This window comes from Stenotrophomonas maltophilia group sp. LNF247 (genome assembly GCF_054083135.1).
The window spans coordinates 1-56,388 of the sequence record NZ_JBSRQL010000017.1 but is presented as its reverse complement, the minus strand read 5'-3'; the positions used below and the strand labels follow the sequence as shown (position 1 = coordinate 56,388).

Here is a 56,388-nt window from a genome sequence, read left to right as displayed (position 1 = left end):
CCGTGAGCACCATGCGTACTGCAGGCCACACCGTGATGGTGGCGATGCGCGGCGGCTAACCCTGTGGCGGCACCGCCGACGTGGTAGCCACCGAAGCGGTTGACCGGCGACCAGTCCGGCATCGCCGGCGGCAGCTGCGGCGCGAGCCCTGCATAGTCGGCATCTGCATGCACGATGCGCCCGCCGACCACGGTCAGCACGCTGGTGATGTCGGCGATCTGCGCATCGTCGACGCGGAAGAAGTCGGCCGAGAGCAGGATGAAATCAGCCAGCTGGCCGGCTTTCAGCGTGCCCTTCACCGCTTCGTCGCCGGAGAACCAGGCGCTGCCCTGGGTCCACAGGCGCAGCGCCTGTTCGCGCTCGAGCAGGTTCTCATCGCCATACAGAGCCAGCCCGCCCACGGTGCGCCCGGTCACCAGCCAGGACAACGCCACCCACGGGTTGTAGCTGGCCACGCGGGTGGCATCGGTACCGGCACCGACCGGCACGCCTTCGGCCAGCATGCGCCTGACCGGCGGCGTGTGCCGCGCAGCCTGCACACCGTAGCGCTCGACGAAGGCTTCGCCCTGGTAGGCCATGCGGTGCTGCACGGCGATGCCGCCACCCAGCGCACGGATGCGTTCGATGTTGCGCGGGGTGATGGTCTCGGCGTGGTCGATGAACCAGTGCAGGCCATCGAACGGCACCTCGCGGTTGACCTGTTCGTACACATCGAGGATGCGGGTGATGCTCTCGTCGTAGGTGGCGTGGATACGGAACGGCCAGCGTTTCTCGACCAGCAGCTTCACCACGTCGTGCAGGTCGGGCTCAAGCTCCGGCGGCAGTTCCGGGCGCGGCTCGTTGAACAGTTCGAAGTCGGCCGCAGAGAACACCAGCATCTCGCCAGCACCATTGTGGCGCAGCAGGTCATCGCCCTGGCGCGGCTGCAGGATTTCACTCCAGCCACGGAAATCATCCACTTCCTTGCCCTTGTTCTGGGTGAACAGGTTGTAGGCGATGCGCACTGTCAGCTGGTCATCGCGGTGCAGCTGCTCGATGACCTGGTAATCCTCGGGGTAGTTCTGGAAGCCGCCGCCAGCGTCGATCACCGAGGTGACGCCAAGCCGGTTCAGTTCGCGCATGAAGTGGCGCGTCGAGTTGGCCTGGTACTCGATCGGCAGGCGCGGGCCCTTGGCCAGCGTCGCGTAGAGGATCAGCGCATTCGGCTTGGCCAGCAGCAGCCCGGTCGGGTTGCCCAGCGAATCGCGCACGATCTGCCCGCCCGGCGGATCCGGCGTGTCCTTGCTGTAGCCGCACGCACGCAGCGCGGCGCGGTTGAGCAGCGCGCGGTCGTACAGGTGCAGCAGGAACACCGGCGTATCCGGCGCGATGTCGTTGAGCTCCTGCAGCGTCGGCAGGCGCTTCTCGTTGAACTGTGCGGCGGTGAAGCCACCGACCACGCGCACCCACTGCGGTGCAGGGGTGCGGTCGACCTGGGCCTTCAACATGTCCAGGGCGTCGCCCAGCGAACGCAGGCCGTCCCAGCGCAGTTCAAGGTTGTAGTTCAGGCCACCACGGATCAGGTGGGTATGGCTGTCGTTGAGGCCGGGCAGCAGGCGCCTGCCCTGCGCGTCGATCAGCGTCGCTTCATTGCCCCAGCCGCGCATGATCTCCTCGTCGCTGCCGACGGCGACGATGCGGCCCTCCTGCACGGCCAGTGCCTGGGCGTGCGGCTGCTGAGGGTCGAGGGTGGTGATGCGGGCATTGCGGATGACCAGGGTGCTCATGCGACGCTCCTTGGAAGTGGAATCGAGTGCGGCAGCGGCACGACCGGCCAGGCCGAGCGCAACCGCGGCGCCGCTGGCCAGCATCACGGTGCGGCGGCCGTGGTCGAGGGGATCGTGACTCATGCGAGGTCTACCGGAAGGCGATGGACGTCCAGTGCCCAGGTGCCGGGCCCGGCCAGCGCGATGGCCAGCAGTACCGTGGTCCACATCAACGGGTACTCACTGCCACCGCGCATCCAGAACCAGCCCCTGGGCAGGGCCAACAGCACGGTGAAGCCGATGAAGGCGGCCGCTGCAAGCGCGGCAATGCGGGTCTGCCATCCCAGCAGCACGGCCAGCCCGGACAGCACCTGCAACAGGGCCAACAGCAGCGGCAACGGCGCCACTGCCGGCAGCCCGAAACCGCGCAGCTCGGTGGCGAAGCCGGCCAGCCCCGGTCCGCCGAACCAGCCAAACAGCTTGCCCAGCGCGTGCGGCAGCAGGAAGCCTCCTGCCGCCACGCGCAGCATCAGCAGGGCCAGGTCAAGGCCATGGCCGGCCAGCATGCTCAGTGCCCGCCTTCCTGCGCGCCGAACATGCGCTTGGCATACTGGATGCCGATGCCGTAGCCGCCGGCGTGGTCGCGGGCGATGCCGGTGGTCAGGTCGTAGGTTTCACCCCGCGCCCAGTCGCGCTGCAGCTCGAGCAGGTACTGCACGCTGGTCATCGGAACCGCGCCGGCCTGCACCATGCGGGTGATCGCACGCTCGTGCGCTTCTTCGCTGACATCGCCACAGGCATCGGTGATCACGTAGACCTCGAAGCCCTGCGCCAGCGCAGACAGCGCCGGACCGACGATGCAGACACTGGTCCATAGGCCGGCAAGCACCAGCCGACGCTTGCCGATGCGGTTGATCTCGTCGATCACCGGCCGGTCTTCCCAGGTATTCATCGACGTGCGGTCGAACACCGGCTGGCCGGGGAAGATCTGCGGCAGTTCCGGGAACATCGGCCCGGAGAACGACGCTTCGGCGACCGTGGTCAGCACCACCGGCACCTTGAACCCCTTGGCGCCCTTGCTGATCAGCGACACGTTGTTGCGCAGCGTCGAGATATCGATGGTGTGGGTGGCGAACGCCATCTGTGACTGGAAGTCGATCAGCACCAGGGCATGGTCGGTGGGCGACAGCAGGGCCGGGGCGGGCTTGGCGGTGGCATGGGTCATGGATGGACTCCGTTGGAAACACGATCAAGGGGAAGCGACAGGGCGGCATCGCCGGCCAGGTACTGGCCGGGGCTGCAGCCGGTCTCCGCGCGGAAGCTGCGGACGAAGTGGCTCTGGTCGAAGAAGCCCAGCTGCTGGGCCAGGCACGCCATCGGCAGCTGCGCACCCGGCAGCAACTGGCAGGCGCGCTGGATGCGGCGGCGGCGCACATAGCGCAGCGGGCTGGCGCCGGTGCCGCTACGGAACAGGCGCACAAGGTGGAAGCGGCTGACGCAGGCGACGGCCGCCAGTTCGGTGACCCGCAGCGGCTGCGACAGATGCTCATCGACATAGCGCAGGGCGCGCTGCAGTGCGGCGGCCTGCTGCGGTGCCAGTGGCGCGGCGGGCGGATCGGGCGGAGTGACGGTGGCCATGCGGGGCGCCGCGAGGGGGTGCCCCATGGTGCGTGGCCGTTGCGCGATGCCCTACCCCCGTCGGTCGAGGCCGGCACCTACCCGAATGGGGGAGGCCGACGGCCGAGCAGGCGGCGCCCGAACAGGCACGCATCCAGTGAATAGGCCCCCGGCCCCACAAGCAGCAGCGCCGGCGGCAATGCCACCAGTGGCCAGGGCGCCTGCTGCGCGAACAGGCCCACGGCCGCAGTGAGCGCTGCCAGTGGCGTCAACATACCCAGTGCAAGCATGGCCGCTGCAAGCAGGCACAGCGCCGACCACCCACTGCCCTGAGCATCCGGCGCGCACAGCGCGGCGGTCACGCACAGCCGGAACCACAGCAGGCCGATGCCCGGCCCCCGATCAGGGAACATCACGAACAGGCGCTGCATGGCCAGGTTCCAGGAGGAGATGCCGGCGTGATAGCCGACCGCAGCGGCCACCGCCTACCCCGTTCGGGTCACCCCGGACTGCCCCGCACCTGCCAGAATGCGCGCCATGCGTGGCCGCCCCTTCCCGTTCCTGCGTTGCCTGCCGACGCTGCTGACGTGCCTGCTGCTGTTGACCGCCCTGCCCGCCCTCGCCGTGCAGCGCCCGCCGGTGAGCGGCGGGCTGCTCGATTACGAACATACGGCCTGGCGTGTCGGCCAGGGCGCCCCAGGCGATATATGGGACATTGCCCAGGACCGTGAGGGCCTCTTGTGGCTGGCTACCGGCTCGGGCCTGTACCGCTTCGATGGCCGTCGCTTCGAACGGCAGGCAGCGCCCGTCGGTGGCCAGTTCCCGTCCACCAACATGGTCACGCTGGCGCATGCCGCCGACGGCGCCCTGTGGATCGGCTACTTCCAGGCCGGCATCAGCCGCTTCGCGCAGGGACGGCTGCACAGCTACGGCCGTGAGCAGGGGGTGCCGGTAGGCGTGGTGCCGCGCTTCAGCCAGGATCGCGATGGCCAACTCTGGGCGGCGATCAATGGCGGGCTGCGCCGCTTTGACGGACACCGCTGGCAGCCACTGCCGGCCGCTGCCGGCCTGCCCGAGCACCGTGTGCAGTGGGTGCTGCACGACAGCCGGGGCAGGTTCTGGGTGCTGGCCGGCCTGAAGATCTGGATGCGCGCGGCGGGCCAGACCGCGTTCGAGGACACCGGCATCGCGGTCTCGCAGATGGCGACGCTGGCCGAAAGCCCGCAGGGTGAAGTGTGGCTGGCCGACCGGGTGCGCGGCACCTCGCCACTGGCGAACGCGCAGGGTCTGCTGGCAGACAGCGAACGTGAGGCGCGGCGGTTGCCGGAACTGGTTGCTGCGCGCCTGCAGTTCACTGCCGATGGCGCGCTGTGGGCCACGATGAGCCCGCACGGCGGCGTCGCCCGCATCACCTTCGACGGCACCCGGGCCGTGCGAATGGAACGCTTCGATTCGCCGCAAGGACTGACTGCCACATCGGCAGTGCCGATCATCGTCGATCGCGAAGGCAATCTCTGGGTCGGCACCAATCTCGGCCTCAACCGCTTCCGCGCACGCAGCGTGCACGCCCTGGTGGTCGGCCCGAGCGATCCCTACCGCTCGCTGGTACGGGCCAGCGATGGGCGCGTGTATGGCTATGGCGAAGACCTCAAGCCCTACGACCTGCGGCGCCCCCTGCTGGATGGCAGCGCCACGCAGCTGCAGGCCGCCGCTCGGCAGGCACCCACGCCGATCTGGCAGTTCGACTGGGTCAACCTCGCGCGCACGGTCGCCGGCCACACCACATTGATCCCGCTGCCGGCGCCGTTCACCGGGCAGCCGCTGCATGCCCTGTTGTTCCCCGATGACGGACAGGCCTGGGTCTGCGCCGGAGAACGCGGGGTGCTGCACTACCAGCATGACCAGTGGCAACGTGAAATCCGCCTGCCAGAGCAGGCCTGCTCATCGCTGGCGCTGGATGCCGATGGCCAGCTGCTGCTCGGCTATGCCGATGGCCGCCTGCGCCGCCTGGGTGCGAATGGCACCGAGAGCTTCGACTCCGGGGACGGCCTGTCGGTAGGGCCGATCACCGCGATGCTGCACCACCGGGACCTTCTGCTGATCGCCGGCGAGGCCGGGCTGGCAGCACGCCTGGGCAATGGCCGTTTCGTTCCGATGCGCACTGACATGGCCGGCGTACTGGAAGGCATCACCGGCATGGTCACCGATGCACATGGATACCTGTGGCTCAACGGCAGCCGTGGCCTGGTTCGCCTGGAAACCGGCCTGCTGCGCCGCGCCGTGCGCAGCGGCCTGCCGGTCATGCCACGCCTGTTCGACGCAGCTGACGGCATGCCGGGCATTGCCCTGCAGAGCGGACCGATCGCCACCGCAACGCTGGCCGACGACGGCCTGCTGTGGTTGGCCACCAACCAGGGCCTGGCCTGGCTGGACACCACCCGCTCGCATGTCAATACGACGGCTCCCAGCGTGCGCATCGGCGAGGTGCTGTATGGCAGCGAGCACGCGCCGCTACGCGATGGCCTGCGCCTCCCGGCCGGCACCAGCCAGCTGCAGATCGATTACGTGGCGCTGTCGTTGGCACGTCCGGAGCGCAACCGATACCGCTACCGCCTGTCGGGCGTGGATGACGGCTGGCAGGACGCTGGCAGCAGCACACGTGCGTATTACACCAACCTCGCGCCCGGCAGCTACCGGTTCGAGGTGGAAGCCGCCAACGAGGATGGCATCTGGAGCACCGCACCGGCCAGCCGCAGCTTCCGCATCGCTCCCACCTTCATGCAGACCCTGTGGTTCAAGCTGCTGTGCACCGCCGCCGTGCTTGCACTGCTGGTGCTGGCCGTACGCATCCGCAGCGGCCAGCTGGCAGCCTTGTTCCGCGCGCGCCTGCAGGAGCGCAACGGCGAACGCGAACGCATCGCGCGCGACCTGCACGACACCCTGCTGCAGGGTAGCCAGGGCCTGATCCTGCGCCTGCACGCGATCAGCCAGTCAGCGCAGACGCCGGAACCGGTGCGCAGCCAGCTTGAGTCAGCGATGCAGCTGGCCGAGCGCAACCTGGCCGAGGGTCGCGAGCGGGTAAATGCGCTGCGCGAGGCGCCGTTCGCGGGCCGCGACCTCGCTTCGGCGCTGGCCGACGTGCACGCCGAATACGCCGGGCATGGCATCAATCCCCTGCGCCTGACCGTGGAAGGCGCGACGCCACCGCTGCAGGCCGACGCGGCCGAGGAGGTGTTCCTGATCGGGCGCGAGGCCATCCGCAATGCGCTGCGTCATGCCAACGCCAGCGCCATCGAAGTGGAACTTTCCTACGGAACGCGCTGCTTCCTGCTGCACGTGCGCGACGATGGCGTGGGCATCACCCACGAAAATGCCGGCCATGGCCATTGGGGCCTGCAGGGCATGCGTGAGCGCGCCCAGCGCCTCGGCGCGGAACTGCAGCTGTGGACCCGCCCCGGGCTGGGTACCGAAGTCGCGCTGGCAGTTCCGGCCCGGCGGCTGTATCAGCGCCGCCGATCGCGTTGGCACTGGCCCTGGAGTAGAGAAAACCATGACTGAGTCCCCTGCCCCGATCGGCGTGCTGGTGGTCGACGACCACCCGCTGCTGCGTGATGGCCTGGCGGCACTGCTGGGCGCTCATGCCGACCTGCGCCTGCTCGGCGAAGCCGCCGATGGCGAAGAAGCCATCGCACGCTACCAGCAGTTGCAGCCTGACGTCGTGCTGATGGACCTGCAGATGCCCCGCCTGGATGGTGTGGAAGCCATCGTGCGGATCCGCGCGCTGGACCCACGCGCCCGCATCATCGTGCTGACCACCTATCGCGGTGACGTACGTGCGGTGAGGGCACTGCAGGCCGGCGCCAGCGCGTATCTGCTGAAGGACATGCTGCGCCACGAACTGGTCGACACCATCCGCATGGTGGCCGGTGGCCGCCGTGCGCCGATTCCTCCAGCGGTGGCCGCCAGCATCGCCGCGCATGTGATCGAAGACCGCCTGTCACCGCGCGAGACCGAGGTACTGCGGTACGTGGCCGGAGGGCTGTCGAACAAGCGCATCGGCGAGCGCATGCAGATTTCGGAGCAGACGGTGAAGGCGCACATGAAAAGCCTGATGGACAAGCTCGGCGTGGGTGATCGCACCCATGCGGTCACCCAGGCGCTGCGGCGCGGCATCATCAGCCTGGACGACAGCGGGCACGATTAGCGAGTGTTCGGCAGGGCCTGCAGCCCTGCACCCGCGGTAGTGCCGGCCGCTGGCCGGCAACCTCAACAGCAAAAGCGGGCTTTCCGTGGGATGGCGCGGCGGTGTCGGAGTGCGCGGACGCTGCAAGTACGTCCCTGTAAGCTTGGCAGCCGCATCCATGCGGCTGACACCCCGCACTCCGACACCGCCCCACCTCTGACAGATTCCGATGGCGGTTGGTAGGTGTCGACCGTGGTCGACACTTCTGTCAGATATCGAAATCAATCAGGGGTCAGATCCGTTTTCCGACGGAAAACGGATCTGACCCCAAGAGCCATTCCAACAGACCGCAGGAACCTGTCGAAGGCGGGGTGGGTCCGGTTGCGGGGGCGTGAGCGCCATGGGCCCGAGGCATGCCTCGCGCGGGTTGGGCAGGACGCCCAACCCCGGTCTTGCCGTGTGCGCAGGACAGCGCACACGAGCAAGGCGCGACCGAGCCTCCATGGGTGAGGGCGCTTCGCTTGCGAAGCATTGCTTCGCAAGCGCCCGAACGCACAGCCGCCAGCGGTTGGGCCGGACTGGGGATTCACGGCGTCCCCCGCAACCGGACCCACCCCGCCTCCCTACAGGAACCCCGCTGTTGCTGTTGCTGTTGCCTCCAGCAGGTGCAGGGCTGCAAGCCCTGCCAACCCCCCCCCCTACTTCAAACGCAGCAGCAGGCTGCTGCCCGCACACACCACCGCCAACCAGGCCACGCCGTGCCACCCCCACTGTGCCAGCGCCAGGCTGCCCAGCGCACCGCCGGCGGCCATGCCGATGAACATGCCGGTGAACAACAGCGCATTGAGCCGGCTGCGTGCCGGCGGTACCAGGCCGTAGACCAGGGTCTGGTGCGCCACCAGCGCCGACTGGAAGCCGAAGTCGAACAGCAGCGCACTCACCACCAGCAACGGCAGCAGCGCGGCGGCCGGCAACCAGGCTTCGGCCAGCAGCAGCCCGAAACCCACCAGCGCCACTGCGATCGCCAGCCGCGCCACCGCATGGCACCCCAGTCGATCAGCAAAACGGCCGGCAAACGGCGCGGCCAGTGCACCGGCCGCACCCGCAATACCAAACGCACCCGCCGCCGCACTACCCAGCCCCAGGCGGGCATGCAGCATCAGCGCCAGGGTCGACCAGAACGCGCTGAATCCCACGGCCAGCAGCGACTGGCTGGCCACCGCGCGGCGCAGCTGCGGCTGCTCGCGCCACAACGCCAACAACGAACCCAACAACGCCGGATAGCGCAGCGTGCTGGTCGGCGCGAAGCGCGGCAGCGCACGCGCCATCACCGCGCCCATCGCCGCCACCGATACCGCCGCCAGCACGAACTGCGTGCGCCAACCCCAAGCTTCAGCCACCACGCCACTGACCACCCGCGACAACAGGATGCCGAGCAGCAGGCCGGTCATCACCCGGCCGACGATCTGGCCGCGCTGCGCGTCCGGCGCCAGCACCGCCGCTGCGGGCACGATGTCCTGCGCCAGGGTGGCCGTCAGCCCGACAAGCAGGCTGGCCACCAGCAGGCCCGGCAGCTGCCCGGCCATTGCTGCTGCGCCCAGGGCGAGCGCCAGCAGCGCGGACTTCAACAGGATCAGGTGGCGGCGGTCAAAGCGATCGCCCAGCGGTGCCAGCAGCAGGATGCCCAGTGCGTAGCCGAGCTGGGTCAGGGTTGGCACCAGGCCGGCGGCGCGCTCACCTGCGTCAAGGTCCTGGGCTATCAGGCCCAGCATGGGCTGGCTGTAATACAGCGACGCGACCGAGAAGCCGGCACCGGCAGCCATTGCCAGCACCAACGGGGTGGAAGGCACGGTCGCCGGTGCGGCCGCAACAGACAGCGAGGGGGTAGACATGGGGGAGCCCGGATAGGAAGTGGGCGTATCCTGCCTGTATTCGCCAGACGTCTGTAGTAGGCTCTGGTACATATATTTCATACGCCACATGCATGAATGACCTCGCCACCGGCGCTGATCGCCTGGATCTGCTGCGCACCTTCCTGCGCATCGTCGATGCCGGCAGCCTGTCTGCTGCGGCCCTGCAGCTGGGCACCACCCAGCCGACGGTCAGCCGACGCCTGCAGGCACTGGAGCGACAGCTCGGCCTGCGCCTGCTGCAGCGCTCCACCCACGGCCTGCAACTGACCGAGGACGGCCTGCGCTGCCAGCGTCATGCACAACGCGTGGTCGACGAATGGGAGTCGCTGCAGGCCGAACTGAACGGCGAACCGGAAACGCTGCGCGGACGCCTGCGGGTGATGGTGCCGCATGCCTTTGGCCAGGCGCAGCTGCTTCCGACCATGCTCGCGTTCCTCGCCCAGCACCCACAGCTGAGCCTGGAGTGGATCCTGGAAGATCGTCGCCCGGATTTCATCGCCGAAGGCATCGACTGCGCGGTGCGTGTGGGACCGGTCGACGAACCGCGCATGGTGGCACTGCCGCTGGCCGAAGTGCCGCGCATCGTCGTGGCAGCGCCCTCGCTGGTGGACGCCACGGCGGTCAGTACGCCGGAACAGGCGCAGGCACTGCCATGGATCTCGCTGGTCACCTACTACCGCGAACGCCTGCTGCTGCATGACGCGCAGGGGCGCGCGCATACCCTTTCGATCAGCCCGCGCCTGCTCAGCGACAACCTGTTCGTGGTGCAGCAGGCTGCACGCGCCGGGTTGGGCGCAGCGGTGGTCTCGGCCTGGCTGGTGGCCGACGACCTCGCCCAAGGGCGTCTGGTGCAGCTGCTGCCGGACTGGCAGGCGCCGGCACTGCCGGTGCATGTCGTGTTTCCTGCCGCGCGCCAGCAGCCGCCGCGGCTGCGCGCCTTCATCGATGCGATGAAGGCCGCACTGCCGCAGCTGCATGGCATGCGGCCGGCACCGCGTTAGGTCATCGGCCGCATCATCCACGCATGGCGTGGATCTACTGCTGATCGCGGGTATGGATGCCCGTACGGCAACCGGTAGATCCACGCCATGCGTGGATTCCGCCCCGCCCCACCCTCAATTGGCCTTCGCCGCCTCGGCATTCCACGCCGCGACCTTGGCCTTGGTGTCGGCCAGCATCCTGTCCAGCGCGGCGCGGTCATACACGTTGCCGCGCAGGATCACGCTGTCGATCTTCTCGGTGGCGGCGATGTCCTGCAGCGGGTTGGCGGTCAGCAGCACCAGATCGGCAGCCTTGCCCTGCGCGACGCCACCGTAGCGGTCCATCTGGCCGAACCAGGCCGGGCCGGAACGGGTGGCGGCCGACAGCGCCTGCGGCGCGCTCAGGCCTTCCTTCACGAACAGCTGCAGCTCCTGGTGCAGGGCGATGCCCGGGAAATTGAACGAATTGAGGAAGCCCGCATCGGTACCGGCGATGATCGTCACGCCGGCCTCCTGCAGCATCGGCAGCACCGTGGCCACCTGGTGGTACTGCGCGTGGCGCGCTTCGATCTGCGCCGGCGTCGCCTTCGCCGCGCGGTCCACGCGCCACTGGTAGGTCGCGCGCAGGCCGGGGCCGATGTAGGCCAGGTACGGGTCGTTGGCGTGGTCATCCTGGTCAAGGAAATCGAGGATGCGGCCACCGTTGAGGGTCGGGGTCACGAACACGCCGCGCTTGGCGAAGTCACGGTAGGCGTGCATCGCGGTGTCACGGTCGAAGCTGGCGTCGAGGCGGCGATTGGCTTCGGCGCGGTCGATGCGGCCGGCGCCGAAGTCGGCGGCGATCTGCGCTTCATCCTTGCTGCCGGCCTTGAATGCGTAGTCCAGATGCTCGATCGACGCCAGGCCGGCATCGACCGCCTGCTCCACGGTCAGCGCCATTGGAATGTGGCCCGAGGCCTTGAAGCCGGCCTTTCGCGCCGCACCGGCCGAGTACAGGAACAGTTCCGGCTTCAGCGTGCTGTCGGTGATCTTCACGAAATCGACCCTGTCGTGCTGCAGTCGGGTGATCGCCTTGTCGACGTCGGTCTCGCTGCCCACTTCGATCGTGCCCTTCCACACCGGCTTGATGCCCTCGATCTTCGCGCCGGAACTGAGCAGGCGCGGGCCGAACAGCGTGCCCTTGGCGATTTCGCCACGCCACTGCAGCACCTGCTCGGGCAGATCGCCGGAACAATCACGCACGGTGGTGATGCCGTGCGCGATGTACAGCGGCAGCAGTGCCTTGTTCTCTTCGATCAGCGCCGGGCCACCGCCGAAATGCACGTGCATGTCCCACAGCCCCGGGATCAGGTACTTGCCCTTGGCATCGATCTGGCGGGCCGCGCTCCACTGGCTGCGCAGCTGCGCATCTGGACCGACGGCGACGATGTCCTCGCCGCGGATCACCACGCTCTGCCCGGCCAGGATGCTGGCGTGCTCGACATCGACCACGGTGGCATTGCGGATCAGCAGGTCGGCGCGCTCGGCGGCAGACGCCGACAGAGGTGCTACCGCAAGGAGGATGGCAAGGGACAGCGGACGGGAACGGAACATGGACAGCATCCTGATGGGCACGCCCAGCGTGCGGGTGGAAGGGGTTTGCATTCAGCGGAGCGCGCCGTGCTGGCGCAGCAGGGTCTCAATTCCGGCATAGCCGCGCTGGTGTGCGTGCGTCAGCGGCGTCACGCCATCGCCGTCGGCAAGCTCCGGGTCGGCACCTGCCTCCAGCAGCAGCTGCACGATCTGCACGTGGCGCGCACCGCCATCGCCGAGCAGGATCGCTTCCAGCAGCGCGGTCCAGTGCAGGCGGTTGACATGGTCCACCGCCACACCGGCCCGCAGCAGCGTGCGCACGGTGGCGACGTGACCGCGCTCGGCGGCCGGAATCAGCGCGGTGCCGCCATAGCGGTTGGTGCTGCGCAGGTCGGCGCCATGCGCCAGGGTCATCGCCAGGATCTCATCCAGGCCGCGCGCACCGGCGTACAGGTAGGCGCTGTCCTGCATCGCGTCCTTGGCATTGACGTCGGCACCGGCTTCGATCAGCGCACGCGCGGCCTCCACGTTGTTGCCATGCGTGGCCAGCAGCAGCGCGGTGCGGCCCTGGCCATCGCGCGCCTCCAGCGTGGCGCCCTCCTCGATCGCCTGTCGCACCGCATCGGCGTCGCCGCGGCTGGCAGCATCCCGCAGGCGCGCGTCTGCGTCGGCCCGGGACATGGCGGTGCAGGCGGGGGTGACCATGGCCAGCAGGCACAACAGCAGCGCGCGCGCGAAGGGCGCAGGCCAGCCAGCGGAATGATGGACGCGCATGACAGTATCTCCTCGTGTCCGTCGCCACGGAACGCCGTGCGACGGTAGCAACAGCCGCGCATTGCCGGCCCCTGCCCCGCATGGTAGAAGTCGGCCTGGGTATCCAGAAGTGAAATGTTCAAATGCAAGACAGTGCCAAATCGAATAGAACCCTGTTCGAACTGGACCTGCTGCGGGCGCTGGTGATGGTGGCCGACTGCGGCAGCTTCACCACGGCGGCCACGCGCCTGCATTCGACCCAGTCCACGGTCAGCCAGAAGGTGCGGCGGCTGGAGGAACTGGCCGGGCATCGCCTGCTCGAGCGCGGCCATCGCGACGTGCACCCCACCGATGCCGGCCACACCCTGCTCGGCTACGCGCGGCGCATGCTCGACCTGAACGAGGAAATGGCACAGGCGCTGGCCGGCGCGATGGTGGAGACCGCGGTCCGCATCGGCGTACCGGAGGACTTCGTCAACCCGCAGACCACCCGCATGCTGGCCGCCTTCAGCCGCCGCCACCCGCAGGTGAAGCTGGAGATCAGCAGCGGCCTCAGCCGTGACCTGGCGCAGGGCTTCGACCACGGCGAGCTGGACCTGGTGCTGGTCAAGCAGCGCCGCAACAGCCGCCAGGCGGTGCATTGCCGGCGAGAGCCGATGCACTGGATCGACAGCCTGCGCAGCAGCTGCCTGCAGCAGGACCCGCTGCCGCTGGTCACGTTTCCGCCGCGCGGCCTGTACCGCGACGAGATGATCCACGCCGTGGAAGCGCTGGGCCTGCGCTGGCGCATCGCCTTCACCAGCTCATCGCTCAGTGGCATCCAGGGCGCCGTGGCCGATGGCATCGGCATCAGCCTGCTGCCGCGCCGCGCGGTCACGCGCGAGCACCGCATCATCGATGGCGAGCGTGGGCTGCCGGTGGTCGACAACTACGAGATCGGCCTGCTGCATCGTGCCGACGCCGATGATGCGGTGCGGGCACTGGCCAGCGAGCTGTGGCGGCAGGTACAGCGCGAACCGGACTGACCACAGTAGATCCACGCCATGCGTGGATGGAAACGACCCTCCGGCATCGGAAAGGGCGCTCGTGCGCCAGCAAATGCACGCTTGTCGCAAAAGGCCCACCGATGGCGTCCCCGAAGTCTGGACGATAGGGTGGAACGCCCTTCTCCGGATTACCCCGCCTATGACCAGCACGTACCAGGTTACTTTGACTCCTGCTCCGAAGGACGAAGCCGACATGCGGTTCGATCCGCTGCCACCTGCACTCATCGCGCACATGCAGCAGCAGCGTGCACAGGTTGCTGCCCTTGTCGCATCTGCGTTCCCCACCGTGTCTGTTCAATGGCCGCTGCTGCCGAGCACGCTGCAACGCGTAGTCGATGCAGAGCTGATCGATCACGATGATTGTGACGGCTGGGAAGCACTGGGGGTCGCATTCGGTGACTGTCTGGCACAGCGTGTACCGGAACTTGCCTGGACCCAAGTAACGGATGCCTGGGGCGTCGATGCGGTTCTCCGCTATGGAGAGGCCAACAGCATCGTCAGCGCCGTCACCCTGTTGATCAAGCGCGTCGAAGAAGGCCAGGTCATCGAGATCAATCATCTGCTTGAAGCCCTCGAGGAGCTCATCATCCAGCAGGCGCTCAAGCCCAGCTGAGCCCATGAGCGAACAATTAAGCCGCGCAGAATGACGTATACGGACCTTGATGCTGCACCTGCGGGAGCAATCAGAGTTCGCGCATTGATCATCGATATCTGATCAGACCTGCCACGCCAAGGCACTACATCGCCGGCTACAGTGACTCTTGTTTCCGTGCTCCACGGCGCCTTGCCATGTCCGACGAAATTCCCACCCGTTTCGATCCCCTGCCTGCTGCACTGCAGACGCATCTGCAGCACCAGCGCTCGCTGATCGCCGCGCGCGTGGCCGCCAGCTTCCCGACGTTGCCGGTGCAATGGCCGCTGGCCCCCAGCACATTGCAGCGCGTGGTCGATGCCGAGCTGATCGACCGCGCCGACTGCGATGGCTGGGAAGCACTGGGCGTGGCATTCGGTGACACTCTGGCACAGCGTGTGCCGGGCCTGGCCTGGATGCAGGTGACCGATGCCTGGGGCATCGACGCGGTGCTGCGCTATGCCGACAGCAGCCTGCAGATCGGCGCCAGCACCCTGCTGCTCAAGCGCGTGGAGCAGGGCGAGATCATCGACATCGCCCACCTGCTTGCGTGGCTGGAAGAGTTCGTCGCTACCCGCGCCGACGATTACGCCTGACGGCATATCGGGGTAGATCCACGCCATGCGTGGATGAATGAGACCGCGCGATGGTGCCGTCCACGCCATGACGCGGATCTACAGCCAGCGGCCGTCGACCACCACCCTGCGCTCCACCGGCACCCCGGCCACGGCGGCCGGGCCGTGGTCGGCACGCACGGCCACGAAGGTCGCCGGCCGGCCTTCGGCAATACCATGCTGCGGCAGGCCGATCACCTGCGCGGCATGGGTGGTGACCAAGTCCAGCGCCAGCATCAGGTCGGCATCGGTGTAGAAGCCGGAACGGTAGCCCAGCAACATCGCCCGCTGCAGCAGGTCGCCGTTGCCATACGGCCACCAGCAGTCGCGGATGTTGTCGTTGCCTGCGAACACGCGCACACCGGCATCATGCAGCGCGCGCAGCGGCGGGAACGGATGATCGCCCGGCGCATTGCTCATGATCGCCACACCCGCCGTGGCCAGTGCTTCGCCCACCTGCAGCGCGCGCGCCAGCGGCACGTCGCCCAGCGAATAGGCATGGCTTACCGCAACCCGCCCCTGCAGGCCGGCAGCCCGCGTCCGCGCCGCGATGCGCAGCAGCTGGGCCAGGCCGGTTTCGCCGGGCTCGTGCAGATGGATGTCCAGCTGCACGCCGTAGCGCTCGGCCAGGCCGAACAGCAGCGCCAATTGGCCTTCGGCATCACCATCGAGCGTGGTCGGGTCGATGCCGCCGAGCACCTCCACGCCCGCGGCAAGCGCCTGCTCCAGTACGGCGGCGGTGCCGGGACAGGAGATCACCCCGGCCTGCGGAAACGCCACCAGCTGGATCCGCATGATGTCGGCGCAGCGCAGCGCCGCCTCGCGCACTGCTTCGAGATGGCCGAGACCGGTGCTGGCGTCGATATCGACATGGCAGCGCATCGCCACCGTACCGAAAGCACTGCATTGGCGGATCAGCGCCTCGGCACGGTCCACCATCGATGCCGCACCCGCCACCGCCGCCTTCTCCACCGCCAGCCGCTCGCGCAGGCTGTTCACCGGCTGGTGCGGGTGCCAACGGTCGCCGACGAAGCTCTTGTCGAGGTGAATGTGGCCGTCGACCAGCCCGGGCAGCACCGCGAAGCCCTGCAGGTCGACGCATTCCGCTCCGTCATCCGGCGCGGTCTCGCCATTGAGCCCGCTGATGCGGCCATCACGGATATGGAAATGCAGTGGCGCACCGTCGCGGTCGACACCGCCATGGACGAACTGGAGGGTCATCGGGAACTCCCGGAATGCCAAGAATGGCGCCATCGTGCGCCTCGCCGCAGCCATCGGCCAACGAAATATCTGGATGGCACGCATTCATCAGAGCGATGACTGCCCTGCGACAACCGGTCGCAGCCACGCCGTGCACACCCCTGAACGGGTAACATGGGCGCCTGTTTCCGCTGTGATGCCGCATGGGCCCGTCCGACCGCCACGATCGTCTCCGCCGCTGGCAGGCCGCGTCCCTGCTTGCCGCCGCCCCGATCGCCAGCCTGTCCGCCACTGATGCGGCGGCCGCTGCGCCGCTGCAGTCGCCGCCGGGCCAGCAGCGCATTGCCCCGGCTGCACTGGTCGAGCGCCTGCACCAGCGCGTGCTGTCCGGACAGAGCGCCACTGCCACGCTGGAACACTGGTGTGCCGAACATGGCCTGGCCGAACAGGCGCGGGTCCGCGCGGTGCGTGTGCACGGCCAGGACAAGCCTGCCCCCGCCGATGTGCTGCAGGCGCTGGGTGTGAAGCCGGGTGCCGACCTGCGCTATCGCCGCGTGCAGCTGGTCTGCGGCAGCCGCGTGCTGTCCGAGGCCGACAACTGGTACCTGCCCGGCCATCTCAGCCCGGCCATGAACCAGGTGCTGGACAGCACCGACGAACCCTTCGGTCGCGTGGTCGGCCCGCTCGGTTTCCAGCGCCAGACCTTGGCCGACCAGACGTTCTGGCCGCCGCGGGGCGAAGGCGACCGCGGCGTGATCCTGGAGGTGCGTGCCCTGTTGCGCGACCGCCAGCAGCAGCCTTTCAGCTACGTCATCGAGTCGTACCTGCAGCAGGCACTGCCCTAGGCCGCCGGCGCGCGCCATCACAGCGGATAGGGACACAGCAGAAGGCCCGGCATTGCCGGGCCTTCTGTCTGCCCGCCCGATCAGCGGAACCGGTAGTCCAGCTGCACCCAGTACTGGCGGCCATACGGGTCGTAGTTGCCGACCGGGTAGAACGGCCAGCCGCCACCGTTCCTGTCCGCCGGCGGGCGGCTGTCGCGCAGGTTGTTCACGATCACGCCCACCGACAGGTTCTCGCCGAACTGGCGGAACACGCTGGCGTTGTACGTCATGTACGGCGCGATGCGGCCACTGCCATCGGTCTTCGGCAGCGAGCCGAAGCGGTTGCCGTACAGCGTAGTGGTCCAGTCACCCTGGTTCCAGGTGATGCTGCCGTTGGCCTTGCTGCGCCACTGGTAGTCATCCAGCGAATTGCGGATGTCACGCTCCGGATCATCGGAGAACTGCCGGTACTTGTGCTCCAGCACCACGGTGTAGGCCAGGCGCGTGGTGAACCGGCCATAGTGGCCGGCATCGAAACGCCAGTTGCCCTTCAGGTCCAGGCCGCGCACCGATTCGGAGGCCGCGTTGATCGGGTTGATCAGCACGCGGGTTACCTGGTCCGGCTGCACCGTGGCATTGGACGGGTTGCGGATCACCCGCGACAGCGCGTCCTGGCACAGCGGTGAACCGATATCGCGTGCTTCGCCACCCAACGTGCGGCCCAGGCGGCAATCGGCTTCATCACGAAGAATACGGCTGGTGTCGAGGCTGGTGACCTCATTGTCGATACGGATGTCGTAGTAGTCAGCACTGAAATCCAGCCCGGACAGCGGCGACCAGACCACGCCGAAACCATAGGATTTGGCGGTTTCCGGCTGCAGCTGTGCGTTGGCGCGGTTGCTGTAGTCGATCGACAGGCCGTTGTAATCGCAGTTGTCATACGACTGGCCTGCGGTGCGGCAGCGCCAGTAATCGGTCATGCCCGGGTTGTAACCACGCGTCTCGGTCGCGAACACGTAGTTCATGTCCGGCGCCCGGAAGCTGGTGGCAGCGGTACCACGGATCAGCAGGCTCTCGATCGGGCGGAACTCGACGCCGAAGCTCCAGGTCGCCTTGCCGATGTGCTCACCACCGGCACGGTACTGGTCATAGCGCCCGGCCAGGGTGGTGGTGAGCGACTGCAGCAACGGCAGCTGCAGCTCCACACCTGCGGCGTAACGGTCACGCTCGCCACCGGCGCCGACGCCTGCACTGGTGTTCCAGAATTCACCGGTGCCCAGTCGCGGGTCCGGTCGATTGCGATAGCCCTGGCTGCCAGCCTCGACCACCGCGGCCAGCGCAGCGTCGCCACCGGGCAGTGCGAACAGCCGGCCGTTGACGCTGGCGCTGAAGGTCTGCAGCCACGCCGCGTTGCGGCTCTCCTGGTAGCCGGACAGGCTCTGGTACTCGTTCGGGCTCAGCGGCTGGAACAGGCGCGCCGGATCCGGCGCATAGACCTCTACGCCATTGCGCACGCCCAGCTTCGGGCCAAGCAGGTATTCGTTGATACCGGCCAGCAGCACCGGGCGGCGGGTGCGGTTCTCGTAACGCGAGCGGCTGTACACCGCCTCATAGTCCCAGCCAGTGTCGCCGATCTGGCCGCGCGCGCCGACGTTGAATGACCATGAGTTTTCCAGGAAGCGGTTGGCGTTGCGCGGCAGGCCACCGATTTCCTCGGGCGCAAAGCGGCGGTACCAGCTTTCCAGGTTGCCGGTGGTCTGGTTGTAGAAGTAGTTGCGCGCCGAGGTCCAGGTGGGCGCACGGGTGTTGTTGGTGATGCGTGCACTGCCCACGGCCAGATCGGCGAACAGGTCGGTGGTCTCGTTGACGTGGAAGGTCAGCAGGCCGTAGCCGTTGAGGTTGCGCTTCTCGGTCTGCACCGTCCAGTAGCTGGCGGCGGCCTCGTTGCTGCCGCAGTACCAGCCCTGGCGCGGGTTGAAGGCACGGAACACGCTGCCGCCATAGATGTCCGACGCCGCGTCGCAGCCATTGGCGCCCGGATCGATGTTGCGACCGGTAGCGGCGTTGCGGCGATACGCGATCGCGGTCGCCTGCGGCGCCTTGCCGGCGGGGTCATCATCCAGCGAGTCCATGAAATCGCGCTGGCGCGCATGGATCGCCTTGCGCACGTCGAACTCGAAGCCGAACAGGGCATCCCAGCGCTCGCCGGAACTGCCACCGACCACCTGCGCGCGCTGGTTGTCACCCCCGCCCTGCTGGGTGCCGCCGGCCCGCACGTTCACGTCCACGCCCTCAAAGCGGTCCTTGAGGATGATGTTGACCACACCGGCGATGGCATCGGAGCCGTACACCGCCGACGCACCGGCCGCCAGCACCTCGATGCGCTCGATCAGCGCACTGGGGATGTTGGCCAGGTTGACCACGTTCACCGAGCCCTCGTAGGCCAGCGGATAGTCGGCCTGGCGGCGGCCGTTGACCAGCACCAGCGTGCGGTTCGGGCCCAGCCCGCGCAGGTTGATGGTGTTGGCGGCCGGGGTGAAGGTATTGCCGAAGTCCTCGCCCTGCACGTTGCCGGTGTTCTCGGTCAGCGCGCTCAGCGCATCGAAGGCATTGCGGTAGCCCTGCGCGTCGATCTGCTCGCGGCTGATCACCGTCACCGGCGAGGGCCCCTCGACACTGGCGCGCGGAATGCGCGAGCCGGTGACCTTCACTTCCTGCAATGTGGTGGGCGCGCTTTCCTGCGCGAAGGCCGGCAGCGAAACCAGCATCAGGGACGACAGTGCGAGCACCAGCGGACGCGGGCGCAGCGCCTTGGGGGAGGCGGACATGGGCTTCCTGGGGGGAGTTGGGCGGGTGGTAGCGGGAGCGGCCTGTGGGGCACATAACGATCCCGTAACGAAAGTGTCCTGAATGGGTGGTTTCAACGGAAATGACCAGGCCTGATGGCCTTATGCCTGAACCGAATCAGTCCCCCGGCGCCGCTCACCGCATTTTTGCAATGTTTTGAATGGTGCCGGGGGGCGGGCGCGGCCATCGTGCCGGGGATGATGATCCCGTATCCCACCCCGCTTCTCCCCCCGTTGCGGCCGGTGCTGCGCCGTCACCTGCTGCAGCTGCAGGCCGCACCGGTCACCCTGCGCCCGTTCCAGCGTACCGACCTGCCGCGCTGGCGCCTGTTCGATGATCGCCGCCGGCGCGGCCGACGCCATCCGGCGGGTATCGACGAGGAAGCCCGCTTCCTGGCCCACATGCACCGCTCGCGGCTGGAGCAGGACAACGATCAGCTGATGCTGGGGGTATTCCATGACGAGCACGGCACAGTACTGGACCAGTTGCATGTCCGCCTGCAGTGCTTGCAGACGCGCTGCGCCGAGCTGTTGTCGCTGCAGCATTGGCACCCGCACGCGGATGCAGCGCTGCGGGCGCTGTGCCCGTTCCTTTTCGAGGATGTGGGTGTGCACCGCCTGTTCGTGATGCTGCCACCGGACTGCAGCAGCCCGTTCGCCACTGCACTGCACGCCTTCGGCTTCGAACAGGAAGGGCTGCTGCGCGACCATCACCTGGATCTGGACGGTTGGCAGGATCGCCAGCTGCTGGCGCTGACCGCGCCGGTCTGGCGCAGCCGCCAGCACCCCCAGGGTTAGCGGACCCGCTCCAGCGATGCACCTGCGCCGGTCAGCACTGCGCAGGCGTGGTCCTGCAGCTCTTCAGCGCTGGCCTCGTTACCGGTGCCGGGGTCCACACGGGTGGCCAGCAGGATGAAGCCGGGGCCACCCTGCACGGGTTCCCGGCCGGCCACCACCAGGCTCCACTGGCCCACGTCGCCCACGCCGGCGAGGTCATAGGCCAGCAGATTGAGCGGATTGGCGGTCAGTTCCGCGCCCGGCAACAGGCGGGCCTGGTACTGATGACCACGCAGCGGCACCGGCAGCGGTGCCCAGCGGCTGCCCAGGGCAGCGGCATGCGCGTCCAACGCCTGCAGCACGTCGGCACGCAGGCAATCCACGTGGATGTGCAGCTGGTGCTGCGAACGGCCGTGCGGCGAGTTCAACGCCAGGCTCGCGACGTTGCGCGGCAGCGGTTGCCGCAAGGCCTGCTCGGTGTGGCTGCGCGCCTGCCAGGCCGCAGCGAAGTAGTTCGGTGCACCGCGCTGGTACAGGCTGCGGCTCTCGATACCGCTGACCTTGTCCAGCGGCATCAGCAGGAACTGGTAGTCGCCGTGCGCGTCCTTGACCAGCACATCGCGGCGGTCTGCGGCCGGCTCCACCCGCAGGCAGTCACCCCGCGGCCCTCCAGCGCCACGGCAGTCACGCTCGATCAACCGCCACAGCGCATCGGCATGAGCCGGTGGCGGCGGCGCGCTTGCACAGGCAGACAAGAGCAGAAGGGACGGCAGCAGGAAGGGGCGCAGGGACACGGAAACAACTCACGGAACAGGCACGGCACACAGCGCCGCGCTGCATTCTAGCCAGTGCGCTGCTGCAATCAGTAGGTGCCGAACGGCACTTCAACCACGATCGGTGCCCCGCCCTCGCCCGCCTGCAGGCTGTAGCGGTCCAGCGCACCATCGTCATCAGCATGCGGCTGGCGTTGGAAATGCAGCGGATAGCGAATGTCTCCCAGGCGGACGGCGCTGCCGTCGGCCTCCAGCGCGGCACCTTCGGGAATAAGCAGCCCGCCCAGGTCGCTGTAGGCGCCCGGCACGTCGGCGAAGCTGTAGTCGGCCAGTTCGTCCACCCGTTGCATCGCATAGACGTGCGGCACATAGGGACGTACCGGGCTGCGGCCATTGCTCAGGTCGGTCACCCAGGCCTGCGGCAGGTGGTACTGCTCACGCAGCGCGGCCACCCCCAGCGAGGGGCTGGCCACCTGCAGGCAGCACACCGTCCGCTTGCCTTCACGGTCGAGGATAGCGAAACGGTCGCCACGGGTCGCCGCCTGCGGCAGCATGGCAAAGGCCAGATTACGCTGCGCAGGCTCGTAGCCCGCTTCGGTCTGCAGGTTGCGCCAGGCGCCGAACACCGGGATTTCGACCGCCGCAGGTTCCGGATCGGCAGCGGAGGCGGCAGACGCCACGCCCAGCAACGACAGCGACAGCGTCAGCGCCGTCATCGTCTTGTTCTTGCCGCGGAAACTGCCTGACGTCATACCGTACCCAACACCTGCGCCGGAAGGGCCCGGCCTGCCTGCTGGCGTACTGCCAGCCATTGCTCCCACTATGCAATGACCACGCTGTGCCGGCAATGACCGGATCGCTGACGCCTTTCGCACGCCCGGTGCTATCGTTCCCGTCATCTTCCCCTGCGCAGGAGCGCTCGCATGTCCGCATTCCGTCTGTCCCTGTTGCTGCCAGCCTCTGCCCTGCTGCTGTCGGCCTGCGTCAGCACCCCTGGCCCGGAAGTCAAAGGCAGCGGCCGCTGCGACGCCAGCCAGCTGGGCTGGGCGATCGGCCAGCCGGCCAATGAGCCCAACATCCGCCGCCTGTCCCGCGAGAGTGGTGCCGGCCTGGTCAACCCGATCGGCCCCAGCACCATCACCACCAAGGACATCCGCCAGGACCGCCTGCGCGTGTTCGTGGACAAGGACAACGTCATCACCGCCACCCGCTGCGAGTAAGCGCCGCCTCAGTTTTTGTGGAGCCGAGCCCACGCTCGGCTGCTCTGCGGCCGGGCCACGCGAGAACCCGAGTCGAGCATGGCTCGACTCTACACTTCAGGGTTCGGTATAGCCGGCGCAGTCCGGCAGCGCCTGGTCCGGGTGGAACATGCCCTCGCGGAAGTGGAACAACCGCGTGTAGGTACACACAGGGTCCTGTTCGGTGCGCAGATCCTGCTTCTTCAGCGGCCCCTTGGCCAGCGAATCCTCGAAGCGCGAAACACCGGCCGGGAACCGGGTCGCCACGGTCTGGTAGCGCAGCACCGGCATACCCTCGGCAGCCGTGTCCAGCGCCAGCTTCGCCGAGAAGCCGTATTCGTCGTGGCAGGCACCTGCACGCTGCTTGCTGTCCTGCTCGCTGAAACAGGCGCGGATCATCGCATTGCCCAGCCATGGCACGGTCAGCACGTCGTCGTCCACCTGGATGTCGTCCTGCAGGTGGCGCACGCGTGCCAGCTGCAGCGTGGACGCGTCGGCACCTCCACCGGAGTACATGGTGCTGAACGTGACGATGCCACCCACCAGCACATTCTGGCGGGCGCGCTGCTGCGGGTCGGTCACCGGTTCATCGCTGCCCACGCCAGGGGCCAGCCGCACGATCCATGGCCACAGCGACAGCTCGCTTTCCTGCGGCACGTCGATGCTGACGTGGTAGGTGTGCGGCTTGCCCCGGCCCTGCACCTTCTCAAGCACTTCCAGCACGCTCGGCCGGTCACCCTCCTCGGCAACCGGTTGCACGCGCATGCACCAGTTGCCGTCCCGCGTGCAGTCATAAAGCCCCGACGGTCCAGTCTCACTCGCGATCAGCACCTGTCCCAGCGGCTCCATCACATTGCCGGCGGTATCGCGCTGCTGCGGCAGGATCGCGGACTGGGCCAGCGCCAGCAGCGGGGTCGCCAGCCATGCGACGCCCATGGTCGTGCGGGCAACGATGATGGGCATTGAGGAGATTCCTGCTCGTGGGATCCAGATGGTAACCGCTGCCGTTGTAGAGTCGAGCCATGCTCGACTGCTGTCTGTCGGAAAGAGCAGCCGAGCATAGGCTCGGCTCTACAGCAAAGCCAGTTTGTATCCGTCAATGCCCACTACAGTCGCAGCCACCCCACCCCTTGGCCTTCGAGGTCTGGCCGATGCCCGGGTTGAACGTATTGCTCGGGTCCAGCTGCCTGTAGAAGCCCGCCAGCGCAGGCTTGGCAGGGTACAGGTGGCCGACATTGTGCTCGGCCGGATACTCGGCGCCACGCTGGTCCAGCAGCGCCCACATCGCATGCTCGATCGCCATCGGGTCTTCACCTTTGCGCGCGATGTAGTCCTGGTGGAACACGTGGCACAGGAAGTGGCCGTAGTACAGCTTGTGCAGCAGGCGCGCGTCGATATCCGCCGGTAGCTGTTCGAACCAGTCGGCATCGTCACGTCGCAGCGCGATGTCCAGCGCGACGATGTCCTGCACCTGGTCACGATGCACTTCACGGTAGCGCACCGCGGCACCGGCCACGGCAAAGCGATGCAGGAACGCCTTGCGTCCCTCCTCCGCCGTGCAGTGGAAATAGCCGCCTTCGTGGCCGGCGAAGAAGCTGCGTAGCCAGGCCTCGGTTTCCGCAGCGTCCTGGGCAGAGACCTTCAGCAACAGGTGATGCTCGTAGCGCTGGCGGAACTCGCCCATGCGCTTGGGCAGGTGCGAGGGCAGCAGGCCCGTCAGCACCTGCATCACACGGTCGGTCACGCCGCGCAGGCCCAACCGCTCGAACCAGCCATCGACACGGCTCTTCAACGCGAACGCGGCGGGCACGCGGGAAGTGCCAAGGCGGTCGATCAGCAGGAAGCTGTCCTTGCCGTAGCGCTCGCCGATATCATAGGCATCGCGGTGGATGTACTCGCCGGCAATCGGCAGGCGCTCGAAGCCGGTCAGCAGCTGGCGCCGGATCGCGGTGAGGCTGTCGGTGCGGTTGCTGCCTATATAGAAGACCTCTGCAGCCTCTTTTTCGAAGGTGTCCAGGCGCACCGCGAACACTGCCAGCTTGCCGGCAGATCCCGCTGCCTCGAAGTGGCGGCTGGGGTCGGCATTGAAGCGTGCCGGGGTATCGGCGTCGACCTTGCGCACTTCCTCGGCATAGCGTGGGTCGGAAGCCGCACGGCCGTCGCCATCGCCCACGTCGGCGGCCGTGTAGTCACCGGCCTGCAGGCGCTGCAGGATCTGCTCGGGCGTATCACCCAGCGCGATGCCCAGATGATTGACCAGCTGCAGCTGGCCCTGCGCATCGACCTGCGCATACAGTGCCAGCTCGGTGTAGGCCGGGCCGCGGCGCACCAGCGCACCGCCGGAGTTGTTGCAGATGCCGCCCAGCACCGAGGCACCGATGCAGGACGAGCCGATCACCGAATGCGGTTCGCGACCCAGCGGGGCCAGCGTCTGCTCCAGGCGGTCCAGCGTGGCACCCGGCAGGCACAGCACCTGGCGGCCTTCGTTCAACAACTGGATGCCGGTCAGGCGCAGCGTGCTGACCAGCACGATCGGCCGGCCATAGTCATCGCCGTCCGGGGTCGAGCCGCCGGTCAGGCCGGTGTTGGCCGCCTGCAGGATGATCGCCGCGCCGCCCTGCACCGCTGCCTGCAGCACGTGCCACAGTTCCAGCAAGGTACCCGGACGCACCACCGCCAGTACCGGGCCATCGCCGAAGCGGTAGCCGCGACGGAAGCGGCGCGTGGCCTTGTCACCGGTCAGTACATGGCGACCGCCGACCGTATCGCGCAACTGCGCCAGCACCGCATCGTGGCCACTCATGGCAGGCTGGCCAGCGAATCGCGGCCGATGTCGGCGATGCGGCGCGCGCCGGTCAGCGTCATCGCCACGCGCATTTCCTTGGCGATCAGGTCCAGCAGGTTGGCCACCCCGGGTTCGCCCTGCGCAGCCAGCGCATAGACGAAGGCGCGACCCAGCAGCACGGTGTCGGCACCCAGCGCCAGCATGCGCACCACGTCCAGGCCGGTACGGATGCCCGAATCGGCGAGAATCTTCAGGTCGCCCTGCACCGCGTCGGCGATGGCCGGCAGTGCGCGTGCGGTGGACAGCACGCCGTCCAGCTGGCGGCCACCGTGGTTGGAGACCACGATGCCATCGGCACCGAACTTGACCGCATCACGCGCGTCATCCGGGTCGAGGATGCCCTTGATCACCATCGGCCCCTTCCAGAACTCGCGGATCCATTCCAGGTCCTTCCATGAAATGGACGGATCGAAGTTGCTGCCCAGCCAGCCGATGTAGTCCTCCAGCCCGGTCGGGTTGCCACGGTAGGTGGAGATGTTGCCCAGGTCATGCGGGCGGCCGAACAGGCCCACGTCCCACGCCCAGTGCGGATGGGTGATGGCCTGGCCGATACGGCGCAGCGAGGCGTTCGGGCCGCTCATGCCGGAGTGCGCATCGCGGTAGCGCGCGCCCGGCACCGGCATGTCCACGGTGAACACCAGCGTGGTCACGCCCGCGGCCTGCGCCCGCTCCAGCGCGTTGCGCATGAAGCCACGGTCGCGAAGCACATACAGCTGGAACCACATCGGCCGCTGGATGGCCGGTGCCACTTCCTCGATCGGGCACACCGATACGGTGGACAGGGTGAACGGGATGCCGCGGCTGTCGGCCGCGCGCGCTGCCTGTACTTCACCGCGCCGGGCATACATGCCGGTCAGGCCGACCGGCGCCAGCGCCACCGGCATCGCCAGTCTTTCGCCGAACAGCTCGGTTTCCAGGCTCAGGTCGGACATGTTGCGCAGGATGCGCTGGCGCAGCGCGATGTCGGACAGGTCGGAAACGTTGCGCTTCAGCGTGTGCTCGGCATACGCGCCGCCATCGATGTAGTGGAACAGGAACGGCGGCAGCCGGCGCTGCGCTGCGGCACGGTAATCGGTGGAGGCGGAGATGATCATGGGGTCAACCGTGTGGGGAAGGCAGGCGCGAGGCCCGCGCACGCCGGGCTTCGTTGTCATCGAGGGTGCGCAGCGTGGTGTGCACGAATTCGAGGTGGGCATGCGCGGCGGCGCGCGCGCGTTCGGGGTCGCCCGCCAGCACCGCGTCCATCATCTCGCGGTGCTGGTCGGACAACGGCGAGAAGGTCCTCGCCGAGGTGTAGAGCTTTTCGCGGCTCTGCGAGATGTTGGTCTGCAGCAGTTCGAACAGCCCGCGCATCACCTGCAGCAGCACCAGGTTGTGCGAGGCCTCGGCGATGGACAGGTGGAAGGCCGCGTCGGCCTCCGCCTCGCCGGTGGGGTCGTCCTTGCCGTGCGCGTCCATCATGGTCTGGAAGGCCTGTGCGATGCGCGCGCGGTCCTCGTCGGTGGCACGCAGCGCCGCATGCCAGGCGGTGGCACCTTCCAGCGCGTGGCGGATCTCCAGCACGTCGAAGCGGTATTCCGGGTCGCCCTGGAACAGCGGCAGGTACGGCGCCAGCGGTTCATCCAGCGCCTGCCGCGCGCGTGCCGCAGGCTCGGCCACGTAGGTGCCGCCACCGACCCGTGCGGTCAGCAGGCCCTGGCTGGCCAGCTGCGCGATGGCTTCGCGCAGCGCGGTGCGCGAGACCCCCAGCTGCACCGCCAGGGTGCGCTCGGCCGGCAGCCGGTCGCCCGGCCGCAGCTGTTGTTCCTGCACCAGGCCGCGCAGCTGCGCAGCCACCTTGTCCGAAATACGTTGCGTGCTCATGGCGCCATTGTGGCCCGAAGCGCGCAGCGGGTGGTCGGCCAGCCGCGCATGGCTCAAGGAATCATCCAGGTCAGCCAGTAAGCCTGGGCCAGGGTGATCAGGCCGACCATCGTGGTGAAGATCAGGCTGTGCTTGACCGTGAAGCGGAACAGATCCGATTCCTTGCCGGCCAGGCCGACCGCCGCGCAGGCAATGGCGATCGACTGCGGCGAGATCATCTTGCCGGTGACACCACCGGTGGTGTTGGCCGCTACCAGCAGCACGTCGGACACGCCGATCTGCTGTGCGGTGGTGGCCTGCAGTGCCGAGAACAAGGCATTGGACGAGGTGTCCGAGCCGGTCAGGAACACGCCCAGCCAGCCCAGAAACGGTGAGAAGAACGGGAACGCGTCGCCGGTGTGCGCCAGTGCCAGCGCCAGCGTCGCCGACAGGCCCGAATAGTTGGCGATGAAGGCGAAGGCGAGCACCATGCCGATCGAGTAGATCGGCATGCGCAGCTCACGCACGGTTTCGCCGAAGGTGCGCAGCGCCGAACGGGCCGGCATGCGCAGCGCGATGATCGCGATCACCGCAGCGAGGATGATCGAGGTACCGGTGGCCGAGAACCAGTCGAACTTGTAGACGGCTTCGTAGCTCAACGGTGCATCCACGATCGGCGGCATCTTCTGCACCATCTGGTCCAGGCCCGGCACCGGGATCTTGAGTACCCAGCTTTCCAGCGGGCCATCCGCCGCGAACAGCGACTTGAACGGCTTGATGCTCCACAGCGTGACCATCGCGGTGAGGATCAGGAACGGCGACCACGCCTTGGCGATCTGGCCAACGCTGTAGCGGGGGGCTTCCAGTGCCTGTGCGGCCGCCTCGGCGCTGGTTTCGGTATCGAAGCGGAAGATCCGCACCGGCTTCCAGCGGCGCAGGAACAGGGTCAGGCACACCAGCGACGCCAGCGACGCGGTGATGTCCGGCAGTTCCGGGCCGATGAAGTTGGAGGTCAGGTACTGCGCGATGGCGAACGAGCCACCCGCAACCAGCACCGCCGGCCACGTTTCCCTGATGCCGCGCCAGCCATCCATGATCGCCATGATCCAGAACAGCACGATGATGGTCAGGAACGGCAGCTGGCGGCCGGCCATCTGGCCGATCTCGAATGCATCCAGACCGGTGACCTGCCCGGCCACGATGATCGGAATGCCCATCGCGCCGAACGCCACCGGCGCGGTGTTGACGATCAGGCACAGGCCGGCGGCATACAGCGGCTTGAAGCCCAGCCCGACCAGCAACGCTGCGGTGATCGCCACCGGCGCACCGAAACCGGCCGCGCCTTCGAGGAAGGCGCCAAAGGCGAAGCCGACCATCAGCATCTGCAGGCGCTGGTCTTCGGTCACCGACAGGATCGAAGCGCGGATGATGTCGAACTGCCCGGTCTTGACCGAAACTTTGTAGAGGAACACCGCACCGATGATGATCCAGGCAATAGGCCACAGGCCGTAGACGAAGCCGAAACCGGCCGCGCCCAGCGCCTGGGCCAACGGCATGCGGTAAAACAACAGCGCCACACCAAGCGCGATGGCCACGGTGATCGTGCCGGCGAGCCAGCCCTTCATGCGCAGCACGGCCAGGGCAACGAAGAAGAACGCGATCGGCAGCAGCGCGATCAGGCTGGACAACCACAGGTTGCCGGCGGGGTCGTACAGGTGTTGCCAGGGCTGCATGAAGATTCTCGACTGGGAACGGAGGAGCCCACCGCAAGCGGTGGGTCGCCGTGGCCGTCGATCATTGGTATTACCATTGATGATTTCGATCAGACCACTTGTAGCAGATTTAACCGCCACTCCGACGATGAGCCTATTAGACCATAGGGCTAGCCGTCATATTGGTCCGACCATTACAAACGTCATGGTAGTGCCGGCCGCTGGCCGGCAACGCGACCTTCCCTACGAAATCCGCTTCTCCAACCGCCGCATCACCGCCAGCACCAGCACGCACAGCACGCTCACCCCGATGGCGATCACGTACTTGCTGATCCCCACCGCAATCCCGATCGCCGCCGCCATGATCAGCGAACTGGCCGTGGTCAAGCCGCTGACCTGGTCCTCGCGTGAGCCGCGCAGAATGGTGCCAGCGGCCACGAAGCCGACGCAGGCCACCACCGCTTCAATCAGGCGTACCGGATCGACCTGCAACAGGTCGCGGTAACGCTCCTGCTGGAAATGTTCGGCCACCGAGTCGCCGAGACCGACGATCAACGCGGCGGCCCCGGCGATCAACATGTGCGTTCGCAGGCCGGCGGCGTGCTTGCCCATTTCCCGCTCGACACCGAGCACACCGCCGAACAGCATCGCTGCGGCTACGCGCAGCAGGATCGAGACATCCTGGGTAAGTTCCATGGGAAAGCTCCGGAATTTCCCTGAGCGTCGCGTGGAATGCGTGGCACAGAGGTGAAGGCCACCCCACAGTGCGTTCACCCGGTAGCGCCGGGCGATGCCCGGCGACCCCGTAACCCGCGTTCAGCGCATCACTGCGCGAGGTAGCCACCATCGATGGCGTAGTACGTGCCGGTCGCGAACGAGGCATCGTCGCTGGCCAGCCAGGCTACCAATGCGGCCACTTCCTCCGGCGTACCCAGCCGCTTCAACGCGTGCCGCCCTTCCAGCGTGGCGCGCACCTTCGGGTCCATCTTCTCCAGCAGCGGTGTGCTGATGAAGCCCGGACCCACCGCGTTGACACGGATGCCGTCGCCCGCATGTTCCCACGCTGCGGTCTGGGTCAGCCCGACCACGCCGTGCTTGGCCGCCACGTACGCAGTGGAACCGGCATACCCCACCTGGCCCAGGATCGAGGCCATGTTGATGATGCTGCCGCCCGTGCCGGCCGCGCGCATGGCCTGGATCTGCGCACGCTGGCACAGGAACACGCTGGTGAGGTTGACATCGATCACGCGCTGCCAGCCATCAATCGGATAATCGCCGCTGCTGGCCGCCGGCCCGCTGATGCCGGCGTTGTTGACCGCCACGTGCAGGCCGTCGAGTTCCTTGATGGTGCGCTGCACCGCCGCCTCCACCGCTGCATCGTCGGTGACGTCCAGCGCGATGCCAATCGCCAGTGCACCGGCATCGCGCAACTGCGCCACGGTGGCATCCACCGCATCCTGCTTCAAGTCCCAGACCGAGATCCGCGCGCCGGACGCCGCCAGGGTCTGCGCCACGGCCAGACCAATGCCGGACACACCGCCGGTCACGATCGCGGTCTTGCCGGTGAGTTGGTAGTCAATCATCTGCGTTCTCCGTCAGTGGGGGTATCTAAGTGGCCTGCAACAGCCAACCGCCCCACCCTACGCGCGCGCCCGTGACGGCCAGGCTGACATCGCATCTTCAGGTGATCGTTCCAGCCATAAGACCTCAACTGAAGTTTATGTATGGAATTACGTACGGATATGCATGCAAAACGCCGGCGTATGTTCGGCGGCACTTTCACTTTGGCCGTAATCGCCAATCGTTTTGACCTTATTGAGGTCAAAAGCGCGCGAATCGCGGCGACAATGGGAAACACTTCCAGTTTCTTCGACACATCCAATTCAACCTGTGTTTGCGCAGAGCGATGTCCCGATATTTCACTTTTGCTGATTACCGCCACTTCGGCGAACGCCATGGCTACGACTACCGGATCGAAGGGAGTGAACTGCGCGACGACCAATGGGCAGGGCGTGGCGACGTCCACGAGCAGTCACTGCGCGGTGGCCTGGGCCTGATCGCCTCGGACGTGCACAACCGGTTCACCTACACGGCCACCGCTGTGCAAGGTGCCGGCCTGACCATCCGCCTGATGCTGCAGGGCGAAGTGGATGTCCAGTTTCCTCGTCGCAAGGGGTTCACGCTGCGCGCCGGCACAGGCATGACCACAAGTCACCATGAACCTGTTTCCATGGCCGGTCTGCATCCTGGTGGCAGCCACCTGCGCGGGGTCAGCTTGAGCGTACCGGCCGACCTGGACGTGGACATGCTGCGCCTGCCGGCACTGCAACGGGTCCTTCATTCCCCTCTGCAGTGCCGCCACTGGGCCATTCCGCATGCCTTGCTGCCAACGCTCGCCCAATTGTTCGACAGTCCCTGGCAGGACGACATCGATGCGCTGTGGCGCGAAGGCGTGGCCCTGCAGGTGTTGGCCGTCGGCCTCCAGGCCGAGGATATGCAGACCGAGCATGTACGCACACTGCGCGCCGGCCAGCGCGAGCGGCTGGAGCGCGTGCGTGCCTACCTGCATGACGACCCCAGCCATGCCCACAGCCTGATCGAACTGGCCCAGCTGGCCTGCATGAGTCCCAGTTCGCTGCGCCGCCACTTCGCACAGCAGTATGGAAGCTCGGTGTTCGACTATCTGCACGAACAGCGCATGCGCCACGCCGAACAGGGCCTGCGCGAGGACGGCTGGACAGTTGAACAGGCCGCTGCGGCCTGTGGTTACCGCCATCCCAGTAACTTCGCTGCGGCGTTCCGCAAGCGTTTCGGACTGGTGCCCAGCCGCTGGCGCACGGGCCCATCGAAGGTGGACTGAAGGCTGGTGCCCTGATAGGTGCCGACCTTGGTCGATCGGCATGCCATGGCCCAGCCCTGGCAGGTGTCGACCTTGGTCGACACGCTCCCGTGCCATCGCGGATGCCGGCCAGCGGCCGGCACTACCGCCGTCGCTCGACCTCGATCAACATACCATGGCTCAACTCTGGTAGGTGTCGACCTTGGTCGACACTCGCTGAATGCGATTGCAATCACGGCGCCTCCCTGCCCATGTCGCCAATGCCACTTGTCGGCAAGGATGAGCTACGCCACGGTAGTACGATTGACTACTGGGGAGCTGCGTGGAAAACCGGGATCAACCAGGCATGCCGAGCTTCATCCGAATCCAAAGCCGATGGACACGCGAGGCCGGCGCGCATACGGACGATCTGCGTACACTGCAGGCGCATTGGGTCGAAGCTGCGATTCCCGAGGACTTCATGCAGCTCCTGCACTGGTCAAACGGCGGGCGCTGCGTGTTCCCTCATATTCATGTGGACCTATGGTCCATCGCCCGCATCATCGAGCTCAACGGCAGCTACCAGATCCGCCATTACCTTGGCGACTCCCTGATCGGCATTGGAACGGACGGTGGATCGACGCTCATTTCGCTCGATCTCTGCCCGCTCAGTCGCGGACAGATCGTCTCATTCGATCTGGGCGATCTCGATATCCGCCAAGGCAAGCACATCGCCGAATCTATTGCCGAACTCTTTCGTAAGTTCGACAGCGGGCTGCTGACGAGCGACAACCTTTATCCTTGAACATGGAAATGCCGGCCAACGGCCGGCACTACCACGTGCTGCCGGGCTATGCCCGGCGTCATCCTCTCCGCCTCAATACACCGGCAGATCGATGTAGCTGGCCTGCGCGGCGCTGTGCCACACGCGCTGCGTGGCCTTCTGGTAATCGCCCGGCTTGGCCAGGTAGATGTTCGGCACGTAGGTCTGCGGGTTGCGGTCGTACAACGGGAACAGGCTGGACTGCACCTGCACCATCACCCGGTGGCCCTTCTGGAACGTGTGGTTGGCGTTGGGCAGATCGAAGCGATACGGCAGCACCTGGTTGGCGGCCAGCGGCTTCGGATCGCTGAAGCTCTCGCGGTAGCGGCCACGGAAGATCGCCAGCGACACCGGCAACTCATAGCCCCCCATCTCCGGCGTGGACGCTTCCTGGTCCGGATACACATCGATCAACTTCACCACCCAGTCGCTGTCGGTGCCGCTGGTCGAGGCCTGCAGGTGCACCACCGGCGCGCCGCCGATGCGCAACGGCGCGGTCAGCGGTTCGGTGATGAAGGTCAGCACATCCGGACGACCATCGACAAAGCGCTGGTCCTTGACCAGCCAGGTGGTCCACATGTCGCGGTCACCGAAGCGGACCGGGCGCGGCACGAACGGCACCGGCTTGGCCGGGTCGGACACGTATTCCTCGAAGTCGCCCTCGCCCGCCGCCGGTGCCTGGAACGCCAGCTTGCCGCCGGCGCGCAGGAACAGCGGCTTGCTGCTGGCGGCACAGCCCTTGTCGCAGCTGCGCGGCCAACCCTTCAGGCGATCCCAGTGGTTCTCACCGGTGTTGTAGATCAGCACCGGCGGTGTGTCCGCCTTCGGCGCACCGTCCACCAGGTACTGGTCGAAGAACGGCTTGAGTACATCACGGCGGAACTGCAGCGCGGTATCGCCATCGAACTTCAGCGCGCCCAGTTCGCTGCCGCTGTAGTTCACCTGGCTGTGCCGCCACGGCCCCATCACCAGGTAATTGCGGTTGTTGCCGCTGTCGCGCCCTTCCATTGCCTGGTAGGCGTGGTTGGCACCCCACATGTCCTCCTGGTCCCACAGGCCCTGCAGCCACATGGTCGGCACCTTCAGCGGTGTCTTTGCCATCACCGCGTCCAGCGCCTGGCCCTGCCAGAAGCCGTCGTAGGCCGGATGCTCGACCAGCTTCTTCCACCAGGTCAGCTGGTCCACACCGGTGAAGCGCGCGTAGTCGCCGGCCGAACCGATGCGCAGGAAGGTGCTGTAGTCGTCGTAGCCGAGGCTGGGCAGCGGCGTGCCCTTGCCGCGCTTCTCGGTCTGCATCGCGAAATAGTTGAAGTTGACCTGGCGGAACGCACCGTAGTTGAGCCAGTCGTCGCCCATCCAGCCATCGACCATCGGGCTCTGCGGCGCAGCCACCTTCAGTGCCGGATGCGGGTCGGTCAGCGCCATCACCACGGTGAAGCCCTCGTACGACGAGCCGAGCATGCCGACCTTGCCATTGCTCTCCGGTACGTTCTTCACCAGCCAGTCGATGGTGTCCCAAGCATCGGTGGAGTGGTCCACCTTGGTGTTGTTCAACGGCCCGCGCAGCGGCCGGGTCATCACGTAATCGCCTTCGGAGCCGTACTTGCCGCGGATGTCCTGGAACACGCGGATGTAACCGCCGTCGACGAACACCTCGTCGCCCTGCGGCAGCAGATCGCGCATGCGTGGCGAATCACTGCGGCTGGCGCGGCCAGCGGCATCGTAAGGTGTGCGGGTCAGCAGGATCGGCGCGTTGCGGGCGCCCTTGGGCACCACGATCACCGTATACAGCTTGGTGCCGTCACGCATCGGCACCATCACCACGCGCTTGTCGTAGTCACGACCGACATCAGGGGCAACGAAGGGCCTGCCGCTGATGTCCGGGGTCATCGGCGGGGTATCGGCGGCCAGCACGGTGCTGGACAGGCAAAGGGCAATGGCTACAGCGACGGCACGCACACGCATGGACAACCCCTCCCGGCAGGAAAGCCTCAAGCCTACTCCTGCCCCGGGCCGTGAAGTGTGTGCAGGCTTTGCATTCTGCGGTGGATGCGGGTAGGACTGATGGCACATGTGCCGCTACGTTTGCCGACGACAGGTAGTGCCGGCCGCTGGCCGGCAACTTCATGATCCTGCGGCGCGTTACGACGGTTGCCGGCCAGCGGCCGGCACCACCGATCAATCTGCCGTTACCTCATGCAGCGCCAGCCAGCACCAGCGCCCCTGTTCTTGCCTCAGTACCGCCAGCGACTCCCGCCATGCGGGTGCGCCACCGTCGATCGAATGACCTTCGCGATAGCGCAGCACCGCCAGCGGTGATATCGCATCCACCGCCTGCACGGCTTCGATGGAAATCTGCAGCCCCGGCCGCGCGCCATGGCCACCCGCGAACAGCGCCTGCACGGCATTACGGTCCAGCCTACGCCCCGCGATGCCGACCATGCTGAAGTCTGCACAGAAGTGCGCCATCAGATCGTCCAGCGCATCGGCGCCGACATCGGCACGGAACCAGGCCTGCAGCTTGTCGTGCAGGTGGTGGATTTCATGTTCTGCGGTCGTAGCCATCAAGTGTTCTCCGGTTGCGAAAGGGTGATCCTCTGCGGCCGACGCAGCAACGCCATCGGCAACAGCGTCATTGCGGCGGCCAGACCCAGAGCCACGCTGGTGGCGCGTGCTGGCAGCCACTGCATGGCCAGCGCCAGCAACAGCGCAATGGCGGCAGTACCCAGGCAGAAACTGAGCTGACGGTTGAGGTTCCAAAGGGCACTGGCATCGCCCAGCGCTTCACCCTCCACGCCGTGGAAAGCCAACGTCTGCGCGGTGCTGCTGCACAGGCTGCCACCGGCGCCCATCAGTGAGAACAACAACGCAGCCAAGGTAAAGGCCGGCTGTGGCAGCAGCGCCATCAACAGCAGGCCGCTGGCCTGAAGCAGCATGCCCACGCGTAGTACCGTGGCCGGGCCGAAACGGGCCAGCAGGCGTTTGCTGGCAGTAATCGCCACGGCCGAGGCCAGCGCCCAGGGCAGCATCAACGCGCCGATGCGTGCCGCGCTGTAACCGGCCTGGTGCAGCTGCAGGGTACTGACCAGCTGGCTGCCGATGAACACACCGGGCACTGCCAGATAGACCACCATCGCCAGGCGCAGGCCCCGATGGGACAGCAGCGACCAGCGCAGCAGGGGCTGCGCCTGCTGCCGTGCATACCGCAGGTGGGCCGCCGCCAACAGCATTGCGATCAACAGCAGTACGGCACCGGCGGCCCGATGGCCGGGTTCACCCAGCCAGGTCAACGCCAGCAGCAGCGCGCCCAGCGCCAGCATCGCGGTGGACAGCGCATAGGCCTGCAGGCGCGGCGCACTGCGCGCGCCATCGGCTGGCATCCACGCCAGCACCAGTCCAATCGCCACCACCTCCAGCGGCAGGCTGGCCCAGAGCACGCCGCGCCAGGACAACCACTGCACCAGCAGCCCACCGAGCGCGGGCGCCAGTGCTGGTACCAGCAGCGCAACCAGCAGGATGCGGCGGGTCAGCGCGCCACGCTGGTCGGGCGTGCACTGCCGGTACGCTGCCGCCTGTGCCACCGGAATCAGCAGGCCACCGGCCAGGCCCTGCAGCAGGCGCCAGCCCAGCAGCCAGCCAATACCCGCTGCTGCGCCGGCCAGCGCAGCGGCAACCGCGAACAGCAGCAACGCCACCAGCAGCAGGCGACGCTCACCACAGCGCGCGGCCAGCCAGGGCGCCAGCGGGATCACCACGCTCAGGCCCAGCATGTAGGCGGTGCCCACCCAGGCCAGGGTGCTGATATCGGCGTGCAGCTCCGCTGCCAATACCGGATAGGCCACCGTGGCGATGAACATGTTGACCAGATCCAGAGCGAACACCAGCAGGAAGATCGCCTCATGGCGCAGGCGGGGAGACGGCATCGGCGGCGCTCCAACAGGGAAGCGGCCAGCATGCCGTGCGGGCCTTGTTGGAAAAACACGACAGCAACTGCAACACTGTCAAATCCACTTTGACAATGAATTGCCATGGTCAGCCTCGATCGCTTCGATATCTTCCGCGCCGTGGTCGAGGCCGGCAGCCTGACCGCTGCGGCTGATCGCCTCGGCCTCAGCCGCGCGGTGGTCAGCTTCAACCTGAAGCGGCTGGAGCAGGAGCTGGGCGTGACCCTGCTGTTGCGCAGTACCCGCCACCTGGCCCTGACCGAGGCCGGCGAACAGTTCCTGCAACACTGCGTGCAGGCACTGGATGCCGCACAGGCAGCCATCGATGCCGCGCGCCGCGACCAGCACCAGCTGCAGGGTGTGCTACGCCTGACCACCACGCCGGAGTACGCCCAGCTACGCTTGATTGCTGCGTTGGAGGCGTTTCGTGCGCGGCACCCGGCCCTGCAGCTGCACCTGTCGACCTCACCGGCACCGGCCGACCTGATTCCCGAGCGGTTCGACCTGGCAATCCGTCTTGGCCGCCTGCCGGATTCGGGCCTGCACGCCAGCGAACTGGAACGCCATCCACTGTGCCCCGTGGCGGCTCCGTCCCTACTGGCACGCCTGCCCTCTGCCGATGCTGCCGACGACCCCGTGCAGCTGGGCGCCCTGCCCCGCCTCGGTTACCCGCGCCTGGCCGACGTGCCGGTGATCGCGCCTGATGGCAGCGGCGCCCTGTTTGCCACCAACCCGGGCAACGCGGTGGTACGCGTGGATGGTGCCAGCAGCCTGCGCGCGTTCGCCCTGGCCGGCGCCGGGGTCACCGTTCTGCCACGCTGGCTGATCGAGGACGACCTGGCCCAGGACCGGCTGCGCCCGGTGCTGCGCCAGCACCGCTTCCCGCAGCAGAGCGTGTACGCGGTCTACCCGCACAGCACGCAGCCCTCGCCGAAGGTGCGGCAGCTGATCGATTTCCTGCGTGGGTGGTCTGAAAGCGGGCGCGGGTAGCCTCCTGCGGCCAATCGCCAGGCCGCAGTGAAGTTACAGAGGGTACGAGCCTCCACGAACATCGCCAACCCAGCTATCGAACAAACTCCCCGGTGTCAGATCGTCACTGTGTGAGAACTTTGGTTCATACGACATTTTCGCCCGCATCTCATTGCTCCCCACAACGTAGTGAATGCGGATCTCAGTAGGCATCTCAGCGCCGAACTCATTGCACTTTTCTTCAAGCGCATCTATTTCATCCAGCCCAGCATCAAGCACCCAAGCCAAGCTCTCATTCAACGAGTCATACATCCCACCTCCAGATTTTCGGACGTCATTCAGCTGTTCCTTCTCCACCACAGAACCGTTGAGTCTGTAGAAGAAATCAAACATTGAAATCCCATCTTCACTCGCAACGAAGATGAATACTTCGTCAGCCGTCGCACCGGCATAATCGAGCGCGAGTCGAACCATGCTCGCCTGAGCGTCTGAAACGTGTTCCTCAAAGATCTTGTTCATTGTTCGATCCTCGTAGCACTCGCTTGAATTGGCACTGATACTGAGTTGACCGAGTGAGTGCACTCCGTGCTGCTCGGCTCGAGATCACACCTGCTGCAGCCTTCGCTGGGCTGACGCCGCCACCATCTCGTCAGGGTCACCCGTTAGCAGCTCCAGGACCTCCCTGGATACCTTTGGATTGCAGGCGATTCGGTGACGGACGCTTGCATCGGAATCCCTTGCAAGGCGTGACATCAATGCTGGATCCAGCCGGCGCTTGCTCGCAATTTTCCAGCGGACATCTACGTCATCGCTGGCAGCCAACTGCTCGATGATGGCTAGGGGAATCGTTTTGTTTCCGGCAACGCAACGCGCCAGCTCCGGATAGGTCGACAGGATATCGCGCCACGTCTGATCGTCAGCGTGCCGCAAAGCGAACGAGGTATCCGACTCGTTTTCACACAACCGTTTGAATTCCCATGCGCTCGCGATCATTCGCTGGCCCTCCTGCGCCAGCCTTCCAGTATTGGCTGACCGGCAATTGACCTCCAGTGGCAGAAGCGACATGACTATCCGCCCCGGCGCCTGCTGTTCCATCGTCCGCCGGGCATGGCCCGGCGAGCGCAGCGGCACCCCACAAACAGAAACGGCCCCTTTCGGGGCCGTTCCTTCAAGCATCAACAACCCGCAGTATCAGCGCAGCACCTGCTCCACCAGCTGCACGTCCACGCTCTGCAGCGGCTCGGCCGCATTGCGCGACAGCTGCACCTGGTAGGTGCCGCCGTCGATCTTCCACTGGCGGGCCTGCGCATCGTAGTGCGCCAGCGTCTTCGGCTCGGCTTCGATGCGGATGCGGCGCTGTTCGCCCGGCTGCAGGGTCACCTTGTCATAGCCGATCAGGCGGATCGGCGTGGTGCTGCCGGCCGGCAGCTTCAGGTACAGCTGGGCCACGTCGGCACCGGCGCGCTTGCCGGTGTTGCGAATGTCCACGCTGGCGACCAGGCGCGAGCCTTCCACACTCACCTTGAGGTTTTCATAGGCGAACGAGGTGTAGGACAGGCCATGACCGAACGCGAAGGTGGGCTTCAGGCCCTTGGCCGCCATCCACTTGTAACCGACGTTGGCACCTTCGATATCGAAATCGAACACATCACCGAACGGCTTGGCCGGCTTGAAGCCGAGGCCGTCGATGTGCGGGCGCGGCAGCTGCGATTCGTCCATCACCCAGGTCACCGGCAGGCGGCCGGACGGATTGACCTGGCCGGTCAACAGCGCGGCAATGCCTTCGCCACCGCGGATGCCCGGGTACCAGGCCTGCAGCATCGCCGGCACCTGCGCCAGCCATGGCGTGCGCACCGGGCCATTGGTTTCCAGCACCAGCACGGTCTTCGGGTTGGCCTTGGCCACCGCCGAGATCAGCGCGTCCTGGTTGTCCGGCAGCTGCATGTCCGGCAGATCCACCGATTCGGCGGCCCACTGGGTGGCGAACACGATGGCCACATCCGCCTGCGCGGCCGCCTTGGCCGCGGCGGCGACGTTGGTGCCGTCCACGTACTCGATGGTCGCGTCCGGACGCGCTGCGCGCAGCGATTCCAGCGGCGAGGACGGGTGGAAGATCACCGGGCCCGGCCAGGTGGTCGGCAGCACGCCCGGCACCGCATTGGTGCCCTTGGCGGTCACGCCCACCATCGACGAACCACCGCCACCGATCACGCCCTTGTCGGCATGGCCGCCAATGATGACGATGCGCTTCACCGTGTCGGCCAGCGGCAGCAGGTTGCCTTCATTGCGCAGCAGCACGCTGCCCTCTTCCACCGTGCGCTGGGCGACGGCGAAGCCGGCCTCGGCATCCACCTTCTGGTGCTGCGGCGGGTTGTCGAAGTTGCCATGCAGGAACATCGTGCGCAGGATGCGCGCGACCATGTCATTCAGGCGCGCCTGCGGCACCACGCCGCCATGCACGGCCAGGCGCAGCGGCTCATCGAAGAACACCGCCGCGTCGAACACTTCACCGGCCGACTGCTGGTCCAGGCCGGCCAGCGCCGCCTTCGAGCCGCTGTGCACGCCGCCCCAGTCGGACATCACGAAGCCGGGGAACTTCCATTCCTGCTTCAGCACCTGGTTCATCAGGTAGCCGTTCTCGCAGCCGTAGGTACCATTGATCTTGTTGTACGAGCACATCGCCACGCCCGGGCGGCCGGCTTCGAGCGCGATCTCGAAGGCCAGCAGGTCCGACTCGTGCATGGCCTGTTCGCCGATGCGCACGTCGTGGAAGTTGCGCCGGGTCTCCATGTCGTTCAGCGCGAAGTGCTTCATCGAGGAGATCACGTGCTGGCTCTGCACGCCCTGGATCAGCGCGCCAACCATCGAGCCGGCCAGCAGCGGATCCTCACCGGCATATTCGAAGTTGCGGCCGTTGCGTGGGTCGCGCTGCAGGTTGACGCTGCCCGACAGCAGGATGTTGAAGCGCTGCTGCCATGCCTCGCGGCCCATGGTCGCGCCGCCGGCGAAGGCGACTTCGCGGTTCCAGCTGGAGGCGGTGGATGGGCCGGACGGCATTGCGGTGGCGAAATCGCCCGGGCGGATGCCGCCCGGATTGGTCACGCCGACACCGGCATCGGCCGACTGCTGCGACGGGATGCCCAGCCGCGGTACGCCCGGCACGAAGCCGGCCGAACCGACCGCACCTTCCGGCAGCGGGCCACCGTCTTTGCCCAGCCCGAAGTAGCTGTGCAGCATCTGGAACTTCTCATCCTCGGTCATCGCCTTCAGCAGCAGCGCAGCGCGCGCATCGGCGTTGAGGGCGGTGTCCATCCATGGCTTTTCGCCGTGCTTGTCGGCGGCATAGGCCAGTGTCAGCAGGGTGGCGCGCAGGGTGCTGCCCTCCATCTTGAACGGTGCGCTGCTGGCGGCCTGGAAGCCGTCGCTGAAATAGCTGGCATCGGCTTCCAGCGCCACACGCGCCGGATCGAAGCCTGCGGCCTTGGCCGATTCACCGGCCACTGCGCCGAGCAGCACCGCCGGGGCGCCCAACCGCGAACGGGTGACCAGCGCCGGCAGCTGCGCCGCACCTGCACCGGCATCGGTATAGACCGCCACGGTATGGCGGCCATCGTCCAAGCGCAGGTAGTTCAGGCCTGGCTGGTCGGGGCCGGATTCGGCGGCGATCGGCAGCCGGGTCAGCACGGCCTGGCCGCGCTGGGTCTGGCCGTCGTCCTTGCCGGCGGCAACGAAGCGGTATTCATAGCCCAGGCCGTCGGCCAGCACCTGCAGCGGATCGACCTGGCCGATGCCGCGCTGCACCTGGCGCACGCTCACCGCGTCCACCTTCAGGCTCTTCAGTTGCGCCGCCAGGGCCGGCATCGCCTCGGCGTTGGGCGCCTGTTCCAGGGTCAGCACAGTGAACGCGGCGGGGTCGGCCCAGGCCGGAGCGGCCAGTGCGGCAGACAGGGCCAGAGACAGTGCAAGCGGTTTTGTAAACGTTTTCATCGGCAGGCGTAATTCCGTTGCCAAGGCAATCGGTCCAGGGAAAGTGCCGCCGAAGGGTGCAGCGTTCATGCCGCGCAGGGGTTGCCGGGCAACGTCCCGCAGGCCGAAGGGCGGGCCGGTCTGCGCGCGGGACCCTCCTCCCGGCGTGACAACCTGCCTGCCCGGGCCGCGCAGGGCGACCCAATCCTGTGAAGATTGTGCGAGGGCGTTCACACCTGTCAACAGGACCTAAGTCACAGAGGCAACCCGGCCAGCGGTTATCAGGCCATCACCGGCGGTCATCAGCAGGCCGCGTGGGGCTGCCGATAATGAGGTGTCACCGGCCCTGGACCCCGCCCATGAACATACACCGCGACTTCGACCATCTCTGGCGCGACCGCTGTGATACCTCCACCCAGCGCAGCCCACGCGTGCTGATCCGGGTATTCGTTGCCCCTGGCGAACTGGAGCGCAGCGTGGCGTTCTACGAGCAGTTGCAGGGTGTGGTGGCCGATGCGGGCTTCCCGTTTCCCGATGCCGGCCTACGCCTGGCGATGGTCGGTGCATTCCTGCTGATCGAAGGCAGCCAGGCGGCGCTGGCCCCGTTCACTTCGACCACGGGGACACTGCTGGTCGATGACGTTCGGCCCTATCACGACAAACTGGTCGCGGCTGGCGCCGAGATCATCTTCCCGTTGCAGGTGGTACCGACCGGGGCGGCGTTCAACGCGGTGCATCCCGATGGCACGGTGGTCGAGTACGTGCATCACCGGCCCGACCCGCACGGCCGGTGAGGGTGCGCACGGCCGGGCTGCGCCCGGCCCCCGCGGTAGTGCCGGCCGCTGGCCGGCAACCTCAGAAGCAACAGCCGAAGCAAAAGCGGGCTTCCTGTGCGATGGCGGGGTGGGTCCGGTTGCGGGGGGCGCTGCAAGTACGTCCATGTAAGCTCGATCGCCGCTTGCTCGTGTGCGCTGTCCTGCGCACACGGCAAGACCTGGGTTGGGCGTCCTGCCCAACCCGCCCGAGGCATGCCTCGGGCCCATGGCGCTCACGCCCTCCGCAACCGGACCCACGCCGCCTTCGACAATTCGTCGCAATCTGCAGTAGATCCACGCCATGCGTGGATGCTCTTCGTTTCATTGTCGAATTACTCGATTCCGATGGAGATTCATCCACGCATGGCGTGGATCTACAATCCCGTCATGTCTTCCCCCGCCCTGCCCTGGAACGGCACGTTGCTGCTGGATGCGCACGCCGCCGTACTGCACGGTCATGCCGGTGACAGCGCTTCGCATGCGCACTACGCCCATCAACTGCTGTTGAGCGACGGTACGTCCTGGCACATCGAGATCGATGGCGTGCAGCAGCAGGGCCAACGGCTATGGCTGCCTTCGTTCCAGCCGCACGCGATCCTGTCAGCGCCGGAAGCGGGCTGTACGGTGTTCCTTGAGCCGGCGCATGCCGATCCCGAACAGATCCAGCGGCACCTGCATGCGCTGCCGGGTAACGCGCTGGCGCTGCACGACTGGCTGCCACGGCTGAGCCGCCCGCAACCGCTGGACCGCCGCGTGCAGGCGGCACTGGCCCGTATCGCCCAGCACCTGCCTGGCCCGGTGCCGGCTGCCGACATCGCCAAAGCGGCGCACCTATCGACCAGCCAGCTGCACCGGCGCTTCCAGTCCGAGCTGGCAGTGACCTTGCGCGGCTGGGTGCTGTGGCAACGGCTACGCACTGCGCTCACGCATCATCTGAGCGGTCACAACCTGACCGACAGTGCGCATGCCGCTGGATTCGCCGATCTGGCCCATCTCTCGCGCAGCCTGCGCCGCATGTTCGGCATCGGTGCCGCGCAGCTGCAGGGCCTGCAGCTGCACGCGGCCTGACATGTTCAATCATTCGCGCCTGCGCAGGCCTTCCGGCAACTCCGGCACCTCGCCATGCGGCAGTTCGCGGAACGGCGCCAGCAGCTGCCCCGGATAATCGCGCGGATAGTCCGGTTGGCTGCCGATGCCGAGGTCGCGTTGCTGCAGCCGATAGCCCGGTGCATCGAAGGCGGTCCCCAACAGGTGATCCCATGCGGTCAGGAACAGGCCGAAGTTGACGTCGCCGGCGGTGCCGTAACGCATGTGGTGGAAGCGGTGCAGCGGCGCCCATGCCATCACCCGGCCCAGCACGCCGGGACGCATGTCCACGTTGGAGTGCTGCAGCAGCAGCTGGATGGCAATGGCGAAGGCCAGCACCGCAGCCACCGGCATCGGCAGGCCCAACAGCAGCAGCGGCAGTACGCCACCCACCGCTTCGGCCGCCTGGTGCAGCGGGTGTTTCATCAGCCCGTTGAAGCCGTACATGCGGGTGACGCTGTGGTGCACCGCATGCAGCCGCCACAACCAGCCGATGCGATGGCTGGCGTAGTGCACCAGGGTGATACCGAGATCAGCGCAGACGATGGCCAGCAGCGCCTGTAGCGCGAATGGCCACTGCAGAGGCCAGGCCTGCCATGGAATGATTGCCGCCAGCAGCGGCACCGCCGCGATCGACAGCAGGTTCAGGCTTTCATTGACCAGTGCATGCAGGGCGTCACGCAGGCTGTCGCCGTGGTCGTGATTGAACGCGGGGTCATACGGCCACGCGCGCTCGGCGGCGAACGAAACCGCAATGGCGGCCGCCAGCAAGGCCAGCAGCCACAGCGGGTCACCGTGGCAGTGGCCGATCCAGACGACGGCAGTGGCGACGAATCCAAGCAGGAACAGCGGGGCATACAGGCGGAGCATCCAGTGCTTCATGGGCAACCCGGAAAGTGAGGGGCCTGCATGCTGGCGTGGCGTGTGGATTGCTGGCTTGAACAAACGGCGCAACTCTGCGGGCACCACGCTTCCCACATCCACGCATGGCGTGGATCTACAATGGCGCCCTCATCGCGCCCGGGGCCGGCATGGATTCCTTCAACCTGATGCGTGCCTTCCGTCGCATCGTCGAACGCGGCGGGCTCGCTCGTGCCGCCGAAGACCTGGGCATGTCGCCGGCCGGGCTCAGCAAACAGCTGCGCACGCTGGAAGCGCATCTGGGCGTGGTACTGCTGCAGCGGACCACGCGGCGCATGAGCCTGACCGAGACCGGCCACGCCTATTACCGCGAATGCTGCCGCCTGCTCGACGAACTGGACGCATTGGAACGTGGCATCGCCGAACAGCGTGGCGAGGTGGCCGGGCGCCTGCGTGTCAATGCACCGCAGTCGTTCGCGCTGAGCACGCTGTCGCCGCTGCTGCCCCGCTTCCTGCAGCAGCATCCGCAGCTGTCGCTGGACCTGGTGATGGAAGACCGCCTGCTCGACGCGGTCGGCGAAGGTTTCGATGTGTCGCTGCGGCTGCGTGCCGAGCTGGATGATTCACGCCTGGTGGCGCGCCGGCTGGCGTCGCTGCAGCAGGTGCTGTGCGCGGCCCCGTCCTACCTGCGGCAGCATCCGGCACCGCAGGCGGTGAACGATCTGCAGGCGCACAGCGTGCTGGCCTACAGCCTGTCCGACTCCCCCGGCAGCTGGCCGTTGCTCGGCCCTGATGGCCAGGTGACGATCACCCTGCCAGCGCGCGTCACCGTCAACAACAGCCTGCTGCTGCGCGACCTGCTGGTGGCCGGCATGGGCATCGGCGCCCTGCCCTCGTTCCTGGCGGCACCCGCACTGGCCCGTGGCGAACTGCAGCAGGTGCTGCCCGACCACCGCTATCCGCCACGCTTCGTGCATGCGGTCTATCCCACGTCGCGCCATCTGCAACCCAAGGTGCGTGCCTTCATCGATTTCCTGCACGCCGAGCTGCCCGGCTGCGCTGGCCTGGATTCGTAACCGCCAGCGAAAACTGAGCTGCCCGCGGCGTGCTGTTTCGGCCACGCCGCGCTGCCTACTCTGCCGCCTCCCCTCTCACCGATGGCAGGCAGATGTCTTCCGTTCCTTCCCCCGCCACCGCCGCGCCGGTGGTCGATTTCTTCCACGACGTGGTCTGCGGCTGGTGCTTCGTGCTGGCCCCGCGCCTGCAGCAGGCCTGCGCCGAACTCGGCATCCAGGTACGCCACCGCAGCTTCGTGCTGCAGGACTCGCGCGCGCAGATGGTCGAAGTGTTCGGCTCGATGGAGCGCGCCAAGGCGATCATCCTGCGCCACTGGACCGACTGCGCCGCGCATGAAGACACCGCGCGCATCGATATCGAGGGCATGCGCGCACAGGACTTCGAGTATCCGTCCGGCTGGCTCGGCGCACTAGCCTGCCAGGCTGCCGGCATGCTCGGTGGCAACGACGCCCATGGCGCGATGTTTGATGCCGTGCAATGGGCGCACCTGCACCAGCACCGCAACATCGGCGACGCCGAAGTCCTGCTGGATATCGCCGAAGCGCTGGGCCACCCGCGTGGCGCCTTCGCTGACCACATGCGCAGCGACGCAGTAGCCCGGCGCGTGCAGGCCGACCGTGCCGAAGCCGCGACCCTCGGCATCCGCTCCATTCCCACCGTGATCGGCGGCAACGGCCTGCGCCTGCAGACCCTGCCGCTGCCACACCTGCGCCAGGCCCTGGCGCACCTGGTCGCGGCCTGAGCCGCGCCCCCCCACCCTGCAAGGAGACTCCCCATGACCCCACGTACCCTGGCCACCGCGCTGGCCCTGCTGCTGGCCGGCACCGCAGCTTCCACCACCGTATCCGCGCACGAACGCGTCCCCTCCGGCCAGCAGGTCGGCACCAGCCCCTGGGGGCCGAAGGACGAGATCGGCCGCCTCAACCTGATCACCGAGGCCTCGCGTGCGGCGATCCTGTCGCGGGTCAGCGGCGGCAAGGCCTATGACCTGGCCACCGAGTACTACGTCGGCATGCCCAGCTGGCAGGATGCCGGCGACCCGCACTACCAGTTCTGGATGACCCACACCCCGCGCGGCACGGTGATGGACGACCCGATGGGCGTGGGCGAGACCATGAACCTCACCCGCAGCTACACCGGCACCGCGTTCTCGATGTACAGCCACACCGGCACCCACATCGATGCGCTGAACCACTTCGGCATCCACGGGAAGATCTGGAACGGCTTCGAGGCCGACAAGCATCTCGGCGATCGTGGCTGGAATGTCACCGGCATCGAGAAGTTCCCGCCGCTGATCGCGCGTGGCGTGCTGATCGACGTGGCCGCCGCCAAGGGCGTGGACATGCTGCCGGACAGCTATCGCGTCACCCGCCAGGACCTGAAGGATGCGCTGGCACGCCAGAAGGTGAAACTGCAGCAGGGCGACGTGGTGCTGATCCGCACCGGCCGCATGCGCCTGTTCGAACAGCCCAGGGCCTACATGGCCAACCCGCCGGGCATGGGCCTGGATGCGGCACGCTTCCTGGTCGAGGACAGCGGCGCGATGATCGTCGGTGCCGACAACCTCAGCTTCGAGACCTTCCCCTCGGAGGTGTCCGACGACTACGTGCCGCTGCACACCTACCTGCTGGCCCAGCAGGGTGCGCCGATCATCGAGCTGGTGGCGCTGGACGAACTGGCCCGCGACAAGGTCTACGAATTCGCCTTCATCGGCGGCCCGCTGAAGATCCGCGGTGGCGATGCCGCGCCCCTGCGCCCGGTGGCGTTGCCGGTCCACCCGTAACCGCATCCTTTGGGTGCCGACCTTGGCCGGCACTCCTACCCCCTTCAGCAACCTGAAACCCGGCCCTCGGATTTCATTAGTAATTCTACTTACAACGCGAGTAGCATGTCTGGTCTCAGCCCCTGATACCGGCCCGTCGATACTCGCGCCATGCCCGCCGTTTCCGCCCGTTCCTGCCGTTTCCAGCCCACCCGGCGCCTCCCCGGGAGGATCGGCTGATGGGTGCGGTCGTTGCCCTCGACCGGCTGCTGGACGGGCGCCAGCTGTGGCGCGGCCCGGCCCGCCAGGGCCCAGCCAGCGACCATCTGGCCAGCGGCCATCCGGCACTGGATGCACGCCTGCCCGGCGGCGGCTGGCCGGCCAGCGGACTGTGCGAGGTGCTGCAGGCGGCGCCCGGCGTTGGCGAACTGGCGCTGGTATGGCCGGCACTGGCCAGGCTGAGCCAGCGCGACCGCCCGATCGTCCTGGTCGCTCCGCCCTACCGTCCGCATGCCCCGGCCTGGGCCGCCGCCGGGCTGGACCTGGGCCAGTTGCAGATCATCCACGCCGCGCCGAAGCAGGCACTGTGGGCCGCCGAACAGTGCCTGCGCTCTGCGGCCTGCGCGGCGGTACTGTGCTGGCCGCACCAGGCCGACGACCGTTCACTGCGCCGGCTGCAGGTGGCTGCCGACAGCGGCCAGTGCTTGGGCTTCGTGTTCCGCGAGGCGCAGGCCGCGCGCAATCCCTCCCCGGCCAGCCTGCGCCTGCAGCTCGACCACGGCCAGGTGCGGGTGCTGAAGTGCCGTGGCGGGTTGCCGCCGGCGCAGCCGTTGCCGCTGGCCATCGCCCACTGAGGACGCGCCATGCACTGGGCCTGCCTGTTGTTGCCGCAGCTGGCGCTGGACAGCGTGCTGCGCCTGCAGCCGGATCCGCAGCGGCCGCTGGTCCTGCTGCAGGGGCCGGCGCAGCGTCGCGTGCTGCGCGCGGTCAGCCCGTCGGCACGTGCAGCAGGGCTGCGCCCGGGCATGCTGCTTTCGGCTGCGCAGGTACTGGTGCAGGACATGCAGCTGCACGACTACGACCCGAGTGCCGAACAGCACACCCGGCAGCTGCTGGCCAGCTGGGCCTATGCCTACAGCTCGCAGGTCAGCCTCGATTTTCCGCATGCGCTGGTGCTGGAAATCGGTGCCAGCCGCGCCCTGTTCGGTGACTGGCTGACGATCCAGCAGCGCCTGCGCAACGAACTGCACGAACTCGGCTTCCGCCACCGCCTGGTGGCCGCGCCTACCCCACATGCCGCGCGCGTGCTGGCCAACGTCCACGATGGCCTCGGCCTTGATGCGCAGCAGCTGCCGGCGGCGCTGGCGCAGCTGCCCCTGGCACGTTGCGGCCTGCCCAGCGAGGCGGTGACCGTGCTTGGCCGTTCCGGCCTGCGCACGCTGGGGGCGGTGCTCAAGCTGCCGCGCGACAGCCTGGCCCGGCGCTTCGCCCCCGAGGTCCTGCAGCAGCTGGATGCATTGCGCGGGCTGCCCACCGCGCCATTGCGCTACTACCAGCCACCGGACCGTTTCGATGCGCGCATCGAATTCGAATACGAGATCGAATCCAGCCAGGCCCTGCTGTTCCCGCTGCGCCGCCTGCTGCTCGACCTGGCCGCCTTCCTGTGCTCGCGCGATGGCGGCGTGCAGCGCTTCGACCTGCATTTCGAGCATGACCTGTTGCCGGCCAGCGTGCTGACCATCGGCCTGTTGGCGCCCGAGCGCGATCCCACGCTGCTGTTCGAGATCGCACGCAACCGCATGGAAGCGTTCGCCCTGCCGGCCGGCAGCCGCGCACTGCGACTGCAGGCCGAACAGCTGCCGCCGTTCGTACCCGCCGCGCGTGACCTGTTCGATACCCGTCCGGCGCAGGCGATGCCGTGGAACCAGCTACGTGAGCGCCTGCGCGCGCGGCTCGGCGATGACGCCGTGCAGCCGCTGGCAGTGCAGGCCGACCATCGTCCCGAACGCGCCAGTGGCACCCAGCCACCGGCCAAGCCCCCGTCGTACTGGCCACTGCGCCCCGGCTGGTTGCTGGATGCGCCGCAACCGCTGCGTGATCCGAGGCTGCGCATCGTCACCGGACCGGAGCGGATCGAATCGGGCTGGTGGGACCAGGCCGACGCGCGCCGCGACTATTACGTGGTGGAAACCGCGCATGGCCAGCGCGGCTGGGCTTTCCGTGACCGCAACAATCCACATGCGCCGTGGATGCTGCACGGCTGGTTCGGCTGAGCCGCCATGCACAGCGAACTGCCCGGCTACGCCGAACTGCACTGCCTGTCGGCCTTCAGTTTCCAGCGCGGTGCTTCGATCGCCGAAGAGTTGTTCGCGCGCGCCGCGGGCCAAGGCTACCGCGCGTTGGCGATCACCGACGAATGCTCGCTGGCCGGCATCGTGCGCGCCTGGCAGGCAGCGAAGACACATGGCGTGGCACTGATCGTCGGCGCCGAATTCCAGGTCGAGGACGGGCCGAAGCTGGCCCTGCTGTGCACCGACCAGACCGCCTATGCCGGGCTGTGCCAGTTGATCACGACCTGTCGGCGGCGGGCTGCCAAGGGCGAGTACCGCTGCCTGCGCGACGATCTGCTCGGCCTGCCCGACGGTTTGTTGTGCCTGTGGCTGGACCGGCAGCCATCCGCCACCGATCTCGAGTTGCTGCGCACCGGCTTCGATGATCGGCTGTGGCTGGCGGTGGAACTGCACCGTGAACACGATGACGCACGCCGCCTGCAGCAGCTGCGGGCCTTCGGCGAACGCCACCGCCTGCCCCTGGTCGCCAGTGGCGATGTGCATATGCACGTGCGCCGCCGCCGTGCCCTGCAGGACACACTGACCGCGATCCGCCACCGCTGCAGCGTGGCCGAGGCCGGCTGGCGCCTGTTTCCCAATGGCGAGCGCCACCTGCGCCCGCGTACCGCGCTGGCCCAGCTGTATCCGCCCGAACTGCTGGCTGAAACCCTGCGCATCGCCGAACGCTGCCACTTCACCCTGGAACAGCTGCAGTACACCTATCCGCGTGAGCTGGTGCCCGAAGGACACGATCCGGACAGCTGGCTGCGCGTGCTGGTCGAGCGCGGCATCCGGTGGCGCTGGAAAGGCGGCATCGAAGCGAAGCAACGCACGCAGATCGAGCACGAACTGGCGCTGATCAAGCAGAAGAACTACGCCTCCTACTTCCTCACCGTGCAGGACATCGTGCGCTTTGCGCGCAGCCAGGACATCCTCTGCCAGGGCCGTGGCTCAGCGGCCAACTCAGCGGTGTGCTTCGTGCTGGGCGTGACCGAGATCGACCCGGCACGCAGCAACCTGCTGTTCGAGCGCTTCATTTCCGCCGAGCGCGACGAGCCGCCGGATATCGACATCGACTTCGAGCACGAGCGTCGCGAGGAGGTGCTGCAGTACGTGTTCAAGCGCTACGGCCGCGAGCGCGCCGCACTGACCGCGGTGGCGATCAGCTACCGTGGCCGCAGCGCGATCCGCGACGTGGCCCGCGCACTGGGCCTGCCGATGGACCAGGTCAACGAACTGGGCGCGGCCATGGACCACTGGGGCGGCAACATCCCATTGCCGGAAACCCTGCGCGAGCGCGGTTTCGATCCGGACACGCCGTTGATGCGGCGCCTGCTGGCGCTGACCGCCGAGCTGATCGACTTCCCGCGCCACCTGTCGCAGCATCCGGGCGGTTTCGTCATCTCCGAGCATCCGCTGTCGACCCTGGTGCCGGTGGAGAACGCGGCGATGGCCGATCGCACCGTCATCCAGTGGGACAAGGACGATCTGGATGCCACCGGCCTGATGAAGGTCGACTGCCTGGCATTGGGCATGCTTACGGCCATCCGCAAGTGCCTGGCGATGCTGAAACAGCATGGCCTGCACGAAGGGCGCATGGACGCCATCCCGCCCAAGGATGCAAAGACCTTCGACATGATCTGCGCCGCTGACACCATCGGCGTGTTCCAGATCGAATCGCGCGCGCAGATGGCGATGCTGCCGCGCATGCAGCCACGCACGTTCTATGACCTGGTGATCGAGGTGGCGATCGTGCGCCCTGGCCCGATCCAGGGCGACATGGTGCACCCCTATCTGGAGCGGCGCCGGGTCCTGCGCGAACAAGGCCCGGACGCGTTGAACGACCCGGACAACCCGCTCTACCCACCGCAGCTGGAACGCGTGTTCGCACGCACGCTGGGCGTGCCGCTGTTCCAGGAACAGGTGATGCAACTGGCGGTGGAAGCAGCCGGCTACACGCCGGGCCAGGCCGATGCCCTGCGCCGCTCGATGGCGGCGTGGAAGCGCCGTGGCGGTCTGGAACCGCATCGCGAGAAGCTGCTGGCCGGCATGCTGGAGAACGGCTTCAGCCGCGAATACGGCGAGCACCTGTTCGAGCAGATCAAGGGCTTCGGCGATTACGGCTTCCCGGAAAGCCACGCCGCCAGCTTCGCCCTGCTGACCTATAACAGCTGCTGGCTGAAGTGCCACCACCCGGCCGCATTCACTGCCAGCCTGATCAACAGCCAGCCGCTGGGTTTCTACAGCCCCGACCAGCTGCTGCAGGACGCGCGGCGGCATGGCATTACCGTTCTTCCCGTGGACGTACGCCACAGCGACTGGGACTGCACGCTGGACTTCAGCAGGGGGCCGGCGGCGATCCGCCTGGGCCTGCGCCTGATCGACGGCTGCAACGAAGGTGCCGTGCAGGCCATCATGCGCGAGCGCGCGCGGCGCCCGTTCGACGACATCGGCGACCTATGCCAGCGCACCGCACTGGACCGCCGCCAGCAGGGCCTGCTGGCCGATGCCGGGGCACTGCGCGGGCTCAGCGGCCATCGCCATCGTGCACGCTGGGATATCTCGGGCGTAGAGAACCGGCTGCCGCTGTTCGACCAGGCCCGTGCCACTGCCGAAGCCCGCGTGCCCCTGCCACTGCCCAGCGCCTGGGAGGACATGCAGGCCGACTACCGCAGCACGGGCACCACCCTCGGCCGTCACCCGATCTCGTTCCTGCGCGCGCAGCTGCGTAGCCGTGGCTGCCTGGATGCCGCACAGCTGGCCGGGCACGGCCACGGCCGCCGTGTGCGCATCGCCGGACTGGTGCGCATGCGCCAGCGGCCACAGACCGCCAGCGGGGTGACTTTCCTCACCCTCGAGGACGAGACCGGCATGGTCAACGCCGTGGTCTGGCGGCACCTGGCCGATCGCCAGCACCGGGTGCTGGTCGATACCCAGCTGATGCAGATCGATGGTCGCCTGGAACGCGTCGATGGCGTGCAGCACGTCATCGTGCAGCGCATGCACTGCCTGGATGAACTGCTGCAGGGACTGCGCAGCCACAGCCGCGATTTCCACTGACGATACACAACGTCACACAACGAACTGGCCATAGCCGGTCCGCATCCGCTATCGTCGGCACATCCAAGGAAGGACGACCCGATGCCCCGTGCGCTGCTGCTGACCACCCTGGTGGTCTCGACCCTCGCCCTGCTGGTTTCCGGCTGGACCGCCTGGAGCCTGCATCGCAGCCAATCACCACAGCGCATCATCGAGGCGCGCGGGCTGGTCATCCACGATGCAAGCGGCCAGCCGCGGGTGATCCTCGGCGCACCGGTTCCCGATCCGCTCAGCCAGGGCCGCAGCCAGGGGCCGCGCGCCACTGCGCTGTCCGGCCTGATCCTGCTCGGTCCCGACGGTTCCGAGCGCGGCGGTTATGGCACCAGCGACCGCGGCGGCGAAGCCCTGCTCACCCTTGACGATGCCACCGGCACCACCGAGGTGTTCAAGGTCGTCGCCAACCCGGACCGCGGCGCCAGCCTGATGGTCAAGCACCAGAACAACACCGGCGCCATGCTCACCTCCTGGCAGGGCAAGCCGGAGCTGATGTTCGTCGATGACAGTGGCCAGTCCTACTACGTGCGCCCGGGCGCCAACGCCGCGCCCTGATCTGCTTGTGTAGAGTCGAGCCATGCTCGACTGCTTCTATCAACAGCAGCCGAGCATGGCTCGGCTCTACAAAGGCGAAGCAACGTCGAGCATGGCTCGACGCTACAGAGCGAACACCGCCGCCAGGTCATCCGCCAGCTGCCGCAGCTGCGTTGCCCCCAGCGCAGCGCAGGTGATGCGCAGGCCATGCCCCGGCGCTGCCACCGCGAACACTTCGCCCGCGCGCACATGCCATCCGCGCGAAGCCAGGGCCAGCACCTGCGGATGGCTGTCGGCCTGCAACGGCAGCCACAGGTTCAATCCTTCCATCGGCAACGGTGTCGGCAGGCCACGCGCATGCAGCAACTCCTGCAGCGAGCGCAGGCGCTGCTGGTAACGCTCACCTGCCGAAGCGATCTTCGCCCGCTGCGTTGCCGACGACAGCACCGAGGTCGCCGCATCCTGCAGCAGGTGACTGACCCAGCCGGTGCCGGACGCCAATCGCAGCCGCAGCCGCATCGCGGTCTCTTCATCGCAGGCCAGCCAGGCCAGCCGCAGGTCCGGGCCGAGCGGTTTGGACAACGAACGCAGCAGCGCCCAGCGCCGGCCATCCAGCGGCAGCACCGAGTGATAGGCCTGCTGCGAGAGCAGCGCGTAGTGATCGTCGATCAACACCGCCACCTGCGGGTAGGCCGCCAACAACTGCCGCAACGCCCGCGCCCGCTTCGCATCCAGGCTGGCCCCGGTCGGGTTGTGTGCCCGCGGGGTCAGCAACACCGCGCGTGCACCGGCCTCCAGTGCCTGCCGCAGCGAATCGACCTGCATGCCATGCGCGTCCACCGCCACCGGCAACGGCGCGTGACCCACCGCGTTGAGCACGTTGAGGCTGCCGAGGAAGCACGGATCCTCCACCGCGATGCGATCCCCCGGCAGCAGCCACGCCGACAGCAGGCGTTCGATGCCATCGACCGCACCATGGGTCAGTTCCAGCGCATAGCCCTCCGGGCAGTCCGCATCCAGCGAGGCGCGTGCCAGCGCCTCCAACCTCGGTTCGACCGTGCCCACGCCATACAGCCGTGGTGCGGCCGGGGCCAGGCGCAGGTTCGGCAGCAGGCGTGGATCCGGGTTGCCACCGGCCAGGTCCTGCAGGGCCAGCCCGGGCGTACTGCCTTCACGCGCCAGCGGCGGCGGCAGGCCACGCACCACCGTGCCGCGGCGGCCCGCCGTGCTGGCCAGGCCCGCCGCATCCAGGCGCTTGTAGGCAGCAGCCACTGTGTTGCGGTTCACTCCCAGCTGCTCGGCCAGTTCACGCACCGGCGGCAACACGCTGCCGGCCTGCAGGCGGCCCTTGCCGATGCCGTCGCGGATGCTGTCGAAGATCGACTCGGCACTGTGCCCGGTGATTTTCATTTTGTCCTATGCCAAAATATCTCTTGTCCTGTGCCAGTGTATCCCACCCTGGCCGCCCTGCATTGGAGGTGCCCGCATGCCCCTTGCCGCCGCCGACTGGCCCGTCGCCCAGTCCGTTGAACAGATCGCCGCCAACCTGGTCAAGGTGCGCCAACGCATCGCCGATGCCTGCGCCCGCGTCGGCCGGGACCCGGCCAGCGTGCGCCTGCTGCCGGTCAGCAAGACCGTCGATGACGCCCGCATCCGCATGGCGGTAGCCGCAGGCTGCCACGAACTGGGCGAGAACAAGGTGCAGGAGGCACAACGCAAGGCTGAAACGATGGCCGACCTGGGCGTGCACTGGTCGGTGATCGGCCATCTGCAGACCAACAAGGCGCGCTACGTGGCGCGCTTTGCCAGCGAGTTCCAGGCGCTGGACAGCCTGCGCGTGGCCGAAGCACTGCAGCAGCGCCTGCAGCTGGAAGACCGCACGCTGGATGTGTTCGTGCAGGTCAACACCTCCGCCGAACCCAGCAAGTACGGCCTGGAACCCGCTGCCGTCGAGGCCTTTGTGCAGCAGCTTCCAGCGTTCGATCGCCTGCACGTGCGCGGCCTGATGACCCTGGCCATCTTCACCCCCGATGTCGAGCGCGTGCGCGCCTGCTTCGTGCGCCTGCGCGAACTGCGCGACCAGCTGCAGCGCACCGCCCCGCCCGGCCTCGACCTGTCGCAGCTGTCGATGGGCATGTCCGGTGATTTCGAAGTGGCCATCGAGGAAGGTGCCACCGTGGTCCGCGTCGGCCAGGCCATCTTCGGTGCCCGTGCCACCCCGGACAGTTTCTACTGGCCGAACAGCGGAGCACCGGCATGAAGCACGCGGTTGTCCTGCAACACGTTGCCTTTGAAGACCTTGGCACCCTGAAACCGTTGCTGCTGGCGCAGGGCTGGCAGCTGCACGTGCTGCAGGCCGGCGTCGATGTGCTCGATGGCGCCGAAACCGCCGATCTGCTGGTCGTGCTGGGCGGTCCCATCAGTGCCAATGACACAGGGACCTATCCCTTCGTCAACGACAGCATTGCCCTGCTGCAGCGCCGGCTGCAGCAGCAGCGGCCCACCCTCGGCATCTGCCTGGGTGCACAGCTGATGGCGCGGGCACTCGGTGCCAGTGTCGCTCCCTGTGGTGGCAAGGAAATCGGCTTTGCGCCACTGCTGCTGACCGATGAAGGCCAGCGTTCTCCGCTGCAGTCCCTGCAGGGCATTCCGGTACTGCATTGGCATGGTGAAGCGTTCGAACTTCCGGCCGGTGCACGCCGCCTGGCCAGCACGCCGGCCTGCCGTCACCAGGCATTCGCCATCGGCAGCCACGCACTGGCCCTGCAATGCCATCCGGAACTGGACGCCCGCCAGTTCGAGCGTTGGCTGATCGGCCACACGCTGGAGCTGGCCCAGGCCGGCATCGATCCCAACGACCTTCGCGCGCAGGCGCGTCGCTATGGCGCACCACTGGCTGCGGCCGCCACCGCGATGTTCGACCATTGGCTGCAGGACCTGCCGGAGACACCACAATGAACTACCGATTGCAGATCCACCGCGATGGTGCCCACTGGGGTCACTTCGACTGCAGCGGCCCCGATGCCCTGCAACGCATGGACGCCATCGCCGCACAGCTGCCTGCCGATCAGGGCTTCCAGCTGAAACGGCAGAAAGGGGTCAGCGAAGAGCGCATCCTGTCCAGCAATGCCGATGGCCTGCGCGTACTGGCTTCGCAGATCCAGTACCGCGACATCTGACGATCGTCACGGTAGTGCCG

The 56,388-nt window shown here is 67.3% G+C and carries 51 protein-coding genes (1 of these 51 only partly in view); 24 read left to right on the top strand and 27 right to left on the bottom strand.

The window, feature by feature from the left end; translation table 11 throughout:
* From ACTXG9_RS15850 to ACTXG9_RS15830, 5 genes are all read right to left on the bottom strand, one after another.
* Positions 1–1,766, bottom strand: the 5' portion of a protein-coding gene (locus tag ACTXG9_RS15850; protein ID WP_456115700.1) for an amidohydrolase. It extends 82 nt beyond the left edge of the window; the window shows 1,766 of its 1,848 coding nt (coding positions 1–1,766); it begins with the start codon at positions 1,764–1,766; its stop codon lies off the left edge, out of view.
* 119 nt (positions 1,767–1,885) lie between these two features.
* The gene (locus ACTXG9_RS15845) at positions 1,886–2,311 is read right to left on the bottom strand and encodes a DoxX family protein (RefSeq protein ID WP_456115686.1); all 426 of its coding nucleotides are present in this window, start codon (positions 2,309–2,311) and stop codon (positions 1,886–1,888) included.
* 2 nt (positions 2,312–2,313) lie between these two features.
* A complete protein-coding gene (locus tag ACTXG9_RS15840) occupies positions 2,314–2,970 on the bottom strand; it encodes a hydrolase (RefSeq protein WP_188250228.1) in 657 nt (218 codons plus the stop codon).
* A complete protein-coding gene (locus tag ACTXG9_RS15835) occupies positions 2,967–3,410 on the bottom strand; it encodes a helix-turn-helix domain-containing protein (RefSeq protein WP_188250227.1) in 444 nt (147 codons plus the stop codon). Before ACTXG9_RS15835 ends, ACTXG9_RS15840 begins: the two co-directional genes overlap by 4 nt.
* Positions 3,411–3,460: 50 nt before the next feature.
* Complete coding sequence (locus tag ACTXG9_RS15830; RefSeq protein ID WP_019659977.1) at positions 3,461–3,793, bottom strand: hypothetical protein; 333 nt, start codon at positions 3,791–3,793, stop codon at positions 3,461–3,463.
* Between the two features lie 97 nt (positions 3,794–3,890).
* Here ACTXG9_RS15830 and ACTXG9_RS15825 point away from each other — a divergent pair, with 97 nt between their 5' ends.
* Positions 3,891–6,920 carry a sensor histidine kinase gene (locus ACTXG9_RS15825; protein WP_456115685.1) on the top strand — a complete coding sequence of 1,010 codons (3,030 nt, stop codon included), beginning with the start codon at positions 3,891–3,893 and terminating at the stop codon, positions 6,918–6,920.
* The gene (locus ACTXG9_RS15820; protein WP_021204301.1) at positions 6,913–7,566 is read left to right on the top strand and encodes a response regulator; all 654 of its coding nucleotides are present in this window, start codon (positions 6,913–6,915) and stop codon (positions 7,564–7,566) included. The genes ACTXG9_RS15825 and ACTXG9_RS15820 overlap by 8 nt, the downstream gene beginning before the upstream one ends.
* Before the next feature lie 677 nt (positions 7,567–8,243).
* Here the strand turns inward: ACTXG9_RS15820 and ACTXG9_RS15815 are convergent.
* Positions 8,244–9,437: an MFS transporter gene (locus ACTXG9_RS15815; protein WP_457654807.1), complete on the bottom strand. Its 1,194-nt coding sequence runs from the start codon at positions 9,435–9,437 to the stop codon at positions 8,244–8,246.
* Between the two features lie 92 nt (positions 9,438–9,529).
* Between ACTXG9_RS15815 and ACTXG9_RS15810 the strand changes: the two genes are divergently transcribed.
* Positions 9,530–10,459, top strand: a complete 930-nt coding sequence (locus ACTXG9_RS15810; RefSeq protein ID WP_206621739.1) for a LysR family transcriptional regulator — start codon at positions 9,530–9,532, stop codon at positions 10,457–10,459.
* A gap of 114 nt (positions 10,460–10,573) precedes the next feature.
* Here ACTXG9_RS15810 and ACTXG9_RS15805 read toward each other — a convergent pair whose 3' ends face one another.
* Together ACTXG9_RS15805 and ACTXG9_RS15800 are read right to left on the bottom strand one after the other, a co-directional pair.
* Positions 10,574–12,031, bottom strand: a complete 1,458-nt coding sequence (locus ACTXG9_RS15805) for an amidohydrolase family protein (RefSeq protein WP_457654806.1) — start codon at positions 12,029–12,031, stop codon at positions 10,574–10,576.
* A 51-nt stretch (positions 12,032–12,082) separates the two neighbouring features.
* The gene (locus ACTXG9_RS15800; RefSeq protein ID WP_288041547.1) at positions 12,083–12,784 is read right to left on the bottom strand and encodes an ankyrin repeat domain-containing protein; all 702 of its coding nucleotides are present in this window, start codon (positions 12,782–12,784) and stop codon (positions 12,083–12,085) included.
* 122 nt (positions 12,785–12,906) lie between these two features.
* On the opposite strand from ACTXG9_RS15800, the gene ACTXG9_RS15795 reads away from it, so the two are divergent.
* The 3 genes from ACTXG9_RS15795 to ACTXG9_RS15785 all read left to right on the top strand — a co-directional run bounded on the left by ACTXG9_RS15795 (position 12,907) and on the right by ACTXG9_RS15785 (position 15,036).
* Entirely contained in the window at positions 12,907–13,788 is an 882-nt protein-coding gene (locus ACTXG9_RS15795) for a LysR substrate-binding domain-containing protein (RefSeq protein WP_288041548.1), read from the top strand.
* 160 nt (positions 13,789–13,948) lie between these two features.
* Positions 13,949–14,422, top strand: coding sequence for a DUF3806 domain-containing protein (locus ACTXG9_RS15790; RefSeq protein WP_111099208.1), 474 nt, complete (start codon positions 13,949–13,951; stop codon positions 14,420–14,422).
* Positions 14,423–14,598: 176 nt separating this feature from the next.
* Positions 14,599–15,036: a DUF3806 domain-containing protein gene (locus ACTXG9_RS15785; RefSeq protein WP_111099209.1), complete on the top strand. Its 438-nt coding sequence runs from the start codon at positions 14,599–14,601 to the stop codon at positions 15,034–15,036.
* A 78-nt stretch (positions 15,037–15,114) separates the two neighbouring features.
* Here the strand turns inward: ACTXG9_RS15785 and ACTXG9_RS15780 are convergent, their stop codons facing one another.
* A complete protein-coding gene (locus ACTXG9_RS15780) occupies positions 15,115–16,275 on the bottom strand; it encodes an amidohydrolase family protein (protein ID WP_111099210.1) in 1,161 nt (386 codons plus the stop codon).
* A gap of 182 nt (positions 16,276–16,457) precedes the next feature.
* On the opposite strand from ACTXG9_RS15780, the gene ACTXG9_RS15775 reads away from it, so the two are divergent.
* A complete protein-coding gene (locus ACTXG9_RS15775) occupies positions 16,458–17,099 on the top strand; it encodes a hypothetical protein (RefSeq protein WP_111099211.1) in 642 nt (213 codons plus the stop codon).
* Positions 17,100–17,179: 80 nt separating this feature from the next.
* Here ACTXG9_RS15775 and ACTXG9_RS15770 read toward each other — a convergent pair whose 3' ends face one another.
* On the bottom strand, positions 17,180–19,906 hold the full coding sequence (locus ACTXG9_RS15770; protein ID WP_111099212.1) for a TonB-dependent receptor plug domain-containing protein: 2,727 nt from the start codon (positions 19,904–19,906) through the stop codon (positions 17,180–17,182).
* Between the two features lie 216 nt (positions 19,907–20,122).
* Here ACTXG9_RS15770 and ACTXG9_RS15765 point away from each other — a divergent pair, with 216 nt between their 5' ends.
* Complete coding sequence (locus ACTXG9_RS15765; RefSeq protein ID WP_111099213.1) at positions 20,123–20,722, top strand: GNAT family N-acetyltransferase; 600 nt, start codon at positions 20,123–20,125, stop codon at positions 20,720–20,722.
* On the opposite strand, the gene ACTXG9_RS15760 is transcribed toward ACTXG9_RS15765, so the two are convergent.
* Positions 20,719–21,495, bottom strand: a complete 777-nt coding sequence (locus tag ACTXG9_RS15760; protein WP_058981810.1) for a CDP-diacylglycerol diphosphatase — start codon at positions 21,493–21,495, stop codon at positions 20,719–20,721. The genes ACTXG9_RS15765 and ACTXG9_RS15760 overlap by 4 nt on opposite strands.
* Positions 21,496–21,563: 68 nt before the next feature.
* A complete protein-coding gene (locus ACTXG9_RS15755; RefSeq protein ID WP_111099215.1) occupies positions 21,564–22,226 on the bottom strand; it encodes a decarboxylase in 663 nt (220 codons plus the stop codon).
* A 171-nt stretch (positions 22,227–22,397) separates the two neighbouring features.
* On the opposite strand from ACTXG9_RS15755, the gene ACTXG9_RS15750 reads away from it, so the two are divergent.
* On the top strand, positions 22,398–22,694 hold the full coding sequence (locus ACTXG9_RS15750) for an I78 family peptidase inhibitor (protein ID WP_010485066.1): 297 nt from the start codon (positions 22,398–22,400) through the stop codon (positions 22,692–22,694).
* 96 nt (positions 22,695–22,790) lie between these two features.
* Here ACTXG9_RS15750 and ACTXG9_RS15745 read toward each other — a convergent pair whose 3' ends face one another.
* The 7 genes from ACTXG9_RS15745 to ACTXG9_RS15715 form a co-directional block, all read right to left on the bottom strand.
* Positions 22,791–23,675, bottom strand: a complete 885-nt coding sequence (locus ACTXG9_RS15745) for a hypothetical protein (protein ID WP_111099216.1) — start codon at positions 23,673–23,675, stop codon at positions 22,791–22,793.
* A gap of 133 nt (positions 23,676–23,808) precedes the next feature.
* Positions 23,809–25,515: a D-lactate dehydrogenase gene (dld, locus tag ACTXG9_RS15740; protein ID WP_227852834.1), complete on the bottom strand. Its 1,707-nt coding sequence runs from the start codon at positions 25,513–25,515 to the stop codon at positions 23,809–23,811.
* A complete protein-coding gene (gene lldD, locus ACTXG9_RS15735; protein ID WP_111099218.1) occupies positions 25,512–26,651 on the bottom strand; it encodes an FMN-dependent L-lactate dehydrogenase LldD in 1,140 nt (379 codons plus the stop codon). The genes dld and lldD overlap by 4 nt, the downstream gene beginning before the upstream one ends.
* A 4-nt stretch (positions 26,652–26,655) precedes the next feature.
* On the bottom strand, positions 26,656–27,420 hold the full coding sequence (gene lldR / locus ACTXG9_RS15730) for a transcriptional regulator LldR (RefSeq protein ID WP_005417039.1): 765 nt from the start codon (positions 27,418–27,420) through the stop codon (positions 26,656–26,658).
* Between the two features lie 53 nt (positions 27,421–27,473).
* Positions 27,474–29,132, bottom strand: a complete 1,659-nt coding sequence (gene lldP, locus ACTXG9_RS15725; RefSeq protein WP_111099219.1) for an L-lactate permease — start codon at positions 29,130–29,132, stop codon at positions 27,474–27,476.
* Positions 29,133–29,354: 222 nt separating this feature from the next.
* Positions 29,355–29,807, bottom strand: a complete 453-nt coding sequence (locus ACTXG9_RS15720; protein WP_005413774.1) for an MgtC/SapB family protein — start codon at positions 29,805–29,807, stop codon at positions 29,355–29,357.
* 128 nt (positions 29,808–29,935) lie between these two features.
* Entirely contained in the window at positions 29,936–30,694 is a 759-nt protein-coding gene (locus ACTXG9_RS15715) for an SDR family NAD(P)-dependent oxidoreductase (protein ID WP_111099220.1), read from the bottom strand.
* Positions 30,695–31,017: 323 nt separating this feature from the next.
* Between ACTXG9_RS15715 and ACTXG9_RS15710 the strand changes: the two genes are divergently transcribed.
* Positions 31,018–31,971 carry a helix-turn-helix transcriptional regulator gene (locus tag ACTXG9_RS15710; protein WP_111099221.1) on the top strand — a complete coding sequence of 318 codons (954 nt, stop codon included), beginning with the start codon at positions 31,018–31,020 and terminating at the stop codon, positions 31,969–31,971.
* Positions 31,972–32,296: 325 nt separating this feature from the next.
* Complete coding sequence (locus ACTXG9_RS15705; protein WP_457654805.1) at positions 32,297–32,734, top strand: SMI1/KNR4 family protein; 438 nt, start codon at positions 32,297–32,299, stop codon at positions 32,732–32,734.
* 72 nt (positions 32,735–32,806) lie between these two features.
* On the opposite strand, the gene ACTXG9_RS15700 is transcribed toward ACTXG9_RS15705, so the two are convergent.
* From ACTXG9_RS15700 to ACTXG9_RS15690, 3 genes are all read right to left on the bottom strand, one after another.
* On the bottom strand, positions 32,807–34,717 hold the full coding sequence (locus ACTXG9_RS15700; RefSeq protein WP_111099223.1) for a CocE/NonD family hydrolase: 1,911 nt from the start codon (positions 34,715–34,717) through the stop codon (positions 32,807–32,809).
* 213 nt (positions 34,718–34,930) lie between these two features.
* On the bottom strand, positions 34,931–35,317 hold the full coding sequence (locus ACTXG9_RS15695) for a DUF4440 domain-containing protein (RefSeq protein ID WP_111099224.1): 387 nt from the start codon (positions 35,315–35,317) through the stop codon (positions 34,931–34,933).
* The gene (locus ACTXG9_RS15690; RefSeq protein WP_111099225.1) at positions 35,317–36,675 is read right to left on the bottom strand and encodes an MFS transporter; all 1,359 of its coding nucleotides are present in this window, start codon (positions 36,673–36,675) and stop codon (positions 35,317–35,319) included. Before ACTXG9_RS15690 ends, ACTXG9_RS15695 begins: the two co-directional genes overlap by 1 nt.
* A gap of 105 nt (positions 36,676–36,780) precedes the next feature.
* Between ACTXG9_RS15690 and ACTXG9_RS15685 the strand changes: the two genes are divergently transcribed.
* Positions 36,781–37,686: a LysR family transcriptional regulator gene (locus tag ACTXG9_RS15685; protein ID WP_111099226.1), complete on the top strand. Its 906-nt coding sequence runs from the start codon at positions 36,781–36,783 to the stop codon at positions 37,684–37,686.
* Between the two features lie 33 nt (positions 37,687–37,719).
* On the opposite strand, the gene ACTXG9_RS15680 is transcribed toward ACTXG9_RS15685, so the two are convergent.
* The 3 genes from ACTXG9_RS15680 to ACTXG9_RS15670 all read right to left on the bottom strand — a co-directional run bounded on the left by ACTXG9_RS15680 (position 37,720) and on the right by ACTXG9_RS15670 (position 41,652).
* Complete coding sequence (locus tag ACTXG9_RS15680; RefSeq protein ID WP_005417053.1) at positions 37,720–38,184, bottom strand: hypothetical protein; 465 nt, start codon at positions 38,182–38,184, stop codon at positions 37,720–37,722.
* An 84-nt stretch (positions 38,185–38,268) separates the two neighbouring features.
* A complete protein-coding gene (locus ACTXG9_RS15675; RefSeq protein WP_134955606.1) occupies positions 38,269–38,847 on the bottom strand; it encodes a hypothetical protein in 579 nt (192 codons plus the stop codon).
* Positions 38,848–38,856: 9 nt separating this feature from the next.
* A complete protein-coding gene (locus ACTXG9_RS15670; protein WP_111099227.1) occupies positions 38,857–41,652 on the bottom strand; it encodes a glycoside hydrolase family 3 C-terminal domain-containing protein in 2,796 nt (931 codons plus the stop codon).
* Between the two features lie 338 nt (positions 41,653–41,990).
* Here ACTXG9_RS15670 and ACTXG9_RS15665 point away from each other — a divergent pair, with 338 nt between their 5' ends.
* Together ACTXG9_RS15665 and ACTXG9_RS15660 are read left to right on the top strand one after the other, a co-directional pair.
* A complete protein-coding gene (locus ACTXG9_RS15665; protein ID WP_111099228.1) occupies positions 41,991–42,425 on the top strand; it encodes a VOC family protein in 435 nt (144 codons plus the stop codon).
* 384 nt (positions 42,426–42,809) lie between these two features.
* Positions 42,810–43,514 carry an AraC family transcriptional regulator gene (locus ACTXG9_RS15660; RefSeq protein ID WP_019660224.1) on the top strand — a complete coding sequence of 235 codons (705 nt, stop codon included), beginning with the start codon at positions 42,810–42,812 and terminating at the stop codon, positions 43,512–43,514.
* Positions 43,515–43,523: 9 nt separating this feature from the next.
* Here the strand turns inward: ACTXG9_RS15660 and ACTXG9_RS15655 are convergent, their stop codons facing one another.
* The gene (locus ACTXG9_RS15655) at positions 43,524–44,402 is read right to left on the bottom strand and encodes a sterol desaturase family protein (RefSeq protein ID WP_227844431.1); all 879 of its coding nucleotides are present in this window, start codon (positions 44,400–44,402) and stop codon (positions 43,524–43,526) included.
* Positions 44,403–44,518: 116 nt separating this feature from the next.
* On the opposite strand from ACTXG9_RS15655, the gene ACTXG9_RS15650 reads away from it, so the two are divergent.
* The 7 genes from ACTXG9_RS15650 to ACTXG9_RS15620 all read left to right on the top strand — a co-directional run bounded on the left by ACTXG9_RS15650 (position 44,519) and on the right by ACTXG9_RS15620 (position 53,210).
* Entirely contained in the window at positions 44,519–45,469 is a 951-nt protein-coding gene (locus ACTXG9_RS15650; RefSeq protein WP_021204494.1) for a LysR family transcriptional regulator, read from the top strand.
* A 92-nt stretch (positions 45,470–45,561) separates the two neighbouring features.
* A complete protein-coding gene (locus ACTXG9_RS15645; RefSeq protein ID WP_111099230.1) occupies positions 45,562–46,212 on the top strand; it encodes a DsbA family oxidoreductase in 651 nt (216 codons plus the stop codon).
* Positions 46,213–46,245: 33 nt separating this feature from the next.
* Entirely contained in the window at positions 46,246–47,253 is a 1,008-nt protein-coding gene (locus tag ACTXG9_RS15640) for a cyclase family protein (RefSeq protein ID WP_111099231.1), read from the top strand.
* Positions 47,254–47,471: 218 nt separating this feature from the next.
* Positions 47,472–48,086, top strand: a complete 615-nt coding sequence (gene imuA / locus ACTXG9_RS15635) for a translesion DNA synthesis-associated protein ImuA (protein WP_019660229.1) — start codon at positions 47,472–47,474, stop codon at positions 48,084–48,086.
* A gap of 9 nt (positions 48,087–48,095) precedes the next feature.
* Positions 48,096–49,505 (top strand): Y-family DNA polymerase, encoded by a 1,410-nt coding sequence (locus tag ACTXG9_RS15630; protein ID WP_019660230.1) that lies wholly within the window; start codon positions 48,096–48,098, stop codon positions 49,503–49,505.
* Positions 49,506–49,511: 6 nt separating this feature from the next.
* Entirely contained in the window at positions 49,512–52,622 is a 3,111-nt protein-coding gene (locus ACTXG9_RS15625; RefSeq protein WP_188250206.1) for an error-prone DNA polymerase, read from the top strand.
* A gap of 81 nt (positions 52,623–52,703) precedes the next feature.
* Positions 52,704–53,210 carry a hypothetical protein gene (locus tag ACTXG9_RS15620; RefSeq protein ID WP_021204499.1) on the top strand — a complete coding sequence of 169 codons (507 nt, stop codon included), beginning with the start codon at positions 52,704–52,706 and terminating at the stop codon, positions 53,208–53,210.
* A 102-nt stretch (positions 53,211–53,312) separates the two neighbouring features.
* Here ACTXG9_RS15620 and ptsJ read toward each other — a convergent pair whose 3' ends face one another.
* Positions 53,313–54,599: a MocR-like B6 salvage transcription factor PtsJ gene (gene ptsJ / locus ACTXG9_RS15615; RefSeq protein WP_111099234.1), complete on the bottom strand. Its 1,287-nt coding sequence runs from the start codon at positions 54,597–54,599 to the stop codon at positions 53,313–53,315.
* 76 nt (positions 54,600–54,675) lie between these two features.
* Between ptsJ and ACTXG9_RS15610 the strand changes: the two genes are divergently transcribed.
* Genes ACTXG9_RS15610 through ACTXG9_RS15600 form a run of 3 tightly spaced genes read left to right on the top strand, consistent with a single transcriptional unit; the run spans position 54,676 to position 56,368 of the window.
* Positions 54,676–55,449: a YggS family pyridoxal phosphate-dependent enzyme gene (locus ACTXG9_RS15610; RefSeq protein ID WP_111099235.1), complete on the top strand. Its 774-nt coding sequence runs from the start codon at positions 54,676–54,678 to the stop codon at positions 55,447–55,449.
* Entirely contained in the window at positions 55,446–56,147 is a 702-nt protein-coding gene (locus tag ACTXG9_RS15605; protein ID WP_111099236.1) for a glutamine amidotransferase, read from the top strand. Before ACTXG9_RS15610 ends, ACTXG9_RS15605 begins: the two co-directional genes overlap by 4 nt.
* On the top strand, positions 56,144–56,368 hold the full coding sequence (locus ACTXG9_RS15600; protein ID WP_010485009.1) for a hypothetical protein: 225 nt from the start codon (positions 56,144–56,146) through the stop codon (positions 56,366–56,368). The genes ACTXG9_RS15605 and ACTXG9_RS15600 overlap by 4 nt, the downstream gene beginning before the upstream one ends.
* The last annotated feature ends 20 nt before the right edge of the window (positions 56,369–56,388 follow it).

Bases quoted from the DNA above. Each gene is read 5' to 3' on its own strand.
- ACTXG9_RS15645 (WP_111099230.1), top strand. From the start codon at position 45,562: ATGTCTTCCGTTCCTTCCCCCGCCACCGCCGCGCCGGTGGTCGATTTC.
- imuA (WP_019660229.1), top strand. From the start codon at position 47,472: ATGGGTGCGGTCGTTGCCCTCGACCGGCTGCTGGACGGGCGCCAGCTG.
- ACTXG9_RS15800 (WP_288041547.1), bottom strand. From the start codon at position 12,784: ATGCGCGTCCATCATTCCGCTGGCTGGCCTGCGCCCTTCGCGCGCGCG.
- ACTXG9_RS15840 (WP_188250228.1), bottom strand. From the start codon at position 2,970: ATGACCCATGCCACCGCCAAGCCCGCCCCGGCCCTGCTGTCGCCCACC.
- ACTXG9_RS15670 (WP_111099227.1), bottom strand. From the start codon at position 41,652: ATGAAAACGTTTACAAAACCGCTTGCACTGTCTCTGGCCCTGTCTGCC.
- ACTXG9_RS15700 (WP_111099223.1), bottom strand. From the start codon at position 34,717: ATGCGTGTGCGTGCCGTCGCTGTAGCCATTGCCCTTTGCCTGTCCAGC.
- ACTXG9_RS15750 (WP_010485066.1), top strand. From the start codon at position 22,398: ATGTCCGCATTCCGTCTGTCCCTGTTGCTGCCAGCCTCTGCCCTGCTG.
- ACTXG9_RS15785 (WP_111099209.1), top strand. From the start codon at position 14,599: ATGTCCGACGAAATTCCCACCCGTTTCGATCCCCTGCCTGCTGCACTG.
- ACTXG9_RS15660 (WP_019660224.1), top strand. From the start codon at position 42,810: ATGGCGTGGATCTACAATCCCGTCATGTCTTCCCCCGCCCTGCCCTGG.
- ptsJ (WP_111099234.1), bottom strand. From the start codon at position 54,599: ATGAAAATCACCGGGCACAGTGCCGAGTCGATCTTCGACAGCATCCGC.
- ACTXG9_RS15715 (WP_111099220.1), bottom strand. From the start codon at position 30,694: ATGATTGACTACCAACTCACCGGCAAGACCGCGATCGTGACCGGCGGT.
- ACTXG9_RS15720 (WP_005413774.1), bottom strand. From the start codon at position 29,807: ATGGAACTTACCCAGGATGTCTCGATCCTGCTGCGCGTAGCCGCAGCG.
- ACTXG9_RS15830 (WP_019659977.1), bottom strand. From the start codon at position 3,793: ATGCAGCGCCTGTTCGTGATGTTCCCTGATCGGGGGCCGGGCATCGGC.
- ACTXG9_RS15630 (WP_019660230.1), top strand. From the start codon at position 48,096: ATGCACTGGGCCTGCCTGTTGTTGCCGCAGCTGGCGCTGGACAGCGTG.
- ACTXG9_RS15680 (WP_005417053.1), bottom strand. From the start codon at position 38,184: ATGAACAAGATCTTTGAGGAACACGTTTCAGACGCTCAGGCGAGCATG.
- dld (WP_227852834.1), bottom strand. From the start codon at position 25,515: ATGAGTGGCCACGATGCGGTGCTGGCGCAGTTGCGCGATACGGTCGGC.
- ACTXG9_RS15695 (WP_111099224.1), bottom strand. From the start codon at position 35,317: ATGGCTACGACCGCAGAACATGAAATCCACCACCTGCACGACAAGCTG.
- lldR (WP_005417039.1), bottom strand. From the start codon at position 27,420: ATGAGCACGCAACGTATTTCGGACAAGGTGGCTGCGCAGCTGCGCGGC.
- ACTXG9_RS15745 (WP_111099216.1), bottom strand. From the start codon at position 23,675: ATGCCCATCATCGTTGCCCGCACGACCATGGGCGTCGCATGGCTGGCG.
- ACTXG9_RS15820 (WP_021204301.1), top strand. From the start codon at position 6,913: ATGACTGAGTCCCCTGCCCCGATCGGCGTGCTGGTGGTCGACGACCAC.
- ACTXG9_RS15690 (WP_111099225.1), bottom strand. From the start codon at position 36,675: ATGCCGTCTCCCCGCCTGCGCCATGAGGCGATCTTCCTGCTGGTGTTC.
- ACTXG9_RS15685 (WP_111099226.1), top strand. From the start codon at position 36,781: ATGGTCAGCCTCGATCGCTTCGATATCTTCCGCGCCGTGGTCGAGGCC.
- ACTXG9_RS15805 (WP_457654806.1), bottom strand. From the start codon at position 12,031: ATGTTCCGTTCCCGTCCGCTGTCCCTTGCCATCCTCCTTGCGGTAGCA.
- ACTXG9_RS15610 (WP_111099235.1), top strand. From the start codon at position 54,676: ATGCCCCTTGCCGCCGCCGACTGGCCCGTCGCCCAGTCCGTTGAACAG.
- ACTXG9_RS15650 (WP_021204494.1), top strand. From the start codon at position 44,519: ATGGCGTGGATCTACAATGGCGCCCTCATCGCGCCCGGGGCCGGCATG.
- ACTXG9_RS15620 (WP_021204499.1), top strand. From the start codon at position 52,704: ATGCCCCGTGCGCTGCTGCTGACCACCCTGGTGGTCTCGACCCTCGCC.
- ACTXG9_RS15825 (WP_456115685.1), top strand. From the start codon at position 3,891: ATGCGCGCCATGCGTGGCCGCCCCTTCCCGTTCCTGCGTTGCCTGCCG.
- ACTXG9_RS15625 (WP_188250206.1), top strand. From the start codon at position 49,512: ATGCACAGCGAACTGCCCGGCTACGCCGAACTGCACTGCCTGTCGGCC.
- ACTXG9_RS15780 (WP_111099210.1), bottom strand. From the start codon at position 16,275: ATGACCCTCCAGTTCGTCCATGGCGGTGTCGACCGCGACGGTGCGCCA.
- ACTXG9_RS15795 (WP_288041548.1), top strand. From the start codon at position 12,907: ATGCAAGACAGTGCCAAATCGAATAGAACCCTGTTCGAACTGGACCTG.
- ACTXG9_RS15765 (WP_111099213.1), top strand. From the start codon at position 20,123: ATGATGATCCCGTATCCCACCCCGCTTCTCCCCCCGTTGCGGCCGGTG.
- ACTXG9_RS15710 (WP_111099221.1), top strand. From the start codon at position 31,018: ATGTCCCGATATTTCACTTTTGCTGATTACCGCCACTTCGGCGAACGC.
- ACTXG9_RS15600 (WP_010485009.1), top strand. From the start codon at position 56,144: ATGAACTACCGATTGCAGATCCACCGCGATGGTGCCCACTGGGGTCAC.
- ACTXG9_RS15665 (WP_111099228.1), top strand. From the start codon at position 41,991: ATGAACATACACCGCGACTTCGACCATCTCTGGCGCGACCGCTGTGAT.
- ACTXG9_RS15775 (WP_111099211.1), top strand. From the start codon at position 16,458: ATGGGCCCGTCCGACCGCCACGATCGTCTCCGCCGCTGGCAGGCCGCG.
- ACTXG9_RS15815 (WP_457654807.1), bottom strand. From the start codon at position 9,437: ATGTCTACCCCCTCGCTGTCTGTTGCGGCCGCACCGGCGACCGTGCCT.
- lldP (WP_111099219.1), bottom strand. From the start codon at position 29,132: ATGCAGCCCTGGCAACACCTGTACGACCCCGCCGGCAACCTGTGGTTG.
- ACTXG9_RS15770 (WP_111099212.1), bottom strand. From the start codon at position 19,906: ATGTCCGCCTCCCCCAAGGCGCTGCGCCCGCGTCCGCTGGTGCTCGCA.
- ACTXG9_RS15835 (WP_188250227.1), bottom strand. From the start codon at position 3,410: ATGGGGCACCCCCTCGCGGCGCCCCGCATGGCCACCGTCACTCCGCCC.
- ACTXG9_RS15755 (WP_111099215.1), bottom strand. From the start codon at position 22,226: ATGACGTCAGGCAGTTTCCGCGGCAAGAACAAGACGATGACGGCGCTG.
- ACTXG9_RS15810 (WP_206621739.1), top strand. From the start codon at position 9,530: ATGAATGACCTCGCCACCGGCGCTGATCGCCTGGATCTGCTGCGCACC.
- ACTXG9_RS15845 (WP_456115686.1), bottom strand. From the start codon at position 2,311: ATGCTGGCCGGCCATGGCCTTGACCTGGCCCTGCTGATGCTGCGCGTG.
- ACTXG9_RS15605 (WP_111099236.1), top strand. From the start codon at position 55,446: ATGAAGCACGCGGTTGTCCTGCAACACGTTGCCTTTGAAGACCTTGGC.
- lldD (WP_111099218.1), bottom strand. From the start codon at position 26,651: ATGATCATCTCCGCCTCCACCGATTACCGTGCCGCAGCGCAGCGCCGG.
- ACTXG9_RS15705 (WP_457654805.1), top strand. From the start codon at position 32,297: ATGCCGAGCTTCATCCGAATCCAAAGCCGATGGACACGCGAGGCCGGC.
- ACTXG9_RS15640 (WP_111099231.1), top strand. From the start codon at position 46,246: ATGACCCCACGTACCCTGGCCACCGCGCTGGCCCTGCTGCTGGCCGGC.
- ACTXG9_RS15790 (WP_111099208.1), top strand. From the start codon at position 13,949: ATGACCAGCACGTACCAGGTTACTTTGACTCCTGCTCCGAAGGACGAA.
- ACTXG9_RS15655 (WP_227844431.1), bottom strand. From the start codon at position 44,402: ATGCTCCGCCTGTATGCCCCGCTGTTCCTGCTTGGATTCGTCGCCACT.